This is a genomic window from Serratia sp. TMDUHS_CL, assembly GCF_037137105.1.
GTDB classification, from domain to species: Bacteria; Pseudomonadota; Gammaproteobacteria; order Enterobacterales; family Enterobacteriaceae; genus Serratia; species Serratia nevei.
The window spans coordinates 1-56,856 of sequence record NZ_JBBBDV010000001.1; the positions used below are offsets into that span (position 1 = coordinate 1).

Annotated in this window: 55 protein-coding genes and 5 pseudogenes (1 of these 60 only partly in view); 40 read left to right on the top strand and 20 right to left on the bottom strand. The window is 56.9% G+C overall.

The window, feature by feature from the left end:
• The 9 genes and pseudogenes from WCL58_RS00005 to WCL58_RS00045 all read left to right on the top strand — a co-directional run.
• A pseudogene (locus WCL58_RS00005) lies at positions 1–183 on the top strand (hypothetical protein); the annotation flags it as partial.
• A 3-nt stretch (positions 184–186) separates the two neighbouring features.
• Entirely contained in the window at positions 187–669 is a 483-nt protein-coding gene (locus tag WCL58_RS00010) for a DnaT-like ssDNA-binding protein (RefSeq protein ID WP_336850243.1), read from the top strand.
• Positions 670–671: 2 nt separating this feature from the next.
• Complete coding sequence (locus tag WCL58_RS00015; RefSeq protein ID WP_336850244.1) at positions 672–1,022, top strand: hypothetical protein; 351 nt, start codon at positions 672–674, stop codon at positions 1,020–1,022.
• Position 1,023: 1 nt separating this feature from the next.
• Positions 1,024–1,608: a hypothetical protein gene (locus WCL58_RS00020; protein ID WP_099818159.1), complete on the top strand. Its 585-nt coding sequence runs from the start codon at positions 1,024–1,026 to the stop codon at positions 1,606–1,608.
• The gene (locus WCL58_RS00025) at positions 1,605–2,018 is read left to right on the top strand and encodes a phage tail terminator-like protein (protein WP_168188566.1); all 414 of its coding nucleotides are present in this window, start codon (positions 1,605–1,607) and stop codon (positions 2,016–2,018) included. Before WCL58_RS00020 ends, WCL58_RS00025 begins: the two co-directional genes overlap by 4 nt.
• Positions 2,019–2,061: 43 nt before the next feature.
• Positions 2,062–2,718 carry a phage tail protein gene (locus WCL58_RS00030; RefSeq protein WP_099818157.1) on the top strand — a complete coding sequence of 219 codons (657 nt, stop codon included), beginning with the start codon at positions 2,062–2,064 and terminating at the stop codon, positions 2,716–2,718.
• Positions 2,719–2,763: 45 nt separating this feature from the next.
• Positions 2,764–3,117, top strand: a complete 354-nt coding sequence (locus WCL58_RS00035; protein WP_333550066.1) for a phage tail assembly chaperone — start codon at positions 2,764–2,766, stop codon at positions 3,115–3,117.
• Positions 3,118–3,164: 47 nt separating this feature from the next.
• The gene (locus WCL58_RS00040; RefSeq protein WP_240290489.1) at positions 3,165–3,419 is read left to right on the top strand and encodes a DUF1799 domain-containing protein; all 255 of its coding nucleotides are present in this window, start codon (positions 3,165–3,167) and stop codon (positions 3,417–3,419) included.
• A 39-nt stretch (positions 3,420–3,458) separates the two neighbouring features.
• Positions 3,459–6,389 (top strand): phage tail tape measure protein, encoded by a 2,931-nt coding sequence (locus WCL58_RS00045; RefSeq protein WP_336850249.1) that lies wholly within the window; start codon positions 3,459–3,461, stop codon positions 6,387–6,389.
• Positions 6,390–6,407: 18 nt separating this feature from the next.
• On the opposite strand, the gene WCL58_RS00050 is transcribed toward WCL58_RS00045, so the two are convergent.
• A complete protein-coding gene (locus WCL58_RS00050) occupies positions 6,408–6,614 on the bottom strand; it encodes a hypothetical protein (RefSeq protein ID WP_336850250.1) in 207 nt (68 codons plus the stop codon).
• Positions 6,615–6,662: 48 nt separating this feature from the next.
• Between WCL58_RS00050 and WCL58_RS00055 the strand changes: the two genes are divergently transcribed.
• The 3 genes from WCL58_RS00055 to WCL58_RS00065 are packed head-to-tail and all read left to right on the top strand — an operon-like array spanning position 6,663 to position 8,493.
• Positions 6,663–7,004, top strand: coding sequence for a phage tail protein (locus WCL58_RS00055; protein WP_336850251.1), 342 nt, complete (start codon positions 6,663–6,665; stop codon positions 7,002–7,004).
• An 8-nt stretch (positions 7,005–7,012) separates the two neighbouring features.
• Complete coding sequence (locus tag WCL58_RS00060; RefSeq protein WP_048795451.1) at positions 7,013–7,768, top strand: phage minor tail protein L; 756 nt, start codon at positions 7,013–7,015, stop codon at positions 7,766–7,768.
• 2 nt (positions 7,769–7,770) lie between these two features.
• The gene (locus tag WCL58_RS00065) at positions 7,771–8,493 is read left to right on the top strand and encodes a C40 family peptidase (protein WP_336850252.1); all 723 of its coding nucleotides are present in this window, start codon (positions 7,771–7,773) and stop codon (positions 8,491–8,493) included.
• On the opposite strand, the gene WCL58_RS00070 is transcribed toward WCL58_RS00065, so the two are convergent.
• Positions 8,486–8,773, bottom strand: a complete 288-nt coding sequence (locus WCL58_RS00070) for an Arc family DNA-binding protein (RefSeq protein WP_336850253.1) — start codon at positions 8,771–8,773, stop codon at positions 8,486–8,488. The two genes, WCL58_RS00065 and WCL58_RS00070, sit on opposite strands and share 8 nt — an antisense overlap.
• A gap of 99 nt (positions 8,774–8,872) precedes the next feature.
• Here WCL58_RS00070 and WCL58_RS00075 point away from each other — a divergent pair, with 99 nt between their 5' ends.
• The 3 genes from WCL58_RS00075 (at position 8,873) to WCL58_RS00085 (ending at position 10,292) form a co-directional block, all read left to right on the top strand.
• Positions 8,873–9,043, top strand: a complete 171-nt coding sequence (locus tag WCL58_RS00075; protein ID WP_336850254.1) for an Arc family DNA-binding protein — start codon at positions 8,873–8,875, stop codon at positions 9,041–9,043.
• Positions 9,044–9,115: 72 nt separating this feature from the next.
• Positions 9,116–9,916: a phage antirepressor N-terminal domain-containing protein gene (locus WCL58_RS00080; RefSeq protein WP_336850255.1), complete on the top strand. Its 801-nt coding sequence runs from the start codon at positions 9,116–9,118 to the stop codon at positions 9,914–9,916.
• A 97-nt stretch (positions 9,917–10,013) separates the two neighbouring features.
• On the top strand, positions 10,014–10,292 hold the full coding sequence (locus WCL58_RS00085; protein ID WP_336850257.1) for a hypothetical protein: 279 nt from the start codon (positions 10,014–10,016) through the stop codon (positions 10,290–10,292).
• 95 nt (positions 10,293–10,387) lie between these two features.
• Here WCL58_RS00085 and WCL58_RS00090 read toward each other — a convergent pair whose 3' ends face one another.
• A complete protein-coding gene (locus tag WCL58_RS00090; RefSeq protein ID WP_336850258.1) occupies positions 10,388–11,596 on the bottom strand; it encodes an IS256 family transposase in 1,209 nt (402 codons plus the stop codon).
• Between the two features lie 128 nt (positions 11,597–11,724).
• Between WCL58_RS00090 and WCL58_RS00095 the strand changes: the two genes are divergently transcribed.
• From WCL58_RS00095 to WCL58_RS00120, 6 genes and pseudogenes are all read left to right on the top strand, one after another.
• Positions 11,725–12,336: a tail assembly protein gene (locus WCL58_RS00095; RefSeq protein WP_336850259.1), complete on the top strand. Its 612-nt coding sequence runs from the start codon at positions 11,725–11,727 to the stop codon at positions 12,334–12,336.
• Between the two features lie 53 nt (positions 12,337–12,389).
• A complete protein-coding gene (locus tag WCL58_RS00100) occupies positions 12,390–15,593 on the top strand; it encodes a host specificity protein J (protein WP_336850260.1) in 3,204 nt (1,067 codons plus the stop codon).
• Position 15,594: 1 nt separating this feature from the next.
• Positions 15,595–16,584 carry a DUF6453 family protein gene (locus tag WCL58_RS00105; RefSeq protein ID WP_336850261.1) on the top strand — a complete coding sequence of 330 codons (990 nt, stop codon included), beginning with the start codon at positions 15,595–15,597 and terminating at the stop codon, positions 16,582–16,584.
• 49 nt (positions 16,585–16,633) lie between these two features.
• Positions 16,634–17,776: a tail fiber domain-containing protein gene (locus WCL58_RS00110; protein ID WP_336850262.1), complete on the top strand. Its 1,143-nt coding sequence runs from the start codon at positions 16,634–16,636 to the stop codon at positions 17,774–17,776.
• The gene (locus WCL58_RS00115) at positions 17,773–19,191 is read left to right on the top strand and encodes a phage tail fiber protein (RefSeq protein WP_336850263.1); all 1,419 of its coding nucleotides are present in this window, start codon (positions 17,773–17,775) and stop codon (positions 19,189–19,191) included. The genes WCL58_RS00110 and WCL58_RS00115 overlap by 4 nt, the downstream gene beginning before the upstream one ends.
• Before the next feature lie 194 nt (positions 19,192–19,385).
• Positions 19,386–20,117, top strand: a pseudogene (locus WCL58_RS00120) (SDR family oxidoreductase); the annotation flags it as partial.
• 44 nt (positions 20,118–20,161) lie between these two features.
• Here WCL58_RS00120 and WCL58_RS00125 read toward each other — a convergent pair.
• The 3 genes from WCL58_RS00125 to WCL58_RS00135 form a co-directional block, all read right to left on the bottom strand.
• The gene (locus WCL58_RS00125) at positions 20,162–21,169 is read right to left on the bottom strand and encodes an NAD(P)H-quinone oxidoreductase (RefSeq protein WP_405051279.1); all 1,008 of its coding nucleotides are present in this window, start codon (positions 21,167–21,169) and stop codon (positions 20,162–20,164) included.
• Positions 21,170–21,323: 154 nt separating this feature from the next.
• Positions 21,324–21,533 (bottom strand): hypothetical protein, encoded by a 210-nt coding sequence (locus tag WCL58_RS00130; protein WP_004935132.1) that lies wholly within the window; start codon positions 21,531–21,533, stop codon positions 21,324–21,326.
• Between the two features lie 504 nt (positions 21,534–22,037).
• Positions 22,038–22,415 carry a hypothetical protein gene (locus WCL58_RS00135; protein WP_102984461.1) on the bottom strand — a complete coding sequence of 126 codons (378 nt, stop codon included), beginning with the start codon at positions 22,413–22,415 and terminating at the stop codon, positions 22,038–22,040.
• 378 nt (positions 22,416–22,793) lie between these two features.
• On the opposite strand from WCL58_RS00135, the gene cspE reads away from it, so the two are divergent.
• Entirely contained in the window at positions 22,794–23,006 is a 213-nt protein-coding gene (gene cspE, locus WCL58_RS00140) for a transcription antiterminator/RNA stability regulator CspE (RefSeq protein WP_049201327.1), read from the top strand.
• A gap of 320 nt (positions 23,007–23,326) precedes the next feature.
• A complete protein-coding gene (dsrB, locus tag WCL58_RS00145; protein ID WP_336850265.1) occupies positions 23,327–23,527 on the top strand; it encodes a protein DsrB in 201 nt (66 codons plus the stop codon).
• A 219-nt stretch (positions 23,528–23,746) separates the two neighbouring features.
• On the opposite strand, the gene rcsA is transcribed toward dsrB, so the two are convergent.
• Positions 23,747–24,376, bottom strand: a complete 630-nt coding sequence (rcsA, locus tag WCL58_RS00150; RefSeq protein ID WP_033635078.1) for a transcriptional regulator RcsA — start codon at positions 24,374–24,376, stop codon at positions 23,747–23,749.
• 794 nt (positions 24,377–25,170) lie between these two features.
• Between rcsA and WCL58_RS00155 the strand changes: the two genes are divergently transcribed.
• Positions 25,171–25,812 carry a GNAT family N-acetyltransferase gene (locus tag WCL58_RS00155; protein WP_336850543.1) on the top strand — a complete coding sequence of 214 codons (642 nt, stop codon included), beginning with the start codon at positions 25,171–25,173 and terminating at the stop codon, positions 25,810–25,812.
• 11 nt (positions 25,813–25,823) lie between these two features.
• On the opposite strand, the gene WCL58_RS00160 is transcribed toward WCL58_RS00155, so the two are convergent.
• Entirely contained in the window at positions 25,824–27,239 is a 1,416-nt protein-coding gene (locus WCL58_RS00160; protein ID WP_336850266.1) for a pyridoxal phosphate-dependent decarboxylase family protein, read from the bottom strand.
• Between the two features lie 102 nt (positions 27,240–27,341).
• Here WCL58_RS00160 and WCL58_RS00165 point away from each other — a divergent pair, with 102 nt between their 5' ends.
• Positions 27,342–28,217 (top strand): LysR substrate-binding domain-containing protein, encoded by an 876-nt coding sequence (locus tag WCL58_RS00165; protein ID WP_084827616.1) that lies wholly within the window; start codon positions 27,342–27,344, stop codon positions 28,215–28,217.
• Here WCL58_RS00165 and WCL58_RS00170 read toward each other — a convergent pair.
• Together WCL58_RS00170 and WCL58_RS00175 are read right to left on the bottom strand one after the other, a co-directional pair.
• Positions 28,214–29,599, bottom strand: a complete 1,386-nt coding sequence (locus WCL58_RS00170; RefSeq protein ID WP_336850267.1) for a CoA transferase — start codon at positions 29,597–29,599, stop codon at positions 28,214–28,216. The genes WCL58_RS00165 and WCL58_RS00170 overlap by 4 nt on opposite strands.
• Positions 29,600–29,660: 61 nt before the next feature.
• Positions 29,661–31,844: a glycoside hydrolase gene (locus tag WCL58_RS00175; protein ID WP_336850268.1), complete on the bottom strand. Its 2,184-nt coding sequence runs from the start codon at positions 31,842–31,844 to the stop codon at positions 29,661–29,663.
• A 501-nt stretch (positions 31,845–32,345) separates the two neighbouring features.
• Between WCL58_RS00175 and WCL58_RS00180 the strand changes: the two genes are divergently transcribed.
• Positions 32,346–33,044 (top strand): MgtC family protein, encoded by a 699-nt coding sequence (locus WCL58_RS00180; RefSeq protein WP_025303346.1) that lies wholly within the window; start codon positions 32,346–32,348, stop codon positions 33,042–33,044.
• A gap of 243 nt (positions 33,045–33,287) precedes the next feature.
• Positions 33,288–35,987: a magnesium-translocating P-type ATPase gene (gene mgtA / locus WCL58_RS00185; protein WP_336850269.1), complete on the top strand. Its 2,700-nt coding sequence runs from the start codon at positions 33,288–33,290 to the stop codon at positions 35,985–35,987.
• Positions 35,988–36,035: 48 nt separating this feature from the next.
• Here the strand turns inward: mgtA and WCL58_RS00190 are convergent, their stop codons facing one another.
• From WCL58_RS00190 to WCL58_RS00225, 8 genes are all read right to left on the bottom strand, one after another.
• On the bottom strand, positions 36,036–36,809 hold the full coding sequence (locus WCL58_RS00190) for a DUF3307 domain-containing protein (RefSeq protein WP_070914616.1): 774 nt from the start codon (positions 36,807–36,809) through the stop codon (positions 36,036–36,038).
• Between the two features lie 2 nt (positions 36,810–36,811).
• Positions 36,812–37,408: a hypothetical protein gene (locus WCL58_RS00195; RefSeq protein WP_336850270.1), complete on the bottom strand. Its 597-nt coding sequence runs from the start codon at positions 37,406–37,408 to the stop codon at positions 36,812–36,814.
• A 213-nt stretch (positions 37,409–37,621) separates the two neighbouring features.
• Positions 37,622–37,801 (bottom strand): hypothetical protein, encoded by a 180-nt coding sequence (locus WCL58_RS00200; RefSeq protein ID WP_019453520.1) that lies wholly within the window; start codon positions 37,799–37,801, stop codon positions 37,622–37,624.
• Between the two features lie 95 nt (positions 37,802–37,896).
• Entirely contained in the window at positions 37,897–39,006 is a 1,110-nt protein-coding gene (locus tag WCL58_RS00205; protein WP_336850271.1) for a YbdK family carboxylate-amine ligase, read from the bottom strand.
• Positions 39,007–39,078: 72 nt separating this feature from the next.
• Entirely contained in the window at positions 39,079–40,041 is a 963-nt protein-coding gene (locus WCL58_RS00210) for a Dyp-type peroxidase (protein ID WP_047730421.1), read from the bottom strand.
• A 34-nt stretch (positions 40,042–40,075) separates the two neighbouring features.
• Positions 40,076–40,993 carry a bestrophin family protein gene (locus tag WCL58_RS00215; RefSeq protein WP_060420654.1) on the bottom strand — a complete coding sequence of 306 codons (918 nt, stop codon included), beginning with the start codon at positions 40,991–40,993 and terminating at the stop codon, positions 40,076–40,078.
• Positions 40,994–41,050: 57 nt separating this feature from the next.
• Positions 41,051–41,893 (bottom strand): formate dehydrogenase accessory sulfurtransferase FdhD, encoded by an 843-nt coding sequence (gene fdhD / locus WCL58_RS00220; RefSeq protein ID WP_336850272.1) that lies wholly within the window; start codon positions 41,891–41,893, stop codon positions 41,051–41,053.
• Positions 41,894–42,015: 122 nt separating this feature from the next.
• Entirely contained in the window at positions 42,016–42,648 is a 633-nt protein-coding gene (locus WCL58_RS00225) for a TetR/AcrR family transcriptional regulator (protein WP_193159230.1), read from the bottom strand.
• Between the two features lie 80 nt (positions 42,649–42,728).
• On the opposite strand from WCL58_RS00225, the gene WCL58_RS00230 reads away from it, so the two are divergent.
• The 13 genes and pseudogenes from WCL58_RS00230 (at position 42,729) to WCL58_RS00295 (ending at position 55,723) form a co-directional block, all read left to right on the top strand.
• On the top strand, positions 42,729–43,679 hold the full coding sequence (locus WCL58_RS00230; RefSeq protein WP_336850274.1) for an alpha/beta hydrolase: 951 nt from the start codon (positions 42,729–42,731) through the stop codon (positions 43,677–43,679).
• A gap of 224 nt (positions 43,680–43,903) precedes the next feature.
• Positions 43,904–44,095: pseudogene (locus WCL58_RS00235) on the top strand (DNA polymerase V); the annotation flags it as partial.
• Between the two features lie 213 nt (positions 44,096–44,308).
• Entirely contained in the window at positions 44,309–44,680 is a 372-nt protein-coding gene (locus tag WCL58_RS00240; protein WP_127554719.1) for a hypothetical protein, read from the top strand.
• Between the two features lie 302 nt (positions 44,681–44,982).
• Positions 44,983–45,162, top strand: a pseudogene (locus WCL58_RS00250) (SOS response-associated peptidase family protein); the annotation flags it as partial.
• A gap of 188 nt (positions 45,163–45,350) precedes the next feature.
• The gene (gene umuD, locus WCL58_RS00255) at positions 45,351–45,785 is read left to right on the top strand and encodes a translesion error-prone DNA polymerase V autoproteolytic subunit (protein ID WP_060451656.1); all 435 of its coding nucleotides are present in this window, start codon (positions 45,351–45,353) and stop codon (positions 45,783–45,785) included.
• Positions 45,786–45,880: 95 nt separating this feature from the next.
• Positions 45,881–48,418 (top strand): TonB-dependent hemoglobin/transferrin/lactoferrin family receptor, encoded by a 2,538-nt coding sequence (locus WCL58_RS00260; RefSeq protein WP_443004859.1) that lies wholly within the window; start codon positions 45,881–45,883, stop codon positions 48,416–48,418.
• Between the two features lie 167 nt (positions 48,419–48,585).
• Positions 48,586–49,098 carry a sigma-70 family RNA polymerase sigma factor gene (locus WCL58_RS00265; protein ID WP_047571520.1) on the top strand — a complete coding sequence of 171 codons (513 nt, stop codon included), beginning with the start codon at positions 48,586–48,588 and terminating at the stop codon, positions 49,096–49,098.
• 17 nt (positions 49,099–49,115) lie between these two features.
• The gene (locus tag WCL58_RS00270; protein ID WP_060439692.1) at positions 49,116–50,033 is read left to right on the top strand and encodes a FecR domain-containing protein; all 918 of its coding nucleotides are present in this window, start codon (positions 49,116–49,118) and stop codon (positions 50,031–50,033) included.
• 219 nt (positions 50,034–50,252) lie between these two features.
• The gene (locus WCL58_RS00275; protein ID WP_060451653.1) at positions 50,253–51,014 is read left to right on the top strand and encodes an energy transducer TonB; all 762 of its coding nucleotides are present in this window, start codon (positions 50,253–50,255) and stop codon (positions 51,012–51,014) included.
• A 180-nt stretch (positions 51,015–51,194) separates the two neighbouring features.
• Positions 51,195–51,422: pseudogene (locus WCL58_RS00280) on the top strand (Y-family DNA polymerase); the annotation flags it as partial.
• Between the two features lie 71 nt (positions 51,423–51,493).
• The gene (locus WCL58_RS00285) at positions 51,494–52,495 is read left to right on the top strand and encodes a tyrosine-type recombinase/integrase (RefSeq protein ID WP_336850275.1); all 1,002 of its coding nucleotides are present in this window, start codon (positions 51,494–51,496) and stop codon (positions 52,493–52,495) included.
• Positions 52,485–54,611: a tyrosine-type recombinase/integrase gene (locus tag WCL58_RS00290; protein WP_336850277.1), complete on the top strand. Its 2,127-nt coding sequence runs from the start codon at positions 52,485–52,487 to the stop codon at positions 54,609–54,611. The genes WCL58_RS00285 and WCL58_RS00290 overlap by 11 nt, the downstream gene beginning before the upstream one ends.
• 716 nt (positions 54,612–55,327) lie before the next feature.
• Entirely contained in the window at positions 55,328–55,723 is a 396-nt protein-coding gene (locus tag WCL58_RS00295) for a hypothetical protein (RefSeq protein ID WP_336850279.1), read from the top strand.
• A 349-nt stretch (positions 55,724–56,072) separates the two neighbouring features.
• Here WCL58_RS00295 and WCL58_RS00300 read toward each other — a convergent pair whose 3' ends face one another.
• The gene (locus WCL58_RS00300; RefSeq protein ID WP_336850280.1) at positions 56,073–56,705 is read right to left on the bottom strand and encodes a hypothetical protein; all 633 of its coding nucleotides are present in this window, start codon (positions 56,703–56,705) and stop codon (positions 56,073–56,075) included.
• A gap of 104 nt (positions 56,706–56,809) precedes the next feature.
• A protein-coding gene (locus tag WCL58_RS00305; protein WP_336850281.1) for a hypothetical protein crosses the window boundary here: on the bottom strand, positions 56,810–56,856 show its 3' end. The gene runs 1,090 nt beyond the window's last position; 47 of the gene's 1,137 nt are visible here — the last part of the coding sequence; the start codon falls outside the window, past its right edge; the stop codon is at positions 56,810–56,812.

A 56,856-nucleotide genomic window follows, 5' to 3' on the forward strand; every position in this document is an offset into this window, starting at 1 on the left:
GAGCAGCAGGAGCAGCAGGAGCAGCAGGAGCAGCAGGAGCAGCAGGAGCAGCAGGAGCAGCAGATAGAATTGGTGTCTATGGTTACTGATTACCCTGCTTTTCCCGGCGCACCAACGGTTGCTGACGTACATCCCGCTGAGGTGGAAAACTGGAAATCATCCGGTTGGACTGTCCGGGGGTGAGCCATGTTAATTACAGACCCCACGTCGCCTGATTTTAACAGTTACGCCAGTGTGCAGAATGCTCGTGATTTTGCTACGACGCGCGGCTATGCGTTTCCGGACGACGACAGCGAATGCGAAACGCTGTTAATGCATGCGATGGACTATCTGGCCGGACAAAGCTGGCGCGGTTCCCGTTCATCGTCGGATCAGGCGCTACCGTGGCCGCGGTCTGGCGTGATTGTGGACGGTGTTCTGCTGGCCAGTGACAAAATCCCGCGCCAGATTATCCAGGCGCAGTGCCATTTGGCTGTTGAGGCGCAGGAAACCGATCTGACCCCGAGTTTTAACGGTGGTGCCGAGGTCGTGCAAGAGGCCGTCTCAGGCGCCGTTAGTGTCAGTTATGCTCCTGGCACATCAAATTCGGCGCCAACGTTCCCGTGGTTGGCCGGTTTGCTACGAGGTTTTGTCGGTGCGATGAATCAGGTGAGAGTCGTGAGGGGCTGAGTATGGCGATCAACTATATCCGGATGCGCGCCACTGCCACACGGTTGCTTACCGATAACGGGCAAAAGCGCGTGCTCGCCCGGGGCGGGAAAGTGACGCGGGTAAACGGGAAAGAGGTGCGATTACCCGACGAAAAGGCGGATGTGATCGGCGTTGTGACGGAATACAAGCCGGGAGAAATTGACGGCACGCTGATTCAGAACGGCGACGTGCTGTTGGTGGCAACCTACCAGACGGAAATCCGTATCGACGACCGCATTGAGATCGACGGGAAAAAATATCGCGTGGTTCATCCGCATCCGGTTAAGCCGGCAGCGGTGCTTATCTGCTACCGCGCACAGCTGAGGGCATGACATGGCAGAAAACGACGCGTTCATGCAGGCGATCACTGCCTTTGTGGACAAGGCAAAGGCCAATCAGGCGCAGGTAGTCCGCGCAACGGGGATCCGCATCCTCACGCAACTGGTTCAGATGTCGCCCGTAGGCAATCCCGACTTGTGGGAGGTGAACGCCACCGCCAAAGCCTATAACGACGCTGTCGCAGAACACAATGATGCGCAGCGCAACGATCCGGCCAACCTGACACCGACTGGGCGCCTGAAAAAGCGCGCCAGGGTATCCGACAGCATGGATATCAAGGCGCCGGCCGGTTATTCCGGCGGCCGGTTCCGCGGCAACTGGCAGGTGGGGTTGGATGCGGCGCCGCAGGGTGAAACCGGCCAGGTGGATAAATCGGGCGGTAAAACGCTGGCCGCCGGCACGCTGGTGATCGAGCGTTTTCGTGTCGGCATGCAGGCGGTGTACTTCACGAATAACGTTCCCTATGCCTACCCGTTGGAGTTTGGTCACTCGTCGCAGGCGCCTGGCGGCATGGTGCGGATCACCGCTGCCGATTTCCAGCGTCATTTCCAGGCAGCCGTATCGGAGGTGAAATCGTGAGTCATACCCGAGTAGCCGAACTGCTCGAAGCGCGCCTGGGTGAATGGGCAGATGGTAAAGGCGTGCCTGTAGTGTGGGACAACATCGCGGAAAACCCGCCGGATACACTCTATCTTCAGGCCTACGCGATGCCGGCGACCACGACGACGATCGACCTGGCGGAAAAGCTGCAGGTGCTGCCGGGCGTCTGGCAGATCAACGTCGTGGCGAAGGCCGGCGACGGCGTCAGTGGCGCCCGCGCGCTAGCCGATGAGGTGGCCGCTTTGTTCCCTGTTGGCCTGGCGCTCAGCGATGAGGGGATCACCTGCTACATCAGCACGCCGCCGACGGTTTACCGTGGCATCACGTCGGACACCCGCTATTCCATCCCCGTCAGCATGAGCTATCGCGCTCACCTCATCACACACTGACCGCCGCGGCGGTTTTTTTATGCCCAAAATTGGAGAATCCACTATGGCATTTGCATTACCAAACGGCGCCACGGTTTTCGCTGGTTCCAAGATGGCGGCAGCGCTGCCAACGTCAGCGGTTAGTAACGCCAAGGCCTCGGTGTTTACCGTGGCAAATGGCACCCTGGCCGCCGATGACATTGTGCTCATCAAATCAGGCTGGGGAAACATCGACAACCTGGTCGCCAAAGTGACAGCGGCGACGGCAACGGCGGTGACGATCGGTGCACTGGATACGTCGAATACCAAATTTTTCCCGGCGGGCGGCGGCGCCGGCGCGCTTATCAAAATCACCGAATGGACGCAGATACCACAAATCACTGAAGTGGGGGCGTCTGGCGGCGATCAGCAGTACGTGCAGATCCAGTTCCTTGAGGACGACCGCCAGCGCAACCTGGCGACGTACAAGGCAGCCAAGACCCAGACGTTTACCTTTGCGCATGATTCAACGTTGCCGATTTATGACGTCCTGACCGCTGCCGATCGCGTTGGCGACATTCTGCCGTTTTACATGTATGTGCCGACGGCAAAAGAAACCCGTTACTGGTCCGGCACGCCATCCTTTGACCCACAGCCGGCAACGGCCGTGAACCAGGTGGAAACGGTGCAGGTATCGATCGCGGTACAGTCCCGCACCATGACGTTCTACAAGGACAAGTAATTTTAACCCTCGGGGCGCAAGCCCCATTTTTTCGCAGGTTCCGACATGACATCAAAATTTACCCTGGTTCCAAACTCGACGTTTAAAAAAGACGTCACAATCCCGCGCGCCGGCGCAGAAGATGGCGTGCTGACGTTCACGTTCAAGCACAAGACCCGCAGCCAGCTGGAAGCGCTGGAGAACACCCTGCGCGAGGCGACGGAAAAGCAGATTGAGGCCGGCAGCCACTGCAGCGCGCCGATGGTGGCATTCATCGAGGAAATCGCCGTTGGCTGGGCGCTGCCTGACGAGTTCAACAGCGAGAACGTGCTGGTACTACTGGAAAACTACCCGCGTGCGTTCGACTCCATCGCCATGACCTACACCCGCGAGCTGATGGCGATTCGTGAAAAAAACTAACAGCGGTTGCCTCGGCATTCTATACGCCTGATCCGTCGCCGGAAGAACTGGCCGCATTTGGGTTTACGCCCGAGGACGTCAAAGGGGAGCAGATCGACGTGCTCCCTGACGTGTGGCCAGTGTTCGAGGTATTCCGGGCAATGGCGACGCAATGGCGTACCGGTATGGGCGGTGTCACCGGGTTGGATTACAACTGCCTGCCCTGGGTGATGAAATTACACGGCGTCGACGATGAGGCAACCGCGTTAACGGATATCAGGGTGATGGAAGCCGCTGCGCTTGCCACCATCCATAAAAAATAATGGCCCGCCGCGCGGGCTTTTTACTGCACGGAGCCCCGCATGACAGACATTGCATCCATCTCCCTGCGCGTCGATACCGGCGACCTGCAGCGCGGCAACAGCGAGCTGGATAAATTCCAGAGAACTGCTGCAGGCGCCGCCGGCGCGGCTGACGGTTTCAATGCCTCGGGCAAAGAGACGGCCAAAGTATCGAAAGAGGTGGCGCACGAGGTCGAGGAAACGCACAAACGGGTAGCGGAATACAGCCGCCGCCTGCGCGAGAGCCAGACCACGGCGACGGCATCCGGCCGGGCGCAGGACCAGCTGACCGAATCCTACTTCCGCCAGATTGACCGGATCAAGCAGCTCGGCACCGGCACGCAGGAATTGCGCGCCATTCAGTCGCAGGTGCGCGCCGCCCGCGCCGCCGGCAACATCACGCAAAGCGACTACCTGACGCTCACCAGCCACGCCGCGGATAAAATGCGCGAGCTGACCAAAGCCGAAGAGGCATCGGCGGCCGCCAAATCGATCTTCATCCAAAAGCTGAAAGACCAGGTGGCGACGCAGAACCTTTCGCGGGAAGAGCTGCTGCGCTACCGTGCCGCGCAGTTGGGCGTTGGTTCCGCTGCGGACATTTACATCAAAAAGCTGTCCACCGCTGGCGACGCCACGCATAAATTCAGTTTGCAGACGTCGGCCGCCCGCCGGGAGCTGGGCGTTATGCTCGGAGAGCTGGCGCGAGGTAACCTGGGCGCCTTGCGTGGCTCCAGCATCACCCTGGCGAATCGGTCCGGGCTGATCGACCAGTTGATGACGTTTCGCGGCGCAGCGGTCGCAGGATCAATAGGGCTTGTTGCAGCTGCGTTTGGCGGTCTCGCCATTGCATACGAGAAGGGAAGTGCAGAAGCCAGAGAATTTAACCGCTCGATCATCCTGACTGGCAATTATGCTGGACTGACGTCCGATCGTTTGGCTCTCATGGCTGACAAGGTTGCGGATTCAACCAATAGCACTGTAAGCAAGTCCGCCCAGGCTTTGGCAACCCTCAACTCATCGGGCGAATATACAGCTTCACAGCTAAGTATGATCGCCACAGCAGCGATCAATATGGAACAGGCTACCGGCCAATCCATAGAGAAAACCGCCGAGCAATTCAAGTCATTGCAAGGTGAGCCACTGAAAGCTGTCGTGGCACTCAATGATCAATATCACTTCCTAACCTCGACGGTTTACGATCAGATCGCGGCGCAAATTGAAGCAGGAAACACCCGGAAAGCCCAGGAAATTGCGGAGCAATCCTATGCGCGCGCCATTAATGAGCGCGCGATGGAAATTAAAGAAGGGCTAGGGGTGCTTGAGTCTGCCTGGGATGGCATTGGTCGGGCTGCCTCGTGGGCGTGGGATAAAATGCTCGGGATAGGACGAGATGATCCGGTCGCCAGGTTGGAGAAAGCGCGTGCAGTTCTCAATTCTCCTGTAACGTCTTCGTCTGCAAAAGATAAGGCTATGGGGGACATACTCAATAGCCTGGTGGGTAATCTGCAGGCGGACTTGCAAGGTGCTCAGCAGCAGGCCGCGAACGACAGAATTAAAGCGTTGCAAAAAGTTGACTCCCTTGAAAAATCCATGGAGTCGAACGCAGAAAAACGCGTAAAGCTCCACAAGGAAATTAACGAGCAACTCCGATTAGGCTACATCACCCAAGAACGGGCTGACAAACTCAATGCCCGGATCGATGAAAAATTCAAAGACCCGAAAACACCGAAGGGACGCCAGTACACGGCGCCGGCCGGTGATCGTGCCGACGAAAAAGCGCAGGCCGATTTGTTGGCGCTCCAGGCTCAGCTCAAAGTGCTGCAGGAACACCGCAGCATCAATGACACTATCAGCCAACAGCGCAAGGATTTGTGGGCGGAGCTGGCGAAATTTGCCGTTCTGGAGCAGGCCGCCGATAAACGGAAGCTGACGGCTCAAGAAAAATCGCTACTTTCCAGCAAGGGTAACGTGCTGGCGCAAAAGGAACGACTGGCTGTTCTCGGCGACGAGATCGCCAAGCAGGAGCGGCTTAACAAGCTGTTGGATGCCTCGCAGAAGTTTGATCGGCAGCAGCAAGCGAAACGTGCCGAGATTGCTTTTCTCGCCAAGGGTGGCACTTCCCGCGACTCCCAGCGGCAATCCGAAAGAGACCGGATCACTACCGAGTATGCGGAAAACCCTACCGCCCAAAAAGATGCCTTGGCGACATTGGAGGAAACGTACAAGCAGCGTGATGCACTGGATAAAAATTGGCGTGCCGGCGCGATCAATGGGCTAAATGAGTACCAGCAAACAGCGGAAAATGTGTATAGCTCAGTGTCCAGTGTGGCGCAGAGTGCGCTTGGTGGTATTTCTGACATGCTGACCAGTCTCGTCACTACCGGGAAAGCCTCATTCAAGGAATTCACCGCTTCAATTTTGAAAATGATCATTGAGATCATCAACAAATTGCTGGTGGCATATGCAGTTCAAGCTGCTATGGGATGGGTAACCGGCTCTCTATCATCTTCTGGCGGCAATAACCCCGGCGCAGTCCCTATGGGGCTACATTACGACGGCGGGTATACCGGCGACGGCGGCAAGTACGAGCCGAAAGGCATCGTGCACGGCGGTGAATTCGTGTTCACCAAAGAGGCGACGCGCAATATTGGTGTCGGCAATTTGTACGCCATGATGCACAGCGCCCAGGGGTACGCCGACGGCGGCTATGTTGGTAACACCATTACCGGATCTGCTCCAATGCACGGCCTCTCTGGAAGCAACTCTCCAAGTGTCGTCATAAACACTGATGTTGTAGTTCAAGGGGGCAGCGCACAACAAGCCGATAATTCCGGATCGAATGCTTTGGGAGTTGCGTACAAAAAAACTGTAGATAAGTGGATTCGTGAAGGGATCGCGAGGGAAACAAATCAGTCAGGAATTATTTGGAATGAAATGAATAAGAGGAGGTGACACCTCCTCATGGGGGTATTAAATTTCTTTTATTTTGTTTTTTATTCTTTCGCTAATTTCGTCGTGTTCAATTCCGTTTTGGCTGTAATAATCGTCAACAGCCTCGTGAACGACTTTTTTTATGTCGATACCTATATTTTTGCTGAGAATGCTTATTGTGATGTTAAGTAGCAGTCGTGTGGCGAAAATATCCTCTTTTAAACTATCAATTTCATTGATATCCACTTGAATTCCTTTTAAGGCTAGTTGGGAAACTCATTCTATAGGAAATCTATGGCGATCGAAACATTCACCTGGCGAGTTCAGGGGCAACCAGAAGGGAGCCTAAACCAGAGAGTGCGCTCAGCGCAGTTTGGCGACGGCTATAAGCAGGTGTCCGGCGATGGCATCAATCCGGAAACCCAAAGCTGGCCGTTGTCGTTCAGCGGCAACAAAAGCGACATGCAGCTCTTGCTGGCGTTCGTGCGCCGGCATACGACTAAGTCGTTTATCTGGACGCCGCCGCTTGGCGAGAAGGGGCTATATCGCGTTACGGCTGACTCTATCCGGGTGGTTCCGATTGGCGGTCCGGCCGTGTCCATTTCAGCAACGTTTGAACAGGCCTATGCGCCGTAGGAGGGAAGGTGGCGATCACCAATGACGTTCAGAAGCTGGAGCCCGGGAAACGCGTCCGTTTCATCGAGGTAGACGGCACTGCCTTTGGCGCCGACGTTTTGCGGTTCCATAAAGAAACCATCCCGCATACGTCGGCCGAGATCGACAAGGCCGCGGGTGACGAAACAAAGCTCCAGCCGAAAACCGTATGGTGGCAGGGCAAGGAATACGGCGCTTACCCCTACGAAATTACCGGGCTGGAATCTGCCAGCGATGGGACATCGGCGCAGCCAAAATTAACCGTCTCGAATATTGATGCACTTATCACCGCGCTGTGTCTTCGTTTCGATGACATGGTTCAGGCAAAGGTGACGATCCACGATACCTTTGTGCACTATCTGGACGCGCGCAATTTTCCGGACGGCAATCCGCAAGCCGACCCGGAGCAGGAATTTAAGCAGGTTTTCTACATCGACAGCAAAAGCGGAGAGGATAACGAAGCCGTAGAGTTCACGCTGTCGAGCCCGATGGATCTGCAGGGGTTGCGCATTCCAACGCGGCAGATCACGGCACTTTGCACTTGGTGCATGCGCGGGCAGTACAAAACCGGCGATGGGTGCGCCTATGCAGGCCAGAACGGCTGGTTTGATAAAGATGGCAAGCCAACGGATGACCCTGCCAAGGATGAATGCTCCGGCTTACTGGCAGACTGTAAAAAGCGCTTTGGCGAAAACAACGAGCTGGACTTTGGCGGTTTCCCCGGTTCGTCATTGATCAGGAGATAATCATGCGGCAGAAAACAATCGATGCCATTCTGGCGCATGCGCAGCGTGAATTCCCGAACGAGTGCTGCGGCGTGCTGGTGCAGCGCGGGCGTGTTGAGCGTTACTTCCCCTGCCTGAACCGGTCATCGTTGCCGGCGGAGCATTTCGAACTGGATCCCGCTGGCTATGCTGCGGCGGAAGACTGGGGGGAAGTGGTTGCCATCGTGCATAGCCACCCCGGCGACGGCGCCACCACACAGCCGAGCGAGCTTGACCAGCTGCAGTGCGATGTGAACGAACTGCCGTTCGTGATTGCGTCGTGGCCGGAGGGCGACATTCGAACGATCTACCCGCGCGGCGATCGCCCGCTGGTAGGACGCCAGTTTGTGCTGGGGCATGCCGATTGCTGGTCGTTGATTATGGATTATTACCGGCAAGAGCACGGCCTCATTCTGCCGAACTACAGTGTTGAGCGCCATTGGTGGGAAGAAGGAGAAAACCTCTACATGGACAACTGGCACGACTGCGGCTTCCGTGAGTTCGACGGGGAGCCGCAGGCTGGCGACATGGTGATTATGCAGGTTTCAGCGCCGGTTCCGAACCATGCCGGGATCTTGCTGGATGGCAATATGCTACTGCACCATCTATACGGCCAACTGAGCCAGTGCGTACCATATGGCGGTTACTTCAAAGAGCGTACGGTTAGGATTGTCCGGCGCAAAGAAATGATAAAATCTATCATTTGAGGGCTTTTATCTTATTGGTTGTGATGGCATCTGCAAATTCTTTCAGCCCTTTTGCGAATGATTCTATGTTATTGGTTTCAATTACTATTTCGCTATCTTCTCCAGACTTAATGTGTACAGCTTTAACTCTGTTTTCATCCATCGCCTCTTCAAGCATCTGAATGATCTCTGAGTTCATTGAACGGCCATTCTTTCTGGCTCGCTCAGCTATGGCCTCGCGCATCCCATCAGGAAAGCGCAGCATGAATTTATCGTAATTCCGAACCTGTTTATCTGTCATATGCACCTCAAAATTTTGTTGATGCTATCACATTGACATTACCAGTAAATTGAGTCACAGTGACATCATGTCACCGTGACATTATTAAGGATGGTTAGAATGGATACCTTGTATACCGGACATAAAAGCCAAAGCTTTCAGCTCCGCATGCCAGAACGAATGAAAGAGGAGATCCGCCGTATGGCAGAAATGGATGGTATTTCGATCAACTCTGCGATTGTTCAGCGGTTGGCACGATGCTTACGTGAGGAAAGGGAGAATGGTCGTTAAAAACGGCGAAGCCCCGACTGCTGTAACAGTCAGGGCTTCAGTATCGAATAATCCAGCGGAGGAAGTATCGACATGGCTAATTTAGCAATAAAACCAACCGAATGCACTATCAACGTCCCGTTCTACGGATCTGAGTTGTACGTGGTTAACCACAACGGCGAGCCATACACCCCAATGAAGCCGATCGTTGAAGGCATGGGAATGGATTGGAAGAGCCAATTTATAAAGATTAAACAGAGGTTTGCAAAGGGGATGGTGGAAATCACCATACCTACCGCGGGCGGGTATCAAAAGATGATTTGCCTAGCCCTTCGGAAACTTGCTGCTTGGTTGAACACGATTAGCCCTAACAAGGTTAAACCAGAAATTCGTGAGCGAGTGATCCGATATCAAGAAGAGTGCGATGATGTTCTTTATGAATACTGGACAAAGGGGCAGGTTACAAACCCTCGTAAGTTACGCCAGTCTACCGCGAGGCAATTAACCCCGCTGCGCCAAACAGCAGAACGGTTAATAACCACGGGGATCGGCAAAATTTACCCTGATATCTGGAAGTTGGTACATCAGCGCTTTGATGTTGAACATATCCATCAGCTACAGCCAGCACAGATCGGGGAGGCAATTCAGTTTCTGGATGCTTTGGAGGGTGAATATTTGCAGCGCGGGCAGCAGAGCGTAGATGTTCGTCATCGTAGGGTGATGCTTTATCTAAACGAATATGGTGCAGTGACAAACTCACTTCCTATAAAGGACGATGAAATCGTGCTCACGTTTGAAACCTTTGCTGAGATGGCGCGACGCAACGGTTGGATTGTTGCCAGAAGGGAGGGCGTTGCAAGACAACTGGTCGAGGCGATACAAGCCATTAAGTAATCGACCATACGTTACCAAAGACCCGCTTAATTGCGGGTTTCTGCGTGGTCTTTTTCTCTGCTAACATGGCGGTCTGTCATGTGTTCACGGTGGGTATATGAAAAAGACGATCTTTGCTTTATGTGTGGCTTTATATTCAACAGTATCATTTTCCGAGGATAACGCTCAGTTCTTAACTAACAAAGTCGATAGTTTATGCGATGACGTGAAGGATAAGGAGCTCTGCGTGAATCAAGTGTATACTTTGTTATACATGGCAAATATAGAGGGGAAAATGGCAGGGAACTGCGAAGCAACAAACAGGAAATCCCCGATTTGCTTAGGTGCGATTAACACAACGGATTATTTAGAGAAAAAATTCAACAAAACCAAATAACCAAAAGTCACTACCCGCTTCGGCGGGTTTTTTAGGTAGAGTCCGTCAAGGTGGTGTAAATTCGGAACCCGCTTTCCGGCTCGGTAATGTCTGCGTTATGCGTTGATCGGCAGCGCGTCGATTACGTCGTTATCATCAGCGCCCTGGTCTATCTCCAGCATGCTTTGCTGCGGCATGTACCGATTCTGCAACAGCCAGTCCTCATTCTGCTCGGCCAGGACCGCGCCCAGCAGCCGCGTGATGCCGGCCTCGTTCGGGAAGATGCCCACCACATCGGCACGCCGCTTCACTTCCTTGTTGAGCCGCTCCAGCGTGTTGGTCGAGTGCAGCTTTACCCTATGCGCTTTCGGGAAGTCGAAGTACGCCAGTACATCGGCTTCAGCATCGTCCATCAGCGCCGCTACCGACGGGAAGCTTTCCTCCAACTGGCCGGCTACAGTTTTCCAGGTCTCATGTGCCGCTTTGGCGTCAGCCTGCACGAACACCTGTTGCAGTGCTGCGCGCACCACCGACTGATTGGCCTTGTTAACCCGACACAGCACGTTGCGCATGAAGTGAACCCGGCATCGTTGCCAGGATGCGCAGAACACCTGCTGTATCGCTGCTTTCAGGCCGCTGTGCGAGTCGGAGATAACCAGTTTAACTCCCTGCAGGCCTCGCTCTTTCTGGCTCAACAGGAAGGTCAGCCAGAACGCTTTGGCCTCCGACTCGCCGATGCCCATCCCGATGATTTCCCGGCGTCCGTCCGAGTTGACCGCGCAAGCGATTATTACCGCCACGCTGACCACCCGGCCGCCTTTGCGCACCTTCACGTAGGTCGCATCCAGCCACAGATAGGGCCAGTCGCCTTCGATAGGGCGTTCCAGGAAGTCTTTAACCCAACCATCGATATCGCGGCAGACACTGGAGACCTGGCTGCGCGAGATACCCGTCATGCCCATGGACTGGACCAGAGCATCGACCTTGCGGGTTGAGACGCCGTTTATCCAGGCTTCCTGTATGACGGCGTTGAGCGCTTTCTCAGAGAGCTTGCGCGCTTCCAGGAACGACGGGAAATAGGTTCCTTCGCGTAGCTTCGGGATACGCAGGTCGAGCGTGCCAACCCGGGTGTTGTAGGCGCGGTCACGATAGCCGTTGCGGTAGGTCTCACGGTCCTCGGTGCGTTCATGTCGGTCGGCATTGATGCGCGCAGTGACGTCAGCATCCATGATGCGGTTGAGCATGAACTCGGTGAGTTCACGCAGGAAGTCTTCGCCGCCCAGTTGCATCAGGGTATCGTTGAGTGCCATGCTGTTGTCAGCCATCGGTTTACTCCTTTTAAGATAATTGTCTTTGCAAACCATTACCTTACCGGATAAGCCGATGGCGCTCACCATCTCCTGCCGAATTTACACCACTCCCGTGGACTCTACCGTTTTTTATTGGAGGTAATATGGACACCCCAATCAGAACAATCGAACTTCGCGGAATTCTCGGAAAGAAATTTACCAGAGAATTTAAGTACCGCGCACGTGATGTGCCGCACGCCATCAGGGCATTAAAAGGGCTGATCCCCGGCTTCGAAAAATTCATGCTCGAATCCAAGCAGAAAGGGCTTACCTTTGCGATTTTTGTTGGCGACAAGAATATCAGCGAGGATCAGTTGGCAATGACCAAGGGCAGCGAGAATATTCGGATCATCCCCGTTATTATCGGTAGCAAACGCGGTGGGATGTTTCAAACGATTTTGGGAGCAGCCATTATTGCAGCAGCAGTTTATTTTAGCGGCGGCACAGCGGCGGCGGCATTCTCTTCTGCCGGTGTCATGAATGGCGGTTTGGCTATGATTGGCGCTTCTATGATGCTGGGCGGGGTGATCCAAATGCTCTCCCCGCAACCCGGCGGTCTCTCTGTCAGCCAGGATGCCGACAATAAGCCGTCGTATGCATTTGGCGGGCCGGTCAACTCCACCGCCCAGGGGAATCCCGTCGGCGTGCTGTACGGTAGCCGGGAGATCGGCGGTGCCATTATCTCTGCCGGCATCTACGCCGAAGACCAGCAGTAAATTTTCCAGTGTTTAACAGGCTCGCTTCGGCGGGCTTTTTTATGGGCGAAATCATGGAAAAAATCATTCAGGGGCGGAAAGGTGGCGGCGGTGGTGGCCACACGCCGACCGAGTCGCCGGACAGCATTCAGTCGATCGCCAAAACAAAAATTCTACTGGCAATTGGTGAGGGGGAATTAGCCGGCGGCCTCGATGGGACGAATATTTATCTCGATGGAACGCCGTTATTGTCTACAGATGGCACGACTAATTTTCCCGGTGTCGAGTGGGAGTTTCGCCCGGGTACGCAGACCCAGAGTTATATTCAGGGCGTGCCTGGTGCCGAAAATGAGATCAGCATCGGCACAGAGCTAAAAGCCTCTCAGCCGTGGGTGCGGGCAATCAGCAACACCCAACTGTCAGCCATTCGCCTGCGCATCGGTTGGCCGACCCTGCTAAAGCAGGAGGACAACGGCGATCAGGTTGGTACTCGTGTCGATTATGCGATCGATCTGTCGACCGATGGCGGCGCCTACCAGACGGTACTTAACGGCACAATTAACGACAAAACGACGTCACTGTATGAGCGCAGCCACCGGATAAACCTGCCGCCGGCAACCACTGGCTGGCAGGTGCGCGCCCGGCGCCTTACTGCGGATTCGACATCATCGCGAATTGTCGACCGGATGAATATTGAGGCGATCACCGAGGTCATTGATGCAAAGCTACGCTATCCGAACACGGCGCTGCTCTTTGTTTCGTTCGATGCTAAGCAGTTCCAAAACATCCCGCGGATCAGCTGTAAGCCTAAGGGGCGAATGATTCGTGTGCCGACAACCTATGATCCGGAATCTCGGACCTATACCGGCACGTGGACTGGGGAGTTTAAGTGGGCCTACTCCAACAACCCGGCCTGGGTGTTCTACGATATTTTGCTGAATAAACGTTTTGGCCTGGGTGATCGCTTGGACATGACGCAGGTTGATGAGGTTGAGCTGTACCGCATCGCCCAATACTGCGATCAGCCGGTGCCGGATGGCCGTGGCGGCGACGGGAAAGAGCCGCGGTTTCTGTGCGACGTCTACATCCAGTCGCAGAACGAGGCATTCACTGTGCTGCGCGATCTGGCCTCAATCTTCCGGGGTATGACGTATTGGGCCAACAATCAGGCCTGTGCGCTGGCGGATATGCCGCGGGATATGGATTATACCTACACCCGCGCCAACGTGATCGACGGAAAATTCCACTATCAGGGCGGCAGCCAGCGAAATCGCTACACGATGGCGATGGTGAGCTGGTCAAACCCTGAAAATCATTATCAGGATGAAGTCGAGGCCGTGGCGGAGAACGCGCTGGTGCGCCGGTATGGCATCAACCAAACGGAAATCTCAGCGATCGGCTGTACCCGGCAGACGGAAGCGAACCGGCGAGGCCGCTGGGCGCTGTTGACCAATAGCAACGATCGCAGCGTGTCATTCTCTACCGGGCTGGATGGGTTTATTCCGTTACCAGGACACATCATCGGTGTCGCCGATCAGATGTTGGCGGGCCGGGTGCTGGGTGGTCGGATTTCCTCTGTCGGCGGACGTAACATCACGCTGGACCGTGTGGCCGATGTAAAAATCGGAGATCGCTTGCTGGTTAACCTGCCATCGGGAAAATCTCAGGCACGCACGGTGCAGGCAGTGAATGGTCGGGTGGTTACAGTATCGACTGCGTACGCAGAAGCCCCCGAACCGGAGGCAGTGTGGAGCGTAGACGCAAACGATCTGTTTGTTCAGCAATACCGTGTTTCCAACGTTGCCGATAATGACGACGGCACATTTACCGTTACGGCCGTTTGGCATGAGCCGGGTAAATATGCGGCGATCGATACCGGCGCGCGCATCGATGAGCGGCCGATCTCGGTAATTCCACCGGGCGTGCAACCGCCGCCGAAGAATATCGCCATTGATAGCTATTCTTCGGTAAGCCAGGGACTCGCTGTGACGACATTGCGCGCCAAGTGGGATTCGGTCGACAGCGCGGTAGCCTATGAGGCTGAATGGCGCAAGGATAGCGGCAACTGGGTTTCTATGCCGCGCACGTCTGCGTTGGGATTCGAGGTGCCAGGCATCTACGCCGGGCGCTACCTGGTGCGTGTGCGAGCCATCAACGCCAGTGACGTATCGTCTGTCTGGGCGACGTCGATGGAAACCTACCTGAAGGGGAAAGAAGGCAAGCCGCCGGTGCCAGTTGGCTTCAAGGCATCGCCTTTGTTATGGGGTATCCAGCTCGATTGGGGATTCACGTCCGGTGCTGAAGACACGCTGAAAACCGAAATTCAGTATGCAGATAACGCCGCCGGGAATAACGCGATGTTGCTGGCCGATATCCCGTACCCGCTGCACACGCACACTATGACCGGGTTGAAGGCGGGGCAGGAGTTCTGGTTCCGCGCGCGCCTGCAAGACCGCACGGGCAATCAGGGCGACTGGACTGGCTGGAGCGCCGGGCAGGCGAACGCGGACGCCGGTGATTATCTCGAGAACATCGGCGACGATCTTCTGACCGCGAAAGACGGCGAGCGGCTGGTGGGCGATATCGACACCAACATCGACGCCATCTTGCAGAATGCGCTGGCCAACAATGCGACGGTGGATCACCAGTGGGCGCAGTACGGCACGGTACGGGCTGATATTCTGGTGGTGAAAACCACTATAGCGGAAGTCGATCGCGCCCTGGCCGAACTGTCTACGCAGGTGCAGGCGCAGATTGACGACGTAACAGCGGTACTGGAGGACAAGCTGACGGCCACGGTTGATGCCGACGGCGCAACGGCAATCCACACACTGAAAGCCGGTGTAAGGGTTAACGGCGTGTTCTACAACGCGGGCATGTCGATCGCCGTGCTGGCGGAAACCGGCAAACCCGTCATCACGCGCATCGGATTTAACGCCAATCAGTTCGTGCTGATGAGTGGCAGTGGCGACACGCAATACTCGCCGTTCGCTGTGATTAACGGCCAGGTGTTTATCAGCGATGCGTTCATTCAGAACGCCTCTATCACGTCGGCGAAAATTGCGGATGCGGCAATCACCAACGCCAAAATCAGCGGGTTTATTCAGTCCGATAATTTCAGCGCAACCAGCGGCTGGCGGATGGATAAAAGCGGCGCAGGAGCTGGACAAATCCAGATTAACGGCGGCGACGGTAATGGGCGCATGGAGATACGCGGCGACCAGATTAATGTTTATGACGCTGGCGGTAATCTGCGGGTGAGAATGGGGAGGTTGTAGCGTGGCGTATGGCCTGTGGATGAATGGCAAAGAGCTGGCGGCGGTTAATAGCATTTCACTATTAGCCAACGACAAAGAACCCTGGGCGGATGGCAATAAACAAAAGATTTATACCCCGCCTGATTACGTCGCAGGTAACCCGGTTTTTCTGGTTGGTCAGACCGGGTATATATTCGGCAGTCAGACAAATCCCCCGTCTTACGGCGGGGTTACAGGATGGCGAGCCGATGGGGGGAGGATAATTGTTGATTTTACAAATGCAAATCAGCAGGCGTTCTTTACCGAGTTCAGCATATACCAGGTTCAACCGCCGCAATCAGTTTCCGGCACGTATGGAATAATGATTCAAAACTCGGTGGACTGGATGAGCATTAACAGTTCGTCCAGGCTGGGTTTTGTTGCCTGGAAAGGGGAAGTGACGATTAACGGCAAATGGACATTGCCCGTCGTTCAAAACGATAACACCAAGGTTGTCTTTGTTCGGTGCGATGACCCCGGTGTTTCTATTTACCATGCCGTGCAATATAACGAATTAACGGTATCGCGTGATAATGGTTCGGGTGAAGCGGTGTTAACCACGGCCAATGTGAAGGTGGTCATTATGAACAGCGGCTATTACCCACCGACGCAAAGTGGTTACGGAATGGTGATTAAAAACGCTGCCGGTAATAATACATTCACCAGTGATACAGAACCGTTAGTCTGGGATGGTCGCTCGGTCAATGTTGGCAGTAACCCAGATGATTTGGTCGATACAGGAATAGCCAGGCCGATGATCCCCTTGGCCGTTAATGCGTTTATGCGAGGTAACTCAGAAATGAGCGGTGGCGTTTATAACTACTACAGCTGCGGCTATCGTTTTAATGGAAGCGCCGTCCAATTCTGGCGTTCTGAATCTGGGCGAAAAATTCAGACAAAATGGAACACATCAAACCGATGGTACTCGTCACAGATGCCGCTCATGGTTATTAACGCAGACCATTACCTCTAAAAACCGGCCACTGAGCCGGTTTTTTTATGCAACGATTTAGGAGAGCATCATGCCTGCAGGCACTCTTACCCTAACGAACAATTCCGCCGTAGTGAAAGGCACAGGGACGGCGTTGAATACCGAACTGAAAGCCGGTGATTTCATCGTGAGCGTTGTCGGCGGCGTTACCTATACGCTGCCGGTTAAAACTGTTGATAGCGCCACACAGGCGACGCTGATTAAAGCCTATGACGGCCCAACGCAGGCGGGCGCATCATGGTATGCCGTACCGCGCGACGCGATGAACGCAATCACCGCTCAGTTGGCCGCAGAGACGGCGAAAGCGCTACGCGGACTGAACCTCGATAAAAACAACTGGCAACAGGTATTCACTGGCACCGGAAACATTACGGTGACGCTACCTGACGGCAGCACTTACACCGGCCCGGCCTGGAATAGTATTACGGCTTCGCTGAATAATAAATTAGACAAGACGCTTACTAATTCTCAAGAAATCAGTGGCCCATTAATTTTGAAGAGTAATGCCACTCTTGACGCTGGCGGGTATTGCCAGTTTCGCAAGTCAGTCACATTTAATGACGCCGTCGCGGCAAAAAAGAGCATAACCATCACTGGCGATGCCAATGACGCATCACCATCGATCCATATTAGCCAGCAACATACCAACAGCAGTGGCACAGTCGCTGGCGGCGGTGCCTATTGCCGATTGACGGCACAAGGCACTGAAAAAATCTTCATGATGTCGCTACGGCAAGAGCTAAATATTACCGATTACGGTTTTTTATCCTATCGGGATTTTCGTGGAAATTGGCATGAGGTGAGACTACAGAATAACGGAGACTTTAATAACTTAACGGGCCAATGGGTTAACGGTTCCGATATTCGAATGAAGTCAGACCTAGTAGAAATACAAGACCCTCTGTCACTGATTCGCGGGCTTAAGCTATATACGGGCAAGCGGGATGGGCAACCATTCATCGGTGGAATTGCTCAGGAAATCGAGCAGCAGATACCCCTTACCGTAAGTCAGTGTGGTTCATTCAAGCTTCGTACAGGCGAGACAATAGAAAATATCAAGGCGGTTGATTACGCCACGCTGGGATATGTAGCTTTGGCAGCCCTTAATCAGGCGATTGAAAGAATTGACCGTCAGGACGAGCTAATCAAAAAACTTATGGAGAAACTGCAATGACATTAATCAGCGATATTTTGCGTGGCCCTTATGGAGACCCTCAACCTAATGTTATTATCACCATGCGTGCAAAGGAAACTAGCGCGCGTGTTTTAGTGAGCAATTCATCGGCAGCTATTACCGCAGCCGACGGCAAGTACTCCATGCAGGTTTTCCCCGGTGAATATGAAGTGTTGGTGTCCACCTTGGGAAAAGTTGGCGAAATTCGTGTATACCCTGACTCGAAAGATGGAACGCTTAACGATTTTCTTGTTACACCAGGCGAAGACGAGTTAACTCCTGCAATTGTGCAGACGGTTGATACCATGAGGGTTGAAGCCGCGAATTCGGCGGCATCGGCAAAAATTAGCGAGCAGAATGCGGCAAATAACGTTAAACCCGTCACTGATGCAGGTTTTGGTTCAGGCCCAATACATACTGCTGATGCGTTTTCGAAAGACAATAAATCTTCAATCCAGAGATACACGGTAGTAACAGTAAATAGGCCAGGAAACGTCTCTGGCGCGGTAATGTCAATGCCTGTTGATGGCGGGCCAAGTTGCGCATATTTTGCCATCTCAAAAACACGCCAATCCTGGGTTGGTTCATCTACTCCCGCATCACCAGGTGCGGTTTCCTGGTCCAAGCTATTTAGTGATATAGATAAGCCAACGGTTGAAGATATACCAAACCTCAAAGACTGGGGGCTAACAAAAGCAGTGACTGCGGCAGTTCGTGGGGATTTTGGCAGGCAGATGAAAAGCCGAAGGGGGTATGTGGCGACTGACCCGCTAGGGAACCCATTTAAAGATACGGGGACTTATTTCCTTGATACTCGTTCATGGGCAGTCACGCAAGCCGAAACTGACGACAGTTATCGTACAGTGCAAACATGCTTTGGCTATGGGGCCAATGGCAATCAGCTTGGAAAAATAGCAATCCGTGGCTGGACAGGTTCAGCCTTTACTCCTTGGCTGTGGATGTGGTCTGAGGCGAACACGACGGTAGACAGCAACGGCTTCATCAAAAAGGCATCGCCGATCGTGAAGCTCTTCCGTGATGGCACCTCTGAACTCAACGACGAAAGCCAGGGCGTGACTACTGAGCGCGTAAGCGAGGGGATTTACCGGGTTTCCGGCACGCTCGGGTTTAATGCTGATGCTCAATGGGGCGGTCCGGATGGCGGAATCGAGGTTCCGCTCGACCGCAACAAACAGCCGCTGATCTGGGTGGATTACGAGGTAGAGCCGACCGGCGATCTACTGATCAAAACCTATCACCGCACACACCCGGCGGCGCCGGCGTTCGCCCGCAATGACATTCTAGGCTATGACGAGGGGATGCCGATCGATATCCCTGAGGGGCGTTGGGTGGATCTGCGTGTTGAGATGCCGGTGGTCGATGAACCAGGAACGGAAGAAGGCACCACTGCATAAACCTGAGGTCTTGGCCGGGTGAAATCCCGGCTTTTTTATGGTGACCGTTCATTGTAATGTCTTTGGGGCATTTTTGGGGCGTTTTGCAGCTTAATCCAGCTGAATAATAGGAAAACGTAGGCTTTCTAAATTTTGCAAAATCAGGCGGGAAGCGGCGTGCGGTGCGGGTTTGGCATGGTTGGCGAAAAACTGGTGATCATCTCAGCCTGATGCAGGGCTATAAGGTATATGGCGCCCATTTGGGGCCGTTTAAAACACCGGCGCGTGAAAGCGACGCCGGGCATATGCCGCCGGAGTTTAACGTGGCACAACAGCAGTATCTGGCGCAGCGTCAGGCCGGCAAACGTTGGCACTGGAGCGCCATTCGCCCGAGCGTGGTGGGGGGCTTCTCCCTCGGCAATCCGATGAACCTGGCGTTAAGCATCGCGGTTTACGCGTCGATCAGTAAAGCGCTTGGGCTGCCGTTGCGTTTCCCCGGCAAACCGGGCGCTTACCACAGCCTGCTGGAAATGACCGATGCCGGGCTGTTGGCGCGCGCCACGCTCTGGGCGGCGACCGAACCGGCGGCGGCCAATCAGGCGTTTAATATCAACAATGGCGATCTGTTTCGCTGGAGCGAGATGTGGCCAAAAATCGCCGCTTACTTCGGGCTGGAATGCGCGCCGCCGCTGCCGATGCCGTTGGAGAGCATGATGGCGGACAAAGCGATGCTGTGGCGAGAGTTGGTGCAACGGCACCAATTGACCGAACCGGACTATCGCGCGGTGGCCGGCTGGCGTTTCGCCGACTTCGTCTTTTCCTGGGACTATGACATGTTCGCGGACGGCAGCAAGGCGCGGCGTTTCGGTTTCGATCAGTTTGTCGAAACCGAAGCCATGTTTTTCTCGCTGTTCGATGAGTTCCGCCGCCGCGGCATCATTCCCTGAGCGCGGCATCGGTTTCCCCGCAGCGCAGGCTGCGGGGAACGGTTTCAGAACGTCAACATGATCTTGCCGATGTGCTCGCTGGACTCCATCAGCGCATGCGCGGCGGCGGCCTGTTCGAGCGGGAAGGTTTTAAAAATTTGTGGCTTCAGCACGCCGCGCTCCAGCAGCGGCCAAACCTTCTCGTGCAGATCGGCGGCAATCTGCGCTTTGTCCGCGACACTGCGCGAGCGCAGCGTTGAACCGGTATGGGTCAGGCGTTTCAACAGCAGCGGCATCAGATTGAGCTCTTTTACCACGCCATTTTGCGTGCCGATTTGTACGATGCGGCCTTCCATCGCCGCGGCCTGATAGTTCTTGGCCAGATAGTCGCCGGCGATCAGATCGACGATCACATCGGCGCCTTTGCCGTCGGTGGCGTCTTTGGTGCGTGCGACAAAATCTTCGCTGCGGTAGTTAATCGCCACGTCGGCGCCCAGCGCCAGGCTGGCCTGGCGCTTCTCTTCGGAGCCAACGGTGGTGATCACCTGCGCGCAGAAGGCTTTTGCCAGCATGGTGGCGACCGTGCCGATGCCGGAGGTGCCACCGTGGATCAACACGGTTTCGCCGGCTTTGAGGTGGCCGCGCTGGAACACGTTGACCCAGACGGTAAAGAAGGTTTCCGGCAGCGCGGCGGCCTCGGTCAGGCTCAGGCCCGCCGGCACCGGCAGCGCATTGCTTTCATGCACGGTGCAGTATTCGGCATAGCCGCCGCCGGCGATGAGGGCGCAAACCCGATCGCCGAGCGCGAAGTGGGTCACGCCTTCACCGATGGCGACGACTTCGCCGGCGATTTCCAGGCCGGGGATATCCGAAGCGCCGGGCGGTGGCGCATAGTTCCCCTGACGCTGCAGCACGTCGGGGCGGTTAACGCCGGCGGCGGCGATTTTCACCAGGAGTTCGCCCGCTTGCGGGACGGGCACCGGGCGTTCGGTGACGACCAGAACCTCGGGAGCACCCGGTTGGCTGATCTCAATGGCTTTCATCGTGCCGGGCTGCGCTGCATTTGTTGACATGCTCATTCTCCTCATCGTGGCGGACGTGGTTATCCAGGCGGAACGCCCGCAATAAAGTCTGCTGTTAGCTTAGCGAAATCGAATGAGGTGCGCGTGGTCGAATAGAGCGGTTTTGCGAGGAAGGGAGGACGCCGCCGCGATGGGCGGCTGGATATCAATCGTTAGGGGGGATGCGGAACCCTTTTAACGAGACGATAAAGTGTTCTTTCCCTTTGGAGATCTTGGCGCCTTTATCGCACCACAGGCTGGCAAGCTGGAAGAAGTCATCGCTGCCGATATCGTAGGCCAGTTCGATTTTCTTGGCTGTGCCGGCGCGGATGAGCTTTTCTGCTTCCTGATGGTTTGCAGCTTTAATTATGGTCATGGGCGAAATCCTTGGTGTTAAGCCAGAGCGGATAATCGCGAATCATCATATGGCCATAGTGTGACAATTTTGTGATGAAAACATGACGGTCCACGAAGGCGCGGCGTGCGGCGTGCCGCGCCTTCGCGGTGTAAACACGTTATCGATTACCGATCGTGCGGGCGAACGAATGTACTTTTCTTCTGAGATTTGAAGTGCTTATAGAGCGAATAGCCCGCAATGCCGGCCAAGGCAGCCAAGAGGGCAAGGGATCCTGTGGCCATGAACATCACCTCCGAATAAGAATGGCAAGGAGGCGTATTTGTGACATTCATCACTTTACGGGGCAATGAGAGCAATCTGTAATCGGGCATGAGGGAGGAGCAAAAAAAAAAGCGCCTATAGGGAGGCGCATAAAGATTTGCAACACAGCTTGTTGTGTTCAACACCAGGAGGAGTGGTGAACTGGCGCTATTTTATGCAGCGGCGAGGGTGGCTGATATAGGTATTACTCCGAAAGCGCCGCTACCACTCATAGCCCAACTGAATGTTGTAATCGGGATCCTGATTGGTGGAGTAAGGATCGGATTGGCGGCGGCGATCGGTTTTCTTCACCGGGCCTTCATAGGCGGGATAAGGTTTGGCGCGCGGCTTGCTGCAGCCTGGATGATCGCATTCGATATCGACGCGAAAACCGTTCTTGTCGCGTGCCTCTGCCCAGGTAATCGGCGGTTTCGCCGCCTTGGGGGCCGGCCCCGGCGGAGCCACCGGTTTTGGGGGCGGGGAAACGCTGGGCTCTGGGGGCTGATAATTCAGCTCCAGCGCGCCCAGCGGGGCGCTGCAAGCGGCAAAGGCCAGCAGGGCGGTAACGCTGGCGGCCGGTAATGTGAGCCATCTCGGCATGGTGAATCTCCCTGAATGATTTCTTTGTGCAACTATAAAACAGCGTAACGATAATTACTATCATTTGTCTTGGCCGGTAAGGAGAAGACGCTCGGCGATAGCGTCGACAAACAGGGTCAAATCCTGTGCGTTTAGCCGAGGTAAACGGCACGACGAGGCGAAAAGAGTTGCTATTGCCGCCCGCTCGTGAGTTAATGCTTACCGGCCTGTGGTACAGACCTATTTATGCACGACATTTTGAGTAAAGTAGTTCAAATTAAAAGCGTTATCCCGGATAGCCCTTCTCTGACGAATTTCCTTTCCAGTGCCTCCATAAGTAACTGATGACCGGCTATATCGCCCATAGCGGCTTACATTTATTATTGAAGGAAGATAGACATGTCTAACCTGATCAAAGGTCAAGTGAAGTGGTTCAACGAAGCTAAAGGTTTTGGTTTCATCACCCCAGCAGACGGCAGCAAAGATGTATTCGTACACTTCTCTGCTATCCAGGATCAAGGCTTCAAGACCCTGGCTGAAGGCCAGAACGTACAGTTCTCTATCGAGAACGGTGCGAAAGGTCCATCTGCGGCTAACGTTACCGCTATCTAATTGGCGTCTACCGCTGATTGAAAAAAACCCGCCGCGGCGGGTTTTTTTATGCCTGCAATTCGGCGGTGCGCAAAAAAAAGCCCGCAAGTCTGCGGGCAAAAGTTCCTTGTTACTTCTTCATTTGCGAGCGCTTCTCTGGGGGGGAAACGCCTGAAGACAGGCTACGCGAGGCCGGCTTAAGATTCTGCGGCCAAACCGTTAAGAAAGTGAAAATCCGGGCGGCGGCTACGCTGAGAGCGAGGCCGGATTGGTGCGGGGCGGTGTCCTTCCCCCTGGGTTTTGTCATACACTGATGCCAATCGCAAATGATGGGGAACGGTATGCAGGTTAACGATCGAGTGACGGTAAAAACAGACGGCGGCCCGCGGCGCGAGGGCGTCATTCTGGCCGTAGAGGTATTCAACGAAGGGACTATGTATCTGGTTTCTCTTGGAGACTATCCGGCGGGCGTATGGTTTTTTAATGAAATCGACAGCCGTGACGGGACGTTTGTGGAGCCATGTCGCGAGCATGGGCAGTAACGTCGGTTAATCTCATTAATTTGCTAATGAAATTGTCAATTTTGAGATTATTTCATTACGGTAAGATTTTTTTTATCGTCGGCAAAAAAATACCCGCTGCGCTAGCGGGGGGATAGCGCAGCAGGTATTCTTTTGGTGGTTCCAGTATCCGATATCCCGGTGACTTTATCCCCGGATATTTAACGGCCGACAAAACAGAGTGGGGGCATTCTCTGCGGCTCAACGGCTATTGACAAATATTCCACTGGTCAGCGTATCGGTCAAACGAACAACGTGGTAAATGATCTGCTTGTTGTGCGTCTTTATTTTCCGCTTGATGTTTCCCTTGTGGGAGGAGACCGTTTTGGCCTTTATTTGCATCTGGTCTGATATCTGGATGGTGCCTTGACCGGACATCCACATGCGTAACATGTTCGATTCGGTCTGGCTCAGCGTTACCGGCGTTTGGTCCAGAGAGGACTTCTCCGCCCGTAGGGACGTTCTCTCGAGATAGTGACTAAGTAGCTGATTCATAGTCTCTGGTTTGATGGATTTTGACGATATGATGACGTTCTTGCGAACATATAAATAATCGTCGAAATGTACATTGGTAATAGCCATGAAGATGAAGAATAACGTATCCGGGTGCAGTGAAATCACCCGTTTTATTCGCTCGGTGGCGTTTGCTTCGTGGATGAAGCAGTCCTCGTTAATAAACACCAGGCTCGGATTCAACTTGCTGCATTTTTCATGCAGGCTGTCAATATCCTCGATGGCATTAATATGGCGTTTTTTCACGCCATGCGAAGTCAGATAGTCGGTTAATCCCAATCTGGTATAGCTACATGAATCCATGATGATCGTTGGCATATCGCACCCCCACTTAAATCCGTTTTACTGCGGTAATATGAGAAAAAGCCTGAAAAGCCGAAAGGCAAAATGGAGCAATAATTCAGTGTAGCCAGTGTTCTATCAATAAACACGACGGCACTCAATGATATTTTCATACTAAACTTATTAATCACATGAATCTATAAGTTTGGCTTAAGTCAGCGAGATTTGCTGCCCGCTCGGCGTTGACGCGATCGGCCTGACTTGCGCTTGGCGCCCGCGCTTGCTGACATTGCTTGCCGAGATTCTGTTCATCATGTCACGAAACAAAATTTTAGTTTGCTAGGAAAAGTCTTAAAAAAAATTCATGTGTTGGCTTTTTGAAGTTTTTCAGTGCGCTTTTTGAGCGCTTAAAAAGTGTTCTTTTGGTTTCTTTGTTTTTTTAACGATAAAAATCATTAAGTTGACCCCTTCCCTTCCTCACCTGTTAATGATAATCACTTCTTTTTTTATCATAACAACCAACAAAAGTTAACGTTGTGGCTGAAATGTGTAGCTTAATTGTTGCTATAAATCACCGTTTTACAATGAGTTATCTGGATATTTATTTTGATTGAAATAATTTTGGTGAATATTTAACGGTGATTGAGTTGTTTTTCTAAACTATCATCCTGTTGCCCGCGCCAGCGGGGCGGGGGGCAGGTCGGAGTTGTCTCCGGCCCGCGTTGGTTTTAACTTGCCTTTCCACCTTTCAAAAGCAGGATGTCGCAGTGAGACAGAATCAGTATGGGCAGCCAATAGGCGATGCCCTTCCTCATTGGCAGCCGGCAGGCCTGCCCGGGCACAGGTTGCTGCAAGGGCGGTTTTGCCGCCTTGAACCCCTTAGCCTTGAGCGCTGGGGGGATGAGCTCTATCGGGCTTACCAAACCGCCGAGGACGACCGAGACTGGACCTATCTGTTTTGGGAACGGCCGCAGACGCGCGAGGATTTTCAGCGTTACCTCCAGGCTCAGGCGTCCAGCGCTGACAGAAGCACGATGGTGGTGGTCGATCAGGCGAACGGGCGCGCCGTGGGGACCTGCGCTTTTTTGCGCATCGATCCCGGCAACGGCGTGGCCGAACTGGGCACCATCAACTGGTCGCCGCTGATGAGGCGCAGCGCGCTGGGCAGCGAGGCGATTTTCCTGATGCTGCGGCATCTGTTTGACGATCTTGGCTATCGGCGCTGCGAATGGAAGTGCGATAGCCTCAATTTGCCTTCGCGCCAGGCCGCCGAGCGTTTGGGGTTCCGGTACGAAGGCACTTTCCGCCAGGCGGTTGTCGTCAAAGGACGCACGCGCGACACCGATTGGCTGTCGATCATCGACGCGGAATGGCCGGCGCGACACGCCGCCTTTGCCGCCTGGCTGTCGCCGGATAACATCAGCGATGACGGGCGGCAAGCGCGGCGTTTGCAGGCCTTCCAACTCGAATAGCGCCGCGCGCCTTAGGCCGTCTCTGGCAGACAGTGGCGCAGCGAGTCCAGCGCCAGCCGGATGTCCCGTTCCTTCGTCATCCAGTTGACCAGCGCGGCGCGGATCCCCGGCTGATGGTTATAGGTCGTTGGGGTGCAACGCACCACGCCGTGCCGGTTAAGGCGCTCGAGAAAGCGATCGCGCGCGGCTTCGCTGTCGCCCAGCGGGCGGCTAAGCGCGAAGCACACCACGTTCAAATTCACCGGCGCCAGCAAATGGAAGCCGTCGTCGGCCGCTAACGCCGCCCCCAGCGCCTGCGCCAATCGGACGTTGCGCTCGACGATATCCCGTATGCCGCTGCGGCCATAGGCTTTCAGCGTCAGCCAGAGCGGCAGGGCGCGAAAGCGCCGCGAATTTTCCGGCGTCAGATGCAGATAGTTGTCCGGCCGCGGCGTCGGCGCTTCCAGGTAAGCCGAATGGTTCTGAAATACCTGCATCTGCAGATCCAGATGGCGGGTAAATTGGATCGCGCTGTCATAAGGCACGTTCAGCCATTTGTGCGCATCGACGGTGATGGAGTCCGCCTGTTGCCAGCCTGCGAGTCGCGGTGCATACAGCGGCGAACAGGCCGCCACGCCCCCGAAGGCCGCATCGACATGCAGCCAAAACGGATAACGCTCCCGCAGCGCCAGCAGACGCGGCAGATCGTCGAAAGCGACGGTGTTGACCGTGCCGGCGCTGGCCAGCACCAACGTGGGGCGGCCCTCGCCGGCGGCGAGCTGCCGCTCCAGCGCCGCCATATCCATGGCCTCAGACTCCGGCAGGCTGGCGACGGTCGTCAGCGCGTCGCGGCCGATGCCGAGCATGCTGAGCGCCTTTACGCTGCTGGCGTGCGGATTGGCCGCCAGCACCCGGATGGGCCCCAGCGCCGCCAGGCCCCGTTGGGCAATATCCACGCCGTGCTGTTGGCCCAGCCACTGCCGGCCAATGGCCAGCCCGGCGAAATTGGCCATGGTGGCACCGCTGACCAGGCTGCCGCTGAACGCTTCCGGCAGGCCCAGCAGGGATTTCAACTGCGTCACGGCGGCCAGCTCGATCGCCGCGGCGATCGTATCATGACTGAGCTGGCTATTTTGGTCTGTCACGCTAACCAGCCAGTCCGCCGCGACCGCCGCCGGGGTGCCACCGCCGGTGACGAAGCCGAAATAACGCGGGCCGGCGCTGGCGGAAATGCCCGCCTGATAACGCTGCCAAAAGTCATCCAGCGCCGCCAGGGCGCCTTCACCGTTTTCCGCCAGCCGATCGTCACCGGGTTGCAGCTGCTGTTGCGCGAGCGGTGGGCAGACCGATCGCTGCTGCAGCCCGGCCAGAAAATCTTCCGCCAACTGGCGGGTGTGGTCGAGGATCTGCGGAAACTGTGTAAGATCCTGTTGTAAACGTGGGTGCATGGCGGCTCCGAAAGCATCAGGGATAGATGGCATAAACATAGAACAGTTGCCTGCGGGTCAAAATCGATGAAAAATAACCTTTTTGGATAACCCGGCTAACCAGTGATGAGTGAACGCCTTCCCCTGCATGTCTTGCCGACCTTCGTTATCGCCGCCAGGTTGGAGAATTTGCGCGCCACGGCGCAGCAGGTGCATTTAACGCATGGTGCGGTCAGCCAGCAAATCCAGCTGCTGGAGCAGGCGGTCGGCTACCCGCTGTTTGAACGGCGCGGGCGCGGTGTGCGTCTGAATGCGGCCGGGAAAGAGATGCTGGCGGCGGTAGAGCCGGCGCTGCAGGCGCTGCAGCAGGGCGTTGCCCGCGCCAGGCGCGCCGCGGCAAGCCAGACGCTGCGTATCAGCGTGCTGCCGTCTTTTGCCCATTACTGGCTGTTGCCGCGCCTGCCGGCCTTCCATGAAGCCTGCGCCGATATTGCGCTGGATATCGATGCGTCGCTGACATTGCAGGATCTGTCGCAGCGCGGGTTCGATGCGGCGATCCGCATCGGCAACGGTCAGTGGGTGGGGCTGCAGGCACAGCGTATCGCGTCGGGCGATGTGCTGCCGGTCGCCTCGCCGGACATGGCGCGGCAGTGGGGAACGGCATTCGAGAACGGCGGCGATGTTCCCTTGCTGGAGCACGACGTCAGCCCCTGGCGCGACTGGTTCAATGCGCAAGGGCGCTCGCTGTGCGGGCGGCAACAGGCGTTGTTCAACGATGCCGGATTGTTGATTCGCGCGGCCGAGCAGGGGTTTGGCATCGCGCTGGCGAAAAAGTTGCTGGTGCAGGATGCGATCGCCGCCGGGAGGCTGGTGGCGCTGGCCGCGCCCTGTCGCCTGAGCGATGACGACGTTTATCTGGTGTGGCCGCAGACCGCCGGGTTGACGCCGGCGGTCTTGCGGTTGCTGCAGTGGCTGCAGCAACAGTTGGCGGCTATTTAACGGCGCAGCCAAGCCGGCTGCGAGGTGCCGAGCGCGGTTGCCGGCAGCACCCATTGCAGCGCCGTGCCCTGCAGGCTTAACGGGGCGCGCAGACGTTGCGCGGCGCCCCAGTCGGTCAGTTCCGCTTCCGAGTTTTCGTCGGTGGGGCCGGCCGGCGTCAGGGCTTGCGGCCGATAATGCGCCGGATAGGGATGCGCCAGCAGCAGTTGCGCCGTGCGCGCCAGCGACAGCCTTGCGTGGTAGCCGGTGCCGCGGCTCAGGCGCTGCGCCATACCGGTCAGCACCGCCGCCGCCATCAAATAGCCGGTGGCGTGGTCCAGAGCCTGTACCGGCAGCGGCACCGGCAAACTGGCGCTGCGCCAAACCATGCCCGCCTCCGCCAACCCGCAGCTCATCTGCACCAGGCTGTCAAAACCGCGCCGGGTGCGCCACGGCCCGTTCCAGCCGTAGGCATTCAGACAGACGTCGATCAGGCCCGGCGCCAGCGCGCGTCTTTCCTCCGCGCCATAGCCCAACTTCTCCAGCGCCCCGGCACGGTAGCCATGCACGATCACGTCGGTGTTTCTCAGCAGATGTTCAAACGTATGGCGATCGTGCGCATTGGTCAGGTTGAGGCGTGCGCTGCGCTTGCCCAGCATCACCTCGTGCTCGACGCCGGGGTCATCCCAACCGTAAGGATCGATGCGCAGCACGTCGGCACCCAAACCGGCGAGAAAACGGGTGGCGATCGGTCCGGCGAGAATGCGCGTCAGATCCAGCACCCGCACGCCGTGCAGCGGCCGGGCTATGGGCAGCGCCCAGCCCGGCGGCGGTGCTTCCGGCTGCAGCGAGGTGTGAATCAAGGGTTCGAGCGCCACGCTCTTGCCCTGAATATGTTGCCGCCACGCGGCCGCCGAGCGCATTTGGGCCGCACAGCCGCCGGCTTCGATCACGGCCTGCTCCAGCTCGCTCTTTTTCCAGCTCAGCACGCGCGCCGCCAGCGTGCCTTTGTCCGATGCCGGGCCCAGCACCTGTTCCACCGCTCGCCGATGGTGCGGCGCATTGGTATGCAGGCGTATCCATCCGTCTGCTGTCTCGTAGTCACCGGCCAGGGCGTCCCAGGCCGCAGGCAGCGTCCAACCCAACGGACGCAGCGTCCAGCCAAACCAGAGTGAGGCCAGGCGTTGATCGACCCAGACCTGCGGCGCTTCGGTTGCCTTGCGGAGAAGCAATTCGGCGCAGGCCAAACCGGCGGCGCTCCAGGCGGCGGTAGCCAATTCGGTGACGGGAAAAGCCGAAGGCAGTGCGCCGGTACCGCTTACGGTTAACCGGTCGCAGGGCGCGGGGCGCTGCCCGAGGCTTTGCCAAATCTCGTCAAGCAGAGTGTGGATCAGAGGCGTCATTGGCCACTCCTTGCGGGTCGTCGGAAATATAGCCTAGCGTAGCCCACCGCCGGCGGCCTTGCTAAGGCGCAACGTCGAACGTGCGGCCGTCGGCCAGCTTGGCACGTAGGCTGTGGGCCGCTACGCCGGCGAACGGCTGCTCGCTGAAGTTGGCGGTCAGCGTCGACCCGTCGCTAAACGTCGTCTGTTGCACCCAGCCGTCCCGATCGAGCCAGCGGAAGTCGGTCAGCGCTTTGTCCCACAGGGCCTGATGCAGCGGCCGGAAGGCGGCGTCGGCGCGTTTGATCGCCGGCAGGCGGGCCGCCAGGGTGGCGCGGCTCAGATGGAACATCGGCGCAGTGTTGTACAGCTGGCTGAGCAGACTGCGGGTGGTCTGAACGTCGCTGAACTTCAGATTGTCGTAATTCCAGTGGTGGCTGCTGACGATCGCATCGTGGAAAACGGCCTGGTACAGCGGCAGGCGGTAACGCGGATCGAATTCGACGGTGCGGTAGGGCTGTTTCACCTTGGCGGGGCGGAAGAAAAACGCCGGTTGGGCGTTGGGCCACCAGGCGCCGAGATAATAGGGCGAGGATTTATCCTGATTCATCTGTTTATCGCCCCAGCCGAATCCCCAGGTTTCCATGCCGTGGGCGAACATCAGGCTGCGGGCGGTCACCGCATTGCCGTCCTCCGAGCCGAGCGGCAGCTTAAGGGTGGCGCTGAACCAGGCCAGCCTGGCGTTGCGCGCTTCGGCCATTTGCGCCGCGCCGGTCGGGTGGTCGGGCTGATAGTCGTCGGAGACCATGCCGGTGCCGTCCACGTCGAGAAACAGGCTGTTCAACCCGGCCAGTTGCACCAACTCGCGCATGCGCCGTTGAGAATAGGGCAGGACGCAGCCCGGATTGAGGTAGTAACCCTGTTTGCCGAAGCCGGGTTTCTTGCTGCCGTCGGCGCGCACGATGGCGCAGGTTTCCCGCAGCGTCGTCGGCAGTTGCGCGGTGAGCCAGCTGTCGTTCACGCCGCGTGGAATGGCGGTATCGTAGGAGTCGTAGCTGGCGATCAGATAGCCGGCCGCTTTGGCGGCGGTTACCGCCTGCGGGTGCAGGAAGGCGGCGGTCCAGTTATCGGTGCCCAACCACAGGCGCGGCAAACCCGCCTGGCGCAGCGCATCGATCACCGGTTTGGCCAGCCCTTGCCCCCAACGGTCCACCGGGGTTAACCAACGCCCCAGCTCTCGCTGTGCCCGCTCCCGCACCGCAGCGGCCTGGCGCTGCTGTGCCTGCAGAAAATCGGCGTCATCCGGCGTGGCGTCCAGCGGAATTTGCGCCGTCAACGCCTGGTTGATGCCGTCGATCAGGGGCTGTTGCTGCCAGCCCTCCGGTGTTTTGCCCGCCAGCTGCAGCAGGAGCTTTCTGCTCTCGGCATCCATTTGTTGCCGCAGCCCGGCGGCGGCGGGAGAGGCAAGGTAGTGCAGCAACCCCGGCCAATCTTTGACGTCTTCCGCCGCCAGCAGTTTGTCGCCCCACAGGTAGACATGGGTGGCACCGATCAGCTTTTCGCCTTCGGGCGCCTGCTTTATCTTCTCGCGCAGGCTGCTGAACTGGCCGCTTTGTTGCAAATAGTCGCGGTAGCGGCGGGCGCCGGACAGCGGGGTGTCGCCGACGTGCAGCAGCACCTCGAATGCCTGCTGTTGGTTGAAGCGGTTGAACTGATGCTCGGCGCGCATCTCCAGCTTTTCCTGCGCGGCGGCGAAGGTGACCCGGTTGCTGAACGGCGTCAACATCAGCCAGCTGTAGACCTTGCCCTGGTATTGCTGGCTCCACAGCGGCAGCTTCAGATCCCAGTTGGTATCCAGCGGCGTCATTTCCGCCGTCAGATAATGGCGCCAGACCGCGTTGTCGAGCGGAATGCGGCTGCCTTCGCCGATCGGCAGCAACAGCGTTTCCGCCTGCGGCGGCAGGCGATACCAGTTTAGAAGCTGTGGCCGATCGCTGCTGAAGCTCAGGCGCAGATCGCCGTCCTCCAGCCTGGCGCTAATGTTGATCGCGCTCTGCGGCCAGCGCCAGCTGACGCGTTGTGGCGACGCAGTGAGATCCGCCACCTGTTGCGCGGGCTGCGCCAGATTGACCGGCACAGCGCCGGCGGCAACGCGCAGCGTGGCGGGATCGAGTTCAAACCGCGCGTCGCCTTGCTGCAGCAGCAGGGCATCGGCGGGAAAGCTGACGAGCAGCGCGAGCGCGAGCGGGGAAAGCCGGTGTTTCATCGGGGGCGTCCTTGAAAGATGAAGGGGGACAGTTTACCGATAAGCGCACTGGCGCCCAACGTTGTCGCAGCCTATTTGTGACATCGAAATATGATCGCGGTATTCCAGTTTATTTTTCGTTTAATAAATTAGCCTTTACTTCATTACCTGACGTCACTATACTCAGCCAAAATTTCGGTGGAGAAACCCAATTGGACAGTTGTAGTTGTAATAAAACAAATAAGGCAAGCTGACCAATTCTCTTCTGATTTGTTGCTTGCCGTTATCGGCGGGCAGCACCCCTCTCCAGTTATTCCTGAGCTGTGCATACCCGAATAAAAAACGTGTCCTGAGGCCTGACGGTTTCAGGTGAATTGAGTTGGACGTTATTATGGTATTCTGCAGCCACAGCCTTTTCCCTCCAGGCACAGCACGCTGATTCGCTGATTTATTTTCGGCGCGACTTTGCGTGTGCTAAACAGCACATGATTTTATCTCCTGCGGTTAATTAAGGGGACAGTCATGGCTATGACTCCTTTCGTTTTAAATTTATTGCTGGCAATGTGCCTGGGCGCGGTGATTGGCGCCGAGCGCCAGTGGCGCCAACGTATGGCCGGCCTGCGCACCAATGCGCTGGTAGCGACCGGCGCGGCGGTCTTTATTCTCAGCTCCATGTCCACCGATCCGGCCAGCGCCGGCCGCGTGGCCGCGCAGATTGTCTCGGGTATCGGCTTCCTCGGCGCCGGCGTTATCATGCGGGAAGGGCTGAACATTCGCGGCCTCAACACCGCCGCCACGCTGTGGTGTTCGGCGGGGATCGGCGTCCTGTGCGGCCTGGGCCAGCATTGGGATGCGGTGGTCGCCACGCTGGTGATCCTGTGCGCCAATATCCTGCTGCGCGAAGCCGCGCAGCGCATCAACCTGCAGCCGCACCAGCAGGCGACCGATCTGGAACTGTGCTATCGCATTCAGGTGACCTGCGGCGAACAGGATGAAATTCTGGTGCGCACCCTGATTCTTCAGGCGCTGAACGGCGTCGCCTTGCGGCTGCAGTCCTTGCGCAGCGCCGATATTTCCAGCCCGGGGCAATTGGAAGTGTGCGCGGAAATTACCGCTACGCCGGCTGCGCAAAAAGAAATTGAGGGTATTGTCTGCCGCGTCAGCCTGGAAAAAAGCGTGAGTGCCGTTCGCTGGCGCGTCGCGTCTGAATTACCGGTCTGATTAATTATATAAATACTTACTAACTTGATTATATGTTCAGGTTTATTCAGGCACGCCTGAATAACGCGGAACATTAAGGAGGCGTTATGGACGATGACCCCGGAAGGGAAATGATTTCTGCGTGGCTGACAGGGTAATCACGCTATTCAGTCACGCTAATTAAAAAATTCCACTCTGCGCACAGTCACCTGTTTATCGGGCGGGATATCCCTGTGCGCAGAACGAAAATAAGAGAATAGCGTTATGACTCAGATTAATGAAAGAACGCGTCGCCGTGATAAAGACGCGGTGACCTACGCCATTGCGCAAGAGGCGAGCAACAGCATCGCCCAAACGCTGGCGAACCTTAAGTGCAACCGCAACGGCTTGACCCAGGACGACGCCGATGAGCGGTTGGAGCAGTTCGGCGCCAACCAGGTCGCCCACGACAAGGCGCCGCATGCTTTGATTCAGCTGATCAAGGCCTTTAACAACCCGTTTATCTTCGTGCTGATGGTGCTGGCTGCGATCAGTTTCTTTACCGATTATTGGCTGCCGCGCCAGAGCGGTGAAGAAACTGAACTCACCGGCGTTATTATCATTCTGACCATGGTCACGTTGAGCGGGCTGCTGCGTTTTTGGCAGGAATACCGCACCAACAAAGCGGCGGAAGCGTTGAAGTCGATGGTGCGCACCACCGCCACGGTGCTGCGCCGCAGCAGCTACAGCGCGCATCCGCTGACGCTGGAAGTGCCAATCCGCGAACTGGTGCCGGGGGATATCATTCAGCTCTCCGCCGGTGACATGGTGCCGGCCGACGTGCGTCTTATCGCCTCGCGCGATCTGTTCATCAGCCAGGCGATTTTGACCGGCGAAGCGATCCCCATCGAGAAATACGATGCGATGGGCAACGTGGCGCAGAAGTCGAGCGACGGGGAGGTATCCAGCGAGAACGCGCTGCTTGAGCTTTCCAATATCTGCCTGATGGGCACCAACGTCGCCAGCGGCACCGCCACGGCGGTGGTGGTGGCGACCGGCGGACGCACTTACTTCGGCTCGCTGGCCAAGTCGATCGTCGGTTCGCGGGCGCAAACCGCGTTCGATCGCGGGGTGAACAGCGTCAGCTGGTTGCTGATTCGCTTCATGCTGGTGATGGTGCCGGTGGTGTTGCTGATCAACGGCTTCACCAAAGGCGACTGGAGCGAGGCGGCGCTGTTCGCACTGGCGGTGGCGGTTGGTCTGACGCCGGAAATGCTGCCGATGATCGTCAGCTCCAACCTGGCGAAAGGGGCGATCGCCATGTCGCGCCGCAAGGTGGTGGTGAAGCGCCTGAACGCCATTCAGAACTTCGGCGCCATGGACGTGCTCTGCACCGACAAGACCGGCACCCTGACCCAGGACCGTATCATTCTCGAGCACCATATCGACGTCACGGGCGCCAGGGATAACGAGGTGCTGCACCTGGCCTGGCTGAACAGCTTCCATCAGAGCGGCATGAAGAACCTGATGGACCAGGCGGTGATCCGCTTCGGGCGCGGCAAACCGGGGATCGAAGCCCTGGGCCGTTTCAGCAAGGTGGATGAGCTGCCGTTCGACTTCGTGCGCCGCCGGCTGTCGATCGTGGTGGCGGACGAAAATGGCAAGCAGCAGCTGATCTGTAAGGGCGCGGTAGAGGAGATGCTCGAGATCGCCACTCACGTGCGTGAAGGCGACAAGACGCTGGAACTGGACGACGCGCGCCGTGCGGCGCTGCAGGCGCTGGCCCGCGAGTATAACGAAGACGGCTTCCGCGTGCTGGTGCTGGCGACGCGCGAGCTGGATGCGCAACGCCCGGCCGACCCGCTGAGCGTGGCCGACGAGCGCGACATGGTGGTGCAAGGGCTGCTGACCTTCCTCGATCCGCCGAAGGAGAGCGCGCAGCAGGCGATCGCCGCGCTGCAGGAAAACGGCGTGACGGTGAAGGTGCTGACCGGCGACAACCCGGTGATCACCTGCAAGATTTGCCGCGACGTTGGGCTGGAACCGGGTGAACCGCTCTCCGGGCTGCGAATTGAACAGATGGATGACGAAGAACTGGCGCGCGAAGTGGAGCAGCGCACGGTCTTCACCAAACTGACGCCGCTGCAAAAATCGCGGGTGCTGAAAATGCTGCAGGCCAACGGCCATACCGTCGGCTTCCTCGGCGACGGCATCAACGATGCGCCGGCGCTGCGCGACGCCGACGTCGGCATTTCGGTCGACACTGGCACCGATATCGCCAAGGAGTCGGCGGACATCATCCTGTTGGAAAAGAACCTGATGGTGCTGGAAGAGGGGGTGATCAAAGGGCGCGAGACCTTCGGCAATATCATCAAGTACCTGAACATGACCGCCAGCTCCAACTTCGGCAACGTGTTCTCGGTGCTGGTGGCCAGCGCCTTCATCCCGTTCCTGCCGATGCTGGCGATCCATCTGTTGATTCAAAACCTGATGTACGACATTTCCCAGCTGTCGCTGCCGTGGGACAAGATGGATAAAGAGTTCCTGCGCAAGCCGCGCAAGTGGGACTCCAAAAACATCGGGCGCTTTATGCTGTGGATTGGGCCGACCTCGTCAATCTTCGATATCACGACGTATGCGCTGATGTGGTACGTGTTCGCCGCCAACAGCGTGGAACACCAGGCGCTGTTCCAGTCCGGCTGGTTCATTGAGGGGCTGCTGTCGCAAACGCTGGTGGTGCATATGCTGCGCACCCAGAAGATCCCGTTCATTCAGAGCACCGCGGCGCTGCCGGTGTTGCTGACCACCGGGTTGGTGATGGCGCTCGGCATCTACATTCCGTTCTCGCCGCTCGGCGCCCTGGTTGGCCTGCAGCCGCTGCCGTGGGAATACTTCCCGTGGTTGGCCGCTACGCTGGTCAGCTACTGCGTGGTCGCGCAGTTGATGAAGCGTTTCTATATCCGCCGCTTCGGCGAGTGGCTCTAAGCCGCCTCGGCGTTCACTTCGGGGGCGAAATTCTTTGCCCCCGCACCCCTACAGCAGTTTGTTGACCAGCAGGCCGAGCATGATGGTCAGCGTGAAGGAAAACAGCGTGCCGAGCAGCACATACTCGGTGCGCATCTTATCGTCGCTCTGGCGCAGATCGCCGAAACGGAAGATGGATTTGGCCGCCAGCAAAAAACCGATCGCCGGGATTTGCCCCAGCAGCACAAAGGTCAGGATCAGCGTTCTCTCCAGATAGCCAATCTGTTTGCCCGCGCGCAGCAGCGAGTCGTTGTCGGCCTTGGCCGAAGGCGGCATTTGCGGCGTCCAGCGCGCCAGCAGCTGCCCGATCAGCAGGCTCATCGGCAGATAAATCAGGCTGTAGGCCACCAGCACCAGGCCGGTTTGCCAACGCCCCAGTTGCCGCCCCAGCGCGGCGAGCAGTTCACCTGCATTCGGCGTCAGCCCCAGCCACAGCAAGGCGATCACCGCCAGATGCAATCCCTGATCGAGCAGGAAACTGCGGGCTGGGCTCAGGCGGCTCATCGCGGTGACTTTCAGCAGATCGATCAGGTAGTGGCTGACGGCGATGACCAGCAGGCTGGCCAGCACCTGAAGTGAGGAAAGCCCGCCGTGCAGCAGGCCGAAACCGGCCACCACCCAGGCGGCCAACACCCCGTGCAGCAACGCGTGCAACACCAGAAAACGTGAACGTGCGCGATGTTGGATTTTATCTTCCACCCAACTCAGCGGCTGCAGCGGAAAATCCGCCAGCAGATGGACGAGCAACAGCCAGGCCAGCAAGGGCGCATAGGTCAGATCCATAGTCAGACGATCCTGTTAATGGCGTGAATAAACCGCATGATTTCCTCGTAGGCCGCGCGTTTTAGCGCGGCGGAGACCGTGGAGGCGGCTTTCTGCAGCTGCTCCGCCACGGCGGCGCCGCTGTCGGCGAACATTCTCGCCTGAACGATGCGCGCTTCGGCCTGTGACAGGCGGCCAATCACATGATCTAACATCGGCAGCAGATCGCTGACAATGGCGTTTGTCCGATCGTTGTCGGTTTTCAGAGCCAGCCGGCAATTTTTTGCCATGGCGTCCAGCGCGCTGCCGGAGTTGATAAAGGCGCTGCCGTAACCGGCGGCGTCGGGCCGTTGGCTGCCCAGCCCGATGGCGATGCGCGCATCCCAGTGTGCGGCGCCCATCGCCCGCAGCGCGAGGCGAATGTACACCGCCAGCAGCAGCCCGTCCTCCGGGGCGGCCTGCGCCTGAAAGGCATCGCCGCGAAAGATTTCCACCAGATGCAGCCGCCCGTCGCGCCGTAGCCGATCGAGCAGGCTATGCAGCCCATTGAGGTAGTTGACGGTGTCTGACCGGCGAGAATCGACCAGATCGCCGCTGATAACGCTGATTGGCGTCGGCATGGCGTGTTCCGTTGTTTGCAGAGGGATGACTATAAATTCGCACCTGGATGCGAATATGTCAATAATTCGCCTGTGGATACGAATTTGTCAGGTTTTCGCCTGTGAAGACGAAACGAGGTTGGGCGAGCAGTGGGGGATGAACGGCCGGGAATGCGCGGGCCTGTCAGGCTCGCCACCGGCGGCGTAGAGGGAAAGTGGCCGGCGACCGGCCGTTCAGAAGCTTTTAACCAGCACCTCACGCGGCATTTCGCTGCCGTGTTTCAGCAGGTGCTCAAACGAACGTTCGCTGCTTTTCAGCTGTTGCAAAAACTCTTGCGGCGACAGATCGTGTTTTTTGCCGCTCATGTAAGCCAGCGCCAGTTCTTTTGCCTGATAGCGGGAGAAGTTGTACATGGTGTCCTCGATACGGTGAATGTCAGTGCTCACGATTGTAGCGAAAGAGCACATAATGAACAGTGGCTTTAGCGTATGGAATCGATAGCTGAAACTTAACTTGCCGGCTGCAACAGCTCGTCGCACAGGCGCTTGACCACCTGAGCCTGCGGCAGGCCGTTGTGCAACATCTGACGGATATGCTCCGAATCGCTGATGCCCTGGCGGACATGGCGCCCGACCGCCTGCAGCACGGCCCGATCCTCCTGCCGTTCGGCGCAACCGCTCAGCGCTTCGAGCGTGTGCAGGATGTGGGCGGTCAGGCTGCTGCGGCGCAGCGTCGCGGGATCGACGTATTCGGCGGCGAAACCGCTGCGATAGGCGTTGATCTTGTTGTAATGGGTGAAGGCATCGTATTCCGGCGCGATCGGCGTCCGGCGCCGCAACAGAAAATCAGCCAGCAGACGGCAGTAACCGACCAGCAGCACGGCGTGCGCGAGGCGCAGCGGCGTATCGCAGATGCGGATCTCCACCGTACCCAGCTCCGGTTTCGGCCGCGCATCCCAGTAAATATCCTTGACGCTTTCAATCACGCCGGCGGCGTTCAGCCGTTCGTAGTAAGCGTTGAATTCGCGCCAGCTGTAGATGTGTTCCAGGCATCCGTAGTTGGGGAAGGAATTCTGGGTGCTGAAACGGGAGCTGGCAAAGTGCGTGTCGACGCCCTGATACAGCGGCGACGAAGCGCTGAGCGCGATCAGCTGCGGAAAATAGGGCGTCAGCGCATGGCACAGGTACATTGCCTCGTCCCCGTCGTTGACGCCGAGGTGAATGTGTTGGCCGAACACGCAGGCCAGCTTGGAGAGATAGCCAAAGCGGCTGGCCAACTGCCTGTAGCGCGCGCTGTCGCTGATGACCTGTTTGCGCCAGTCGTTGCTGAGATGGCGGCCGCCGCCGCAGACGTCGCAGCCCAGGCGCTGTGCGCTGCGCCGGACGGTATCCGTCAGGGCGCGCAGCTCGGCGTGCAGCTCATCGAGATCGCGATGCACCGAACTGTTCAGCTCCACCATCGATTTGGTGAGCTCATGTTTGACGCGCCGGCGATCGCCGACCGCGCTGACCACCCGATCGGCCCGATCCGTAAGATCGTAGCGCTCGTCATCGACCAGCTGCAGCTCTATTTCAGTGCCGATGGAGAGCCTTTCCGAACGTTTGAATGTGAGCGGCATGGCGCCTCCCCCCAATACGCAACGTTAATTCAGTATAAGTCGCGGGGGGAGGCTTTGCCGCAGAAGGAGGGCTTAATGCAGTTCGGCGCCGCTGCGGTCGGCCAGCGCTTCCAGCAGCGGGGCAGAAGGCACGAAGAACAGGGTGCCGGTCACCGCGTGGCTAAAATCGAGCAGCCGATCGTAGTTGCCGGCCGGGCGGCCGATAAACATGTTTTCCAGCATCTGCTCGATCGGCTGCGGGGAGCGCGCATAGCCGATAAAGTAGGTGCCGAATTCGCGCAGGCCGGGGCGGCCGAACGGCATGTTGTCGCGCAGAATTTTCACCTCGTTGCCTTGCTCGTCGGTGATGGTGGTCAGCGAACTGTGCGATGACGACGGTTTGACCGCTTCATCCAGCTCGATGTTGGACTGCTTATGGCGGCCGATGATCTTCTCCTGCGTTTCCACGCTGAGCGAGTTCCAGCCCTGCATATCATGCAGGTATTTTTGCACCAGCACATAGCTGCCGCCGCTGAACGCCGCGTCTTCGTCGCCGATCACCGTGTAGTCGAAGGCTTCGTGCCCCTCCGGGTTCTCCGTACCGTCGACGAAGCCGATCATGGCGCGCTGATCGAAGTAACGGAAGCCGTGCACCTCTTCAATGACCGTCACGGCGTCGCCGAGCTTGCCGACCAGCTGCGAGGCCAGTTCGAAACACAGATCCATTTCATCGGCGCGGATGTGTAGCAGGATGTCGCCGGGCGTGGCGACGGCGACGCGTTCCCCGCTGCCGATCGGGCTGAACGGATGCAGTTGGCGAGGGCGCGGCGCGCCAAACAGCGTATCCCAGGCTTCGGAGCCGAAGCCGCAGACGCAGGTGAGGTTGCCCGCCGGCGCGCGTTTGCCGACCGAGCGCACCACGGCGGCGATGTCGCCGCACCAGGCGCGCACCGCCGCCAGGTGGGCGGGAACGGGCGACAGGGTGGCGACGATGAAGATGGCATGGCGCGTCACCGGCGTGAATACGGCTTGCGGCGGGTGGTTATTTGCATTCATTGCATTCGGCTCCAGTGTGTTCGGGTGAAATAGGTCAAATCAAATTAAAGTGCTCGTCGGGTTTCATCGGCGGCGGCAGCGGGCTTTGGTCGTTCATTTCCAGCAGGTTACGCTCGATGGTGTTGCAGATGGCGTTTAACGGCAGATGGTTGGCCGATACGCCGAACGGATCCTCCAGCTCTTCGGCCAGTGAGTCCCAGGATAAGAAGGTATAGGAAATGAACACCGAAACAAACGGTGTCATGTAATGCAGGTCGGTCACCAGGGCAAAAGGCAACAGGCTGCAGAACAGGTAAACGGTGCGCTGCAGGATCAGGGTATAGGCGAACGGCACCGGCGTGCTGGCGAGCCGTTCGCAGCCGCCGAGGGCATGGGACAGTTCGCTCAGCTTGTTGTCGAGCAGCTCGAAGGTGATGTCGCTCAGCAGCCCCTGGCGGCGCAGCTTGCCGATCTCCTGGCCCAGCATCAGCAGGATGCGGTTGGTCGGCATCGGGCTGGCGATCACTTCCGCCAGCTCTTTGCTGGTGAGGTTGTGGTACAGATCGGCGGTCGGATCGGTGGCGCGCAGCTGATGCTTCAGGCTCCAGCTGAAGGCGATCAGCAGCTTGGCGACCTTCTGATGCACCGCCGGTTCGTCCGGCAGCAGGCTTTTGATCTGGCGCAGCAGGGATCGCTCGGTAATCAGCAGCGAGCCCCACAGGTTGCGCGCTTCGACAAAGCGGCTGTAGCCGGCGTTATTGCGAAAGCCGAGAAAAATGGCGATGGCGATGCCCAGCAGGCTGAACGGCGCGATGGTTAAATGTACGCCGAGCTGCTCGTACCATTGATAGCTGATCACCGCCACTATCGACATCAGCACGTTCAGCGACAGACGAAAGGTGATCTTTGACAGCACGGAACCGTGCCAGGCGAACAGGCGAATAAACCAGTTCTGGTTCGGGCGAATGATCATGACGTGGGGCTTCCTGGTGTTCTGCTATTGAGAATAGTCGATTCTTGTCCGGCGGCGTTAGGCCACCGGCGTCGATTGCCAGAGCCGCTGCGGGTGCGTATAGACGGTAGCGCGCCCCGGCTTGCTGAAGCCCACCAGCGTCAGGTTGCTGCGCTCGGCCACCTCGACCGCCAGGCGGGTGGCGGCGGAAACGGCGAACAGGATCTCGACGCCGCACATGGCGGATTTTTGCACCATTTCATAGCTGGCGCGGCTCGACACCAGCGCCGCCCCCTGTAGCCACGCCTGTTGGCTGCGGTAGCCCAGCAGTTTGTCGAGCGCCACGTGGCGGCCGACGTCTTCACACCCGCCGCTGAGTGCGCCGTCCGGCTGGATCCAGGCCGCCGCGTGGGTGCAGCCGGTCAGTTTCCCCACCGTTTGCACCTCCTGCAGCTGCGCCAACGCCCGGTCGAGCAGGGCCAAATCGAAGCGTTGCGTGAAGGGCAGCGGCGCGATGGGTTGGGCGACCTCCTGCAGCTGCTCCACCCCGCAGACACCGCAGCCGGTGCGGCCGGCCAGGCTGCGGCGCTTCTCTTTCAGCTGCATAAAGCGGCGGCTCGAGAGTTCCACATGCACTTCAATGCCGTTGCAGGCCGGCTGTTGGCGGATGTCGTAGATATCGTCGGGGGAGGCAATGATGCCTTCGGACAGCGAAAAACCGATGGCGAAGGCCGCCAGATCTTTCGGCGTCGCCATCATCACCACGTGGGAAATGCCGTTGTACACCAGGGCGACCGGCACTTCTTCCGCCAGCCAATCCTGTTGCGCCTGAGCCAGATCGTTGCGCTGCCAGACCGCGTGGCGCGACAGGCAGGCCGAATCGGCATCGCCGGGTTCGTCGAGAATCAAATGCTTGTTCATGATGGTTTCGCGGCGCCGGCGGATACTGCGCCGGCGTCAGAGTAGAGTCTGATGAGTGATAGTGGATTTTATCATAGATGGCGCCCTTGAACAGGGCGAAACGGGGCACCTCTGCCATTGCTTTACGGCGCGGTGCGCCACTGGCCTAGATAGGCGATGACCGCCCGCGTCGCTTCGCGGCAAATGGCCGCAGAGACGGTGCCTTCCCGCGCGTAACCATATTTCATGCAGGCGAACGCCAACTCTATGGCGATCAGAACGACGTCGGGCTCCGACGGCAGCGTCTCGAGTTCGGGCAGGTCTCGCACTTTTGCCCGGAACATCTCGCCGATCGTCAGGTTTTTGGCGGCGTGAGCCTGGTTTTCGGGTTCGGCGAACGCACCGCGCAGCAGCAAGACGCTCGCCGCAGGATGGGCATTGTAGTAGCGGGCCGTGGCCAACACGGCGGCATCCACCCAATCCTGCAAGCTGCCGGCGGTCTCGAGCCCCGACGCGCGCAGCGCCTGCGTCAGTTGCTGCATATGGGTCTGAGCCAGATGCGAAAACAGCGCGTACTTGTCCGGGAAGAACGGGTAAATCGCGGCGCGCGGCACTTCGGCCGCTTCCGCCAGGGCGGGAATGGAGGTTTTTTCCGGCCCGAGGGTGGCGAGCATCTGTTCGGCGGCGCTCAGCACTTTGGCCATGCGCGCCGCTGCGCGTTCCTGAACCGGCACGCGCGCATTTTTTTTTACTTGCGGCATCGCTTTTTCCGACATAAGTTGTATTTTATTAATCCGACATTTGTTGAATTATACGGATTTTCATCCCGGCAACCAAGTATCACGAGAGGTTTCGTATGGGTAATTACGCCAATCAATCTCACTGGCAGGACATTCAGCGATTCCTGCCGGAAAGCTTCCGGCTGCAGCCGGGGGAAGAACCGACAGAGACGTGGTGGCCCTGGCGGCAGTATCGCATCCATCTCGATTGCTACCGTCGCCCCGAGGCGCCGGTGAAGGTGATCCTGTTTCATGGCGTCGGTACCAACGGCCGGCAGATGTCGACCATCCTGGGGGCGCCGCTGGCGCACCGGGGAATAGAGACGATCGCCGTAGACATGCCGGGATATGGCATGACGCAGACGGGCAGACAACGACGGCGCGTGCGCTACGACGACTGGGTGCAGATTGGCAGCGATCTGATCGACGCGGAACGGGCGAGGGACGCGCGCCCCATTGTGCTGTACGGCCTGAGCGCCGGTGGGATGGAGACCTACCACGTGGCAGCGCTGAACCGGCAGGTGAAAGGCATTGTCGGCATGACGTTTCTCGATCAGCGTGAACAACAGGTGCGCGACGAGACGGCGTTGAATCGAATGATGAGCCGCCTGGGCATTCCCCTGGCGCGGCTGGTGGCCGCTACGCCGCTGGCCGGGATGGCGATGCCGATGGCATTGGCGAGCAAGATGCATGCGCTGGTCAATGACAAGACGGCGCTTAAGGCATGTCTGGCGGACGACACGTCGGCGGGGGCCTGGGTGACGATGCGCTTTTTAGCCTCGTACGCGGCGTACGCACCTGCCATTGAGCCGGAAGATTTCGACGTTTGCCCGATCCTGCTGACGCAGCCGGCGCAGGATCGCTGGACGCCGTTGCACCTGAGCGAACTGTTCCTCCGCCGCGTTCGGCGGGTACCAGTGAGCACCGTGATGCTCGAGAACGCCGGGCATTATCCCCTCGAGCAACCGGGCCTCGATCAGATGGTTGAAGCGGTATACCGTTTTTGCATCGCCGCAGCGGCGCAGTAGGGCGATAGCGCATCCTCCGAAGGCACCGCCGTGGCCCCGCCAGGTTATCCACAGTTTTGGTGGATAACGTGTGTGCAAGGGGCGGTGAAACGCTTAGCAGGCGTAAAAAAAAATCGCTCAGAAAATTATTATATTACGCGGGAAAGCGCGATCCGCAGGGGGATAGGGGGGTGCACGCGTTCGCATTTTGTTTATGCCTTACTGTGTAAATATACAGTTTGGTTATGATTATGCTGAGCAATTCAAGGTTGTATGCTTTTTCACCAGGTGACCCCCTGACGTTACCGCTGTTTGCCGATCGCGTGGCCTGCGGCTTTCCTTCCCCGGCGCAGGACTATGTCGAGAGCAGGCTGGATATCGGCAAGCTGCTGGTGCGGCACCCCAACGCCACCTACTTCGTGCGCGCCAGCGGCGAGATGGAGCGTGCAGGATGGATCAGGCACTACCGACAGATTAAGAAACTGAGCATCCGAGAAACAGCAGACGCGACAGGCTACAGTACTTCCCAAGTTTGTCGCATTCAGGCCTTCTATAAAGAAGTTGAGACTGATTAAAAAGCAGCCTTAATGTACAATAATTTTCGATATCCAAACTGACCCCATGAACAATCAATGAGTTAGAGGTAAAAGATGATTTCATACAAAAAAACCATACCTGCTCTTGTCATATTCGCTTTATCTAATGCTGTGGCCTATGCGAATGATTTCGACAAATCAAACGAAGCGATGGCAATTTCAGCAATAGGTTTTTCTGGCTCAAATGCTCGTGTTGCACATGATGTTTGTGGGGCACCCAATGAGAAAATTGATAAATATAAAAAACAAATAAAAGACTCATTAACTAGAACATTAAAGTATGAACAGTCAGGATTCGATACGCATTGGGATAATGGTTGGAAAAATGCTGATTTTTTGGTTAAGTCATTAAGTAATGATGAAGCCTATAAAAAAGAATATTGCCGAGAGGTTTTAGATGGAATTAATAATCCTGAAATGAATTAAGGATTATTCCTTATTCGGGGTTCTACGCCGGAACTCCAGATTTTTCCGTCCGCTAAAATTATCCCCGGTTGAGCAGCTTTATACCGTCAGCTCGCAGTGGACCATCAGGGGAAATGTGGCGGTACAGCGTTTGTCGGGTTATCCCAAGCTCCTGGCATAACGTACTGACTTTCGTCTCTGGCCGTCCCATTGATGCCATTGCCAGTCGCAATTTTATTGGCGTCATTTTGTAAGGCCGTCCGCCGTTCCTCCCGTGAGGCAAGGCCTGCCGCTGTTCTTTGCGGCGCTGTACGCAGCAGAGACCGACGGCCGCGCGCGACTGGCTCGACACCCGCTTAGTCCCGCTCTCTGGTCAAATGCAGGCTGACGTGTACAGCCTGCAGGCAGAGGATGTCGTCTGGCAACCGGTATCGCCCGCCGTCGGCGCCGTTCGCAATGACAATCCCTCATTCATCCTGCCCATCGATACGCCAACGGTCTGAGTGCCGCATTATCCACAGTTTTGGTGGGTATCATGTGTGTAAACACACGCGAAGAACGCCAAAAGCTGCAGGAAAAATCACTCAGAAAATTATTATATTACGCGGGAAAGCGCGATCCGCAGGGGGATAGGGGGTTGCACGCGTTCGCGTTTTGTTTATGCTTAACTGTATAAATATACAGTTTGGTTATGATTATGCTGAGCAATTCAAGGTTGTATGCTTTTTTACCAGGTGAACCCCTGACGTTACCGCTGTTTGCCGATCGCGTGGCCTGCGGCTTTCCTTCCCCGGCGCAGGACTATGTCGAGAGCAGGCTGGATATCGGCAAGCTGCTGGTACGGCACCCCAACGCCACCTATTTCGTGCGCGCCAGCGGCGAGTCGATGATCGACGGCAATATCCAGGATGGCGATCTGCTGATCGTCGACAGCGCCCTGACGCCGGAGCACGGCAATATCGTGATCGCCGCGGTGGACGGCGAATTCACCGTCAAAAAGCTGCAACGCCACCCCGACGTGCGGCTGTTGCCGATGAATCCCGCCTACGCGCCGATCGTGTTCGACGACGAGGCGCAGCTGGAGATCTTCGGCGTGGTGACCTTTATCGTCTACGCGGCGCGGTGACTTCGGTCCTTTTTTTCATTTTTTTCTGCCCGATCTTTTCGTTGGCGTGACCTCTCTACTGAGTTTCCAGTTCAATACACTCAGGGGAATCCTTCATGGCCATAAAAAACAAGAGCGGCGCAGGGCGTACGTTCACATCAGCCAAACGCATGACCGGGAAACGCGTCGCTATCGGGATAGGATGCGCACTATCGGGCATGCTCACCTCCGCGATGGCGGCGCCCGGTGCGTCGGCACCACCCTCGGCGGTTGAACAGTCCGCTATCCTTTCCTTCGCCATTCCCGCCGGTGATCTGGCGCCTGCCTTGCAGACGGCGGCCGCTAAGGCCGGCGTGATAGTGATTTTCACGCCCGAACAGACGCGTGGAAAAAGCACCGCGGGCCTGCAGGGACATTATCGCCTCACCGACGCGTTCAATACGCTGTTGGCGGGCAGCGGATTGCGCGCTCAGCAAACCGCACAGGGATATCGGTTGGTCGACGCCGGGCCGGTTCAGCCGTTGACGATACCGGAACTGTCGGTGGTCGGCGGTTTGTCCGACAGCGTCGCCGCCGGCCGTTCGGTACTGGATAAAGAAGACATCGAACGCGTACAGGCCGATAACATCGCCAGTTTGCTTGATCGCTTGCCCGGCGTAGGGATGGCGGGATCGCCGCGCCCGGGCGGCCAAAGCCTGAATATCTGGGGCATGGGCGACATGGAAGATGTGAAGGTGGTGCTGGACGGGGCGCCGAAGGGATTTGAGAAATATCGGCAGGGTTCGGTATTCATCGAACCCGAACTGCTGAAAAAGGTTGAGGTCGATAAGGGGCCGCACAATCTGTTGAACGGCAATGGCGGCTTTGGCGGGACCATTACGCTGGAGACCAAAGATGCCGGGGACATGCTGCTGCCGGGCGAAGATTTTGGCGGCTTGCTGAAGTACAGCTACCACACCAACGATCGCCAGGGCATTTACAGCGGCGCGTTGTACGGCCGTACGCCGGAAGGATTTGCCGACGGTTTGATCTACATGAGCAAGCGTGACGGCGGCAACCTGAAGCGGCCGGACGGCACGCGCTTTGCCTATTCCGCCAACGATCAGGCTTCCTACCTGTTAAAAACCAATATTTATCTGAGCGAGGCGCAAACGCTGACGCTGTCGGCGATGCGCTCCGATTCCGATGGCTGGCAGCCTTTCGCCGCCAAGCGGGACGATATCGCCGCGCCCAGCCAGGCGGATATCGATAAATATGGCCGGGAAGAAGCGTGGCGCCGCATTCTGGTGTATCGCGACCAGACAGACACCAATTACTCGGTGAAATGGAATCTGGCGCCGGAAGCGCAGCCGTTGCTGAATCTGACGCTGTCTTACGCCTATTCGAAGACAGAGCAGCATGACAAGCGGCCGGATTCCGCTTCAAAGTTCAGCTATCTCGGTACGTTGGGCAATGAAAGCTGGGTGAACTATACCGATCGGCAGTTTGACGTCAGCAATGAAAGCCGTTTCGCCAGCGGGCCGCTGGAACACAAGCTGTTGCTCGGCGCGCGTTGGCATAAACATCAGCGCGATACCCTGATGTATTACCCCTCGCAGGTGAAAAACGCCAGTTACAACTACGGCTATTTCCAGCCGTATTACATGCCGGCGGGCGAACAGGAAACCCGCAGCGTTTATCTGCAGGATGCGGTCAGCTTCGGCAGCCTGACCGTGACGCCGGGCGTGCGTTACGATCACGTGACCAACACCGGGCAACCGAACCGAGCTCCGCGCTATAACGACAGCGATCCGCTCGTGGGCCATGATTACAGCAGCGTGACCTATACCGGCTGGTCGCCGCATTTGGGCGTGATGTGGAAAGCGACGTCGAATCTGTCCCTGTTTGCCGACGTCAGCCGCACCTGGCGCGCCCCGGTGATTGACGAACAGTATGAAGTGCAATACGCCGCTTCCAGCGTGCCCGGCACCAGCCGCAGTCTGCAGGTGGAACGCATGACGGGCGTTCGCCTCGGCGCGGTGCTGGACTTCAACGATGTGTTGATGGCGAGAGACAGCCTGCAGATCCGCACTACGCTGTTCCGCAATCGCGGCAAGGACGAGATTTTCTACCGTCGCGGCGTAGTGTGCGACGCCGCACGGCACGGTGGCCAATGTGGGCAACCGTTGTCGAACTATCGCAACTTGCCGGGCTATACCATTGAGGGCGTGGAGCTCGAATCGTTTTATGACAGCGAAAGCCTGTTCGGCAGCCTGTCGTTCTCCTCGATTCGCGGCAAACGCGACGCTTCACCACGCGATCCGTGGGGCAGCGAAACCTGGATTGCCGAAATTCCACCCGTTACGGCACACGCGATGCTGGGCATGAAAGTGCCGCAGTGGGACATGGCCTTCGGCTGGACCGGCGATTTTGTGCGTAAACAGGATCGTTCACCGGCCGACGGCGATACGATGGCCGTTGTCTGGGCGCTGCCGAAAACGTCGGGTTATGCATTGCACGGCCTGTTCGCCTCGTGGCAGCCCAGCGGTTTGCAGGGCTTCGAAGCTCGCGTCGCGGTGGACAACCTGTTCAACCGCGATTATTACCCTTACCTGGGCGAATCGGTGTCCGGCGTAGGGCGCAACATCAAGTTTAGCGTTAGCCAACGTTTCTGAATATCCTGCTGACAGGGGCCATTTCGGCCCCTTTTCACGTTTTCTCTCCCGTATTTCCCTACTTTTTCGCCGTTTATAAATCATCAGCAATCGCTTGACACAGAAGTTACATTTTTAAAATAATAATGATTATCATTTTCAATCTCATTATCAATCGGTGTTATTGAATGGCGAGGAAAGAGGCCGCGGCAGCCAACGGGTTTGCTCAACAGCTTTACCTTGAGCACCACAGTTGGCTATGCCATTGGCTGAGACAGAAGGTCGGGTGCGCGCATCACGCCGAAGACCTGGCGCAGGATACGTTCATCAGTATTTTACTGAGCCCGCAGTTGCTTGCCATTCGGCAACCACGCCCCTTCCTGGCGACCGTGGCGCGCCGGCTGGTGGCGAATTATTACCGACGTAAAACAATCGAAGAGAGCTATCTGCAGGCCTTGAGCGAGCTGCCGGCGATCGAGGCACCCTCGCCGGAAGTCCGTCAACAAACCCTCGAAATGCTCGAACAGTTGGATCAGGCGTTGGACGGATTGCCGGCGCACGTCCGCGAGGCCTTCCTGTTGGCGCACCTGCAGGGCATGCGTTATTGCGACATCGCTGAACGTTTGCGGGTGTCGAGCAGCTCGGTGAAACAATATCTGCAGCGCGCCAATTTGCACTGTTTCTTTGCATTGGCGGCGTAACGGCAAGTGCGGAGCCCATGATGGAATCGGATATCGATCGGCAGAGCGCGCGTGAGGCCGCCGCCTGGTTAACCCAGCTGATGTCGGAAGAGGCAAGCGACGCGGATAGGGAAAACTGGCGGCGTTGGTATCAGGCGAAACCGGAAAATGAACGCGCCTGGCGGCATATCGCCGCGTTTTCATCCCGTTTTTCTCTGCTTAACGGGGCGGCGGCGCAGCGTAGTCTGTCGCAGTTGCCAAACCCGCAGCGCCGTCGGTTGCTGAGAAGCCTGGCGGCCATCGGCGTGGTGGGGTCGGTTGGCATCGGTTCTGGCGCGCTGCCATGGCGCCCCTGGCTGGCGGATTACCGCACGGCGGTGGGGGAGCAGCAAACCGTCGCGTTGGCGGATGGCGCGCAGTTGATGCTGAACACGCAAACGGCGGTCAACGTCAGCCGTCAGCAGGCCGCATTGCTGGAAGGCGAAATGATGGTGAATCTGCCGCCGGAAAGCGGCGCGTTGACGGTGAGGCTGCCGCAGGGCGAGATCGTGGCGCAGGCTGCTCGCTTCAGCGTTCGCCTGTGGGAAACCTACAGTGATATCGCCGTTTATCTTGGCCGAGTCACGATCCTGTCGCCGGCGCATCGGAACGCGGTGCTCAACGCCGGTCAGGGCGGCAGATTAAGCCGGCAAGGCATTGGCGAACCGTATCGCGTGACGCAAGAGCCCGGTTGGCGGCAAGGCATGCTGTTGGCCGACAACATGCGGTTGGACGACTTCCTGATGGAGCTGGGGCGTTATCGTCAGGGCGTTATTCGCTGCCGGCCGGAGGTCGCCGGCCTGCGGCTCTCCGGCGCGTTTCCGCTGGCTGACCCCGAGCGCGTCATTGCGGCTCTGCCCGGTGCGCTGCCGGTTAGGATAAATATGCTGTCAAAATACTTCATCACCGTATCCTAAAGTTTTTTACTCTGCTATTTGTATTTTTCCTTCTGGATTGGCCTGTTTTTTCTCTTTCCCTGCCCGGTACCGCGTGCCTAAACGACTTTTCTGACATGCCCCGACCGTCGTGACCGTTGCGTACGTTGGTCGGTTTCACGCTTAACCTGAGTATCGTTTTCCATGTTGAATCACAACGTATTACCTGCCGATTTATCTTTACCGCCTACAGGCGGGCGATTGCGCTGGGCTACCGCCAATGTGTTGGCGTTGGGTCTGCATGGTGCGTTGTTGCTTGGCCTTGGTTATCACCTGGTGCCACCGTTGCTGCCCGCGGCGCAACCGATGGTGTTGATGATGGTTGCCGAGCAGGCGGAATCGACCCCCAACGCAGAGCCGATGCCGACCGGCGTGCGCCAGGTGCAGGCGGTGGCGCAACGGCAGGCCAATCGGGAACCGGAGGCGGCGATGCCTCCGCTGATTCATGCGCCGCGTGCGACGGAGCGGCAGAGCAAGGCTAAAGGGCAACGGAACGATCCCATCAGACCGAAAACGGAACCGCCGCGCCCAAGGCAGGAGGAACAGGAAAAAATAGCGTCTGCAAGCTCAATAGCATCAAGCACCAGCGCGCCGCCGTCTCTGGATGGAAAGCGTGTTGCCGCACCGCAAACCAGCGTGGCGTCGCAGCCGAGCCAGGATGCCTCGGTCTGGAGCGGCCTGCTGTTGGCGCATTTGAGCCGTTTCAAACGCTACCCGGCTCTGGCGGTACGCCAGCAGCGCCAGGGTATTGTTCAGGTTGCCGTGACGTTGGATCGACAGGGGAACGTGCTGGGTGTGAAGCTATTGCGATCGAGTGGGGTTGCTTCGCTCGACCGGGAGGCGCTTCAGTTACCGCAGCGCGCTTCTCCACTGCCCGCACCCGGCAACGAGATCGCAGCGGGGCAGGCGGAATTCAGCGTGACCATTCCGATTCGTTTCGATCTGCGTGAAGTTCGCCATTAATGAAAAACTCGGCTCTAGGTAAACGGAGGCTGAGTTAAAAGCCAAAGCGCATCAAACGGATAGCAGCGATGGGGTGGTTTCTACTTGATCGTCGCCAGAAAAATACAAATACTGTATGTATGAACAGTAATCTGGTGCCGTTATGAATAACAACCCACTGACGATGAAAGGTCGGCAACCATGTTCGCCCTGGTAGACGTCAACAGCTTCTATGCCTCCTGCGAGACCATCTTTCGGCCCGATCTGCGCGGGCGGCCGGTGATCGTGCTGTCCAACAACGACGGCTGCGTGATCGCCCGCAGCGCCGAGGCGAAGGCGCTGGGCGTGCCGATGGGCGCGCCTTATTTCAAGATCAAAGAGGAGATGCGCCGCCGCAACGTCGCGGTGTTCTCCTCCAACTACGCGCTGTAGTAAGTTAAGTGGAGTGCAACATTTGATCGCCAACACTGAACGTGTTCTCATATCAAAGGTGAATTCCAATGACCAGACATCTGCTTTCAACTCATAGCATGATCTTTGTCGAACAATGGCTGAAGATCCTGACTGATTTGGGGCGAGCGCCAGCCACGATACTCGCCTACCGCCAGGCGCTGGTACATTATTTACGTCACTGTGAGACGCAGGCATTGCGGCCTGAGTCCGCGCGCTTTGAGGACTTTTCTGCCTATCTTCGTCCGTACTTGCCGGGGATGGCGCACCCCGTCGCCAGCGCCACCTTGCAACTGCGGATCTCCGCCATTCGCCTCTGGTACGACTTCCTCTTCTACCAGGGAAACTGTGATCATAACCCGGTGCCACGTACCCTGCAGCCCGCCGCAGGTTTCAGTGCACGCGGACTGGTGCCGCGCATCGTCAAACTGCCCCGCATTCCGGATGATCCGGGCTGGATTTCCTTGCTCGGACAGGCAGCAAAAGCTTCTCTGCGCGACCGGCTGATGCTGGCGCTGGCCTATTATGGCGCACTGCGGCGGGCCGAAGTGACTGCTCTTAGGATCGACGACCTGGATCCGGGGCTCCGTCTGATCCGTATCCGGGCGGAAACAACAAAAAGCCGGCGCGAGCGCGTGGTGTGCTACAGCCCGGCCGTGACCCCGATGCTGGCGGCACACATGCAGCAACTTCGACGGAAAGGGCATACCGACGGCGCGCTGTTTCGTTCGGTGTCGGACCGTAACCACGGCGCCCCCCTGAGCATCTGGAGCTGGAGCAAGACAGTACGGCGCTGGGCCACACAGGCCGAATTGCCGGATTTTTCAACGCACACCTTCCGTCATCTGCGCCTGACGCACCTTGCCCGGGCCGGTTGGCGACTGCACGAAATCGCCGCCTATGCCGGCCACCGCGATCCCCGCACAACCCAGATATACCTGCATCTGTCCGGCACTGATTTGTCGGCCAAAATGGCCGGGGCGATCGCGGAGCAGGACCGGCGCGTCGCCAGCCAGGTGTTTGGCTGCCCGGAGGTGTCCCATGCCGACTGAAAATCGTCCCCCGGTGATCTGGCAACCCTTTGAGCGAGCGGCCTATCGCCTCGACGATACGTTGTCAGAAGAAGACCGCCGGGCTATCAGCACCGCTCATGGGCGCACGCTGTATCAGCAGCGCCGGCCTGTCCCGCCATTATTGCAGCCGCTGATCGATATTGCCCGGCGCAGCGGGGCGAGTGGGCGGATAGTGCGGGTGACCATCCAGGCTATCCTGGCCGAAATGGCCCGCCTGAATACCCCCTGTCATCGCTGGACGGCAGAGCGCTGGCAGGCGATGTATCAGCATCGGCGGTTGAGTGGGCCTTTGCTGGCGGCGTTTGCCTTCCACCTGAGCGATGTGCCGCTCCCGCTGCAGGACGAGCGCTGTCGGCAACCGCTGTTTTATGCCCGCGCCGTATTTGGTCAGGATATTTGTCAGCAGGAGTGGCAGCGCTTGCTGGCGGTGCTGGTCAGCCTGGGCTATTCGCGCCGCACGCAAGAGATGTTCCTGTCTGCGGTGTTGAGTCTACTGATGCTGGAAAACGGCGATCCGCGGCTGGAGAGCTTTACGCCTGAGTTGTTGATCCGCGGCCAACAGCATCGGACGGAAGGGATCGCCAGAGCCGTGGGGAAAGTATCTCATGGGCTGGCTGCGATGGGGATCCTGACGCGCCCGTTGCGTATGCGGGGCTACATCGGCTGGCGGGAGAAAAACACCGACGGCATCGCACCTGAGTGGGTAACCTGGTGCCGGCGCTGGCGGGAAACGTCCGTGCTACGCCCCAAAACCCGCGAGTCCAGCTACAGTATCATCCTGCGTATCGGTTTGTGGCTCGCCAGGGAACACCCGCAGATCCGCGAGCCCAAAGACTGGACGATCGGTATCTGCGCCGATTTTATCGCCGCGCTGGGTCGACTCAACGTGGATGAACTCTCCCTGGCATCATCACCACGCCGGCACCTTTCATCGCGTGTCGAGCAGCCGATGAAGAGCAACTCCCGCGCGTCCTTCCTGTATGCCCTGCGCCGTTTTTTCATTGACTATGAACTCTGGGACTGGGGGCGGTTGCAATTGAGCCCCTTCCGCCATCTGGCCACGCCCAATACCCCGACCTTCAGCCGCGGCGTCAATCCCCGGGTGATCGACGATCCGGTCTGGCTCCGGCTGATTTGGGCCAGCCTGAATCTGCGCCCGGAGGACATGCTGACCGGTATCCATTACCCGTTTGCCATGCACCAGGCCATGGCCGTTATCTGGACGCACGCCGGCCTGCGCCAGAATGAGATCCTGCGGCTGACGACCGGGTGCGTGCAGGCACAGGAAGAGGATATCGTCCAGGAAGACGGCACCCGCATTCCGGCCGGTACCCTGTGCTACCTGAGCGTCCCCGCCGGCAAAACATCAAAAGCCTTTGTCAAACCGGTGGCGGCCGTGGTGAAAAAATATGTCGATTTATGGCTGCAGGCGCGCCCGACGGAGCAGGCCGCACTCAGCGATGAGCGTACCGGCGAAAAAGTCCGCTATCTGTTTCAGTTCCGTGGCAGACAGGCCGGCCGCGCAATGCTGAACAACACCTTGATCCCGATATTGTGCGCCCGCGCTGGCGTCCCTTGCGAGGACAGCCGGGGGCGCATCACCAGCCATCGCGGGCGTGCATCCGCGGTGACGGCATTGGCCAGCGTACCGCAGGGCATGACATTGCACGAGTTGATGGAATGGTCCGGGCACAGCTGCCCACGCTCGACGCTGCACTATATTCGCCTCCGTCCCACCCGGCTGGCGGCATCTTTCGTCAAAGCCGACAAGATCTCCCACATGATTGGCGTGCTTATCGATCACGACAGTCAGGCGATGACCGACACGGGGCCGGCCTTGTATTACGATCTTGGCGAGCTTTACTGTACCAATCCGTTCTGGAGCAGTTGCCCGCATCGCATGGCCTGCATCGGCTGTGATTTCAGTTTGCCGAAAAGTAGCGCGAAGGTCATGGCGCTGGAAAGTCGGGCCTCTATTCGACGTTATCTGGAAGAGGTTCCCCTGACGCCCGATGAACAGGCCGTCGTTGCTGGGGACATCGAAAAACTGGATAATTTCATTCGCAAGAGCCCCGACACACCGGCAACCGACTGAACGCGAGAAGCAAATCGTTTTGGGTGCCAACCTTTCGGCACTCCTTTAATGTAGTCGTCCTAGTCGTCCTAGTCGTCGCTTGTCATCATATCTATACTCAAGGGGCGAGCACGGGTTAATCACGCCGGATATCGGGCTCTGTAAATAACCGTTCAATCAGTTTTCCGGGCACACAGAGGGAATTGTGCTATCAAGTAACTGTCAGCGGCACGCTCTTAGAGCGTTACAGTAAGTATAAATATTATGCAGGGAGATATCCAAAAATGGATTATCTGATTAGACGGGTACTTATACATATCCTGTTGGTAACCATGGGCTAGTAAAAGTGTTGAGGAATTCGAATCTGTTATATATATTGCATTGTTCCAGTCTATGTCAGTAAAGAAAGCAACAACAAAAAAGCACACAATAAAAACAGTCAGCAACTTGACAATAAAAAAATACTGGCTATATATAAATATTAAGTACTTTCTCAGCATTACTAAAAACACGGCAGCATAATACTAAACTCCTTGGGTATCGAAAGGTTTATCCATCACTACTCATGATAGAAACATTTAATTTCCAGACCGAGATGTTACCTCCTGGGAGGATTTAATCTACAAGTGATAACACCAATTATTTTACTAATGCTTTTTTGTATTTTTTAGAACGTACCTGAGGTGAACACCTCATACTAACTAAAACCAGCTTGAGTGAGGGGTATGGAGATTTTTATGTTGCCATTAAAAAAAGAAGTGTATATCGATCCTGTTGTCATGACCTTATTAAAGGACATGTCTGTGAGTAATAACAACAAGGTTGGAATATTGAGGGTGAAAAACGCGACTATGATACTTGAATCACTATTTGATTTTGAGCTTAGTAAGGATAATTTTGAAAAACTACCAAAAAATGAACCCCGATATATACTGTTGCGCTCACAAAAAATACGCCACAAAGACCATTTGCCACAGAAATTAATACTATTCTATTGGTGCCCGCGGCTGGCCATTTTAAAAGATAAAATTGAGTATACATCCGCCAGAACATCATTATTAAATGCTCTTCCGCGAGGTAGTTACACTTTATTTTTAAACAACATAAGAGGATTGATGAGGCTAACCAGATAGGATTTATTTAGAATGGCAGCAATCAAGTAAAAATGTGAATTAGCAAGGCTAGTTAGAAATAATCATTTATATTCCTTTGTTTGAAAAAAGGATATAATAAGGATGGGAAATGTTTTGTGAAGCAATAGTTTTAGTTATAATTGTTATAGCCCTAGTATTGGTCTTTTGGATACTCATGAGTGTTAACTAATGAATGAATTATTACCGTTTTAATATGCCTCCACGATATTAAAAAAGGGAAGCCACCTAGCTGGCGGCTTGTGGTTGATGAAGTTCTCAGCGTGGCACGGCTCACTCCATTAAGGTTCTTGCAGGCCGCTATTATTATATTTATTAAGCCTCATACCAACTACTCGGTCAGTTTTATGTCTCTTAGGGCAGGAATCACAGCCGTTGTAAAGTTGTGCTTGAAGTCAACGTTATCAGTGCGTTTATCTGGCTTCATGGAATCACCATACAAACCACTGTGAGAGCCTGCCCAATAACCACCGAATTTACTCCCAATCATTTCACAGAACAAGGTTGAGTTTTTCGAGCCAAATGGGATCTGATCACGGGTTTGTGCACAAACAAAATAGAGAATCTTACCATTTTCATCGAACAACTTAGGCGTCATACCCATCGTCAGCTCATCGCCGAACGATAATTCAAGTTTTTCCAAGCCATCCTCCTTACCAGTACCCATAAACACCTGATGGTAAACCGTCACACTAAGCCTCTGCAACTTTGGCCGGTAGGTTATGATTCTACGGCTATCTAAATCTGTGCTTTCATAGGTATCTTCGCTCCAAAAAGGTGATATATCAGACACCTGAGAAATAGCAAAGAAGTAGATCTCCGCTCGAAGGCTTCTCCTGTCTAAACGGATCCCTCCTCGAACTTGTAGCCGGCAGCTACTCGGATAGTTTTGGTTTGCGAAGTATGAATAATCTGGCTCTACGTAGTCAACATGTTCTGCATGGATATTCCAATCATGGTTCATATACTTCTCCTATAAACGAATTAACTCACGATATTCTTAGCTAATTTTACGCCAATATATTATTACCGATTTAAATATATTTTTTCATGAAGATATCAATCACATCACTTAATTATTTCGTAAATAAAACGATCTGCTAAGAGGTCAGAAG

Excerpts from the sequence above, each read along its gene's own strand:
- WCL58_RS00010 (WP_336850243.1), top strand. The coding sequence starts at position 187 with ATGTTAATTACAGACCCCACGTCGCCTGATTTTAACAGTTACGCCAGT.
- WCL58_RS00015 (WP_336850244.1), top strand. The coding sequence starts at position 672 with ATGGCGATCAACTATATCCGGATGCGCGCCACTGCCACACGGTTGCTT.
- WCL58_RS00020 (WP_099818159.1), top strand. The coding sequence starts at position 1,024 with ATGGCAGAAAACGACGCGTTCATGCAGGCGATCACTGCCTTTGTGGAC.
- WCL58_RS00030 (WP_099818157.1), top strand. The coding sequence starts at position 2,062 with ATGGCATTTGCATTACCAAACGGCGCCACGGTTTTCGCTGGTTCCAAG.
- WCL58_RS00035 (WP_333550066.1), top strand. The coding sequence starts at position 2,764 with ATGACATCAAAATTTACCCTGGTTCCAAACTCGACGTTTAAAAAAGAC.
- WCL58_RS00045 (WP_336850249.1), top strand. The coding sequence starts at position 3,459 with ATGACAGACATTGCATCCATCTCCCTGCGCGTCGATACCGGCGACCTG.
- WCL58_RS00055 (WP_336850251.1), top strand. The coding sequence starts at position 6,663 with ATGGCGATCGAAACATTCACCTGGCGAGTTCAGGGGCAACCAGAAGGG.
- WCL58_RS00065 (WP_336850252.1), top strand. The coding sequence starts at position 7,771 with ATGCGGCAGAAAACAATCGATGCCATTCTGGCGCATGCGCAGCGTGAA.
- WCL58_RS00070 (WP_336850253.1), bottom strand. The coding sequence starts at position 8,773 with ATGACAGATAAACAGGTTCGGAATTACGATAAATTCATGCTGCGCTTT.
- WCL58_RS00075 (WP_336850254.1), top strand. The coding sequence starts at position 8,873 with ATGGATACCTTGTATACCGGACATAAAAGCCAAAGCTTTCAGCTCCGC.
- WCL58_RS00080 (WP_336850255.1), top strand. The coding sequence starts at position 9,116 with ATGGCTAATTTAGCAATAAAACCAACCGAATGCACTATCAACGTCCCG.
- WCL58_RS00085 (WP_336850257.1), top strand. The coding sequence starts at position 10,014 with ATGAAAAAGACGATCTTTGCTTTATGTGTGGCTTTATATTCAACAGTA.
- WCL58_RS00090 (WP_336850258.1), bottom strand. The coding sequence starts at position 11,596 with ATGGCTGACAACAGCATGGCACTCAACGATACCCTGATGCAACTGGGC.
- WCL58_RS00095 (WP_336850259.1), top strand. The coding sequence starts at position 11,725 with ATGGACACCCCAATCAGAACAATCGAACTTCGCGGAATTCTCGGAAAG.
- WCL58_RS00100 (WP_336850260.1), top strand. The coding sequence starts at position 12,390 with ATGGAAAAAATCATTCAGGGGCGGAAAGGTGGCGGCGGTGGTGGCCAC.
- WCL58_RS00110 (WP_336850262.1), top strand. The coding sequence starts at position 16,634 with ATGCCTGCAGGCACTCTTACCCTAACGAACAATTCCGCCGTAGTGAAA.
- WCL58_RS00115 (WP_336850263.1), top strand. The coding sequence starts at position 17,773 with ATGACATTAATCAGCGATATTTTGCGTGGCCCTTATGGAGACCCTCAA.
- WCL58_RS00125 (WP_405051279.1), bottom strand. The coding sequence starts at position 21,169 with ATGTCAACAAATGCAGCGCAGCCCGGCACGATGAAAGCCATTGAGATC.
- WCL58_RS00130 (WP_004935132.1), bottom strand. The coding sequence starts at position 21,533 with ATGACCATAATTAAAGCTGCAAACCATCAGGAAGCAGAAAAGCTCATC.
- WCL58_RS00135 (WP_102984461.1), bottom strand. The coding sequence starts at position 22,415 with ATGCCGAGATGGCTCACATTACCGGCCGCCAGCGTTACCGCCCTGCTG.
- cspE (WP_049201327.1), top strand. The coding sequence starts at position 22,794 with ATGTCTAACCTGATCAAAGGTCAAGTGAAGTGGTTCAACGAAGCTAAA.
- dsrB (WP_336850265.1), top strand. The coding sequence starts at position 23,327 with ATGCAGGTTAACGATCGAGTGACGGTAAAAACAGACGGCGGCCCGCGG.
- rcsA (WP_033635078.1), bottom strand. The coding sequence starts at position 24,376 with ATGCCAACGATCATCATGGATTCATGTAGCTATACCAGATTGGGATTA.
- WCL58_RS00160 (WP_336850266.1), bottom strand. The coding sequence starts at position 27,239 with ATGCACCCACGTTTACAACAGGATCTTACACAGTTTCCGCAGATCCTC.
- WCL58_RS00170 (WP_336850267.1), bottom strand. The coding sequence starts at position 29,599 with ATGACGCCTCTGATCCACACTCTGCTTGACGAGATTTGGCAAAGCCTC.
- WCL58_RS00175 (WP_336850268.1), bottom strand. The coding sequence starts at position 31,844 with ATGAAACACCGGCTTTCCCCGCTCGCGCTCGCGCTGCTCGTCAGCTTT.
- WCL58_RS00180 (WP_025303346.1), top strand. The coding sequence starts at position 32,346 with ATGGCTATGACTCCTTTCGTTTTAAATTTATTGCTGGCAATGTGCCTG.
- mgtA (WP_336850269.1), top strand. The coding sequence starts at position 33,288 with ATGACTCAGATTAATGAAAGAACGCGTCGCCGTGATAAAGACGCGGTG.
- WCL58_RS00190 (WP_070914616.1), bottom strand. The coding sequence starts at position 36,809 with ATGGATCTGACCTATGCGCCCTTGCTGGCCTGGCTGTTGCTCGTCCAT.
- WCL58_RS00195 (WP_336850270.1), bottom strand. The coding sequence starts at position 37,408 with ATGCCGACGCCAATCAGCGTTATCAGCGGCGATCTGGTCGATTCTCGC.
- WCL58_RS00200 (WP_019453520.1), bottom strand. The coding sequence starts at position 37,801 with ATGTACAACTTCTCCCGCTATCAGGCAAAAGAACTGGCGCTGGCTTAC.
- WCL58_RS00205 (WP_336850271.1), bottom strand. The coding sequence starts at position 39,006 with ATGCCGCTCACATTCAAACGTTCGGAAAGGCTCTCCATCGGCACTGAA.
- WCL58_RS00210 (WP_047730421.1), bottom strand. The coding sequence starts at position 40,041 with ATGAATGCAAATAACCACCCGCCGCAAGCCGTATTCACGCCGGTGACG.
- WCL58_RS00215 (WP_060420654.1), bottom strand. The coding sequence starts at position 40,993 with ATGATCATTCGCCCGAACCAGAACTGGTTTATTCGCCTGTTCGCCTGG.
- fdhD (WP_336850272.1), bottom strand. The coding sequence starts at position 41,893 with ATGAACAAGCATTTGATTCTCGACGAACCCGGCGATGCCGATTCGGCC.
- WCL58_RS00225 (WP_193159230.1), bottom strand. The coding sequence starts at position 42,648 with ATGTCGGAAAAAGCGATGCCGCAAGTAAAAAAAAATGCGCGCGTGCCG.
- WCL58_RS00230 (WP_336850274.1), top strand. The coding sequence starts at position 42,729 with ATGGGTAATTACGCCAATCAATCTCACTGGCAGGACATTCAGCGATTC.
- WCL58_RS00240 (WP_127554719.1), top strand. The coding sequence starts at position 44,309 with ATGATTTCATACAAAAAAACCATACCTGCTCTTGTCATATTCGCTTTA.
- umuD (WP_060451656.1), top strand. The coding sequence starts at position 45,351 with ATGATTATGCTGAGCAATTCAAGGTTGTATGCTTTTTTACCAGGTGAA.
- WCL58_RS00260 (WP_443004859.1), top strand. The coding sequence starts at position 45,881 with ATGGCCATAAAAAACAAGAGCGGCGCAGGGCGTACGTTCACATCAGCC.
- WCL58_RS00265 (WP_047571520.1), top strand. The coding sequence starts at position 48,586 with ATGGCGAGGAAAGAGGCCGCGGCAGCCAACGGGTTTGCTCAACAGCTT.
- WCL58_RS00270 (WP_060439692.1), top strand. The coding sequence starts at position 49,116 with ATGATGGAATCGGATATCGATCGGCAGAGCGCGCGTGAGGCCGCCGCC.
- WCL58_RS00285 (WP_336850275.1), top strand. The coding sequence starts at position 51,494 with ATGACCAGACATCTGCTTTCAACTCATAGCATGATCTTTGTCGAACAA.
- WCL58_RS00290 (WP_336850277.1), top strand. The coding sequence starts at position 52,485 with ATGCCGACTGAAAATCGTCCCCCGGTGATCTGGCAACCCTTTGAGCGA.
- WCL58_RS00295 (WP_336850279.1), top strand. The coding sequence starts at position 55,328 with ATGTTGCCATTAAAAAAAGAAGTGTATATCGATCCTGTTGTCATGACC.
- WCL58_RS00300 (WP_336850280.1), bottom strand. The coding sequence starts at position 56,705 with ATGAACCATGATTGGAATATCCATGCAGAACATGTTGACTACGTAGAG.